Annotated in this window: 43 protein-coding genes and 2 pseudogenes (1 of these 45 running past the window's edge); 14 read left to right on the top strand and 31 right to left on the bottom strand. The window is 57.8% G+C overall.

Annotation, left to right across the window (positions count from 1 at the left end; genetic code table 11):
• Together EN851_RS22700 and EN851_RS22695 are read left to right on the top strand one after the other, a co-directional pair.
• Window positions 1–524, top strand: the 3' portion of a protein-coding gene (locus EN851_RS22700) for a TIGR02444 family protein (RefSeq protein WP_135906882.1). 49 nt of this gene lie to the left of the window's left edge; only the last 524 of its 573 coding nucleotides appear in the window; its start codon lies off the left edge, out of view; its stop codon occupies window positions 522–524.
• Between the two features lie 633 nt (window positions 525–1,157).
• Window positions 1,158–1,715 (top strand): TetR/AcrR family transcriptional regulator, encoded by a 558-nt coding sequence (locus tag EN851_RS22695; RefSeq protein ID WP_245511647.1) that lies wholly within the window; start codon window positions 1,158–1,160, stop codon window positions 1,713–1,715.
• Window positions 1,716–2,001: 286 nt separating this feature from the next.
• On the opposite strand, the gene EN851_RS22690 is transcribed toward EN851_RS22695, so the two are convergent.
• Entirely contained in the window at window positions 2,002–2,625 is a 624-nt protein-coding gene (locus tag EN851_RS22690) for a MarR family winged helix-turn-helix transcriptional regulator (RefSeq protein ID WP_135906880.1), read from the bottom strand.
• Window positions 2,626–2,864: 239 nt separating this feature from the next.
• On the opposite strand from EN851_RS22690, the gene EN851_RS22685 reads away from it, so the two are divergent.
• Window positions 2,865–4,325 carry an aldehyde dehydrogenase family protein gene (locus EN851_RS22685; RefSeq protein ID WP_135880833.1) on the top strand — a complete coding sequence of 487 codons (1,461 nt, stop codon included), beginning with the start codon at window positions 2,865–2,867 and terminating at the stop codon, window positions 4,323–4,325.
• A gap of 625 nt (window positions 4,326–4,950) precedes the next feature.
• Here EN851_RS22685 and EN851_RS22680 read toward each other — a convergent pair.
• The 12 genes from EN851_RS22680 to EN851_RS22625 form a co-directional block, all read right to left on the bottom strand.
• Window positions 4,951–6,375 (bottom strand): UbiD family decarboxylase, encoded by a 1,425-nt coding sequence (locus tag EN851_RS22680; protein ID WP_135906879.1) that lies wholly within the window; start codon window positions 6,373–6,375, stop codon window positions 4,951–4,953.
• 184 nt (window positions 6,376–6,559) lie between these two features.
• Window positions 6,560–7,159 carry a flavin reductase family protein gene (locus EN851_RS22675; RefSeq protein ID WP_272483028.1) on the bottom strand — a complete coding sequence of 200 codons (600 nt, stop codon included), beginning with the start codon at window positions 7,157–7,159 and terminating at the stop codon, window positions 6,560–6,562.
• Window positions 7,146–8,642, bottom strand: coding sequence for a 4-hydroxyphenylacetate 3-hydroxylase N-terminal domain-containing protein (locus tag EN851_RS22670; RefSeq protein ID WP_135906878.1), 1,497 nt, complete (start codon window positions 8,640–8,642; stop codon window positions 7,146–7,148). The genes EN851_RS22675 and EN851_RS22670 overlap by 14 nt, the downstream gene beginning before the upstream one ends.
• A 135-nt stretch (window positions 8,643–8,777) precedes the next feature.
• Complete coding sequence (locus tag EN851_RS22665; protein WP_135906877.1) at window positions 8,778–10,574, bottom strand: thiamine pyrophosphate-binding protein; 1,797 nt, start codon at window positions 10,572–10,574, stop codon at window positions 8,778–8,780.
• Window positions 10,575–10,623: 49 nt separating this feature from the next.
• Complete coding sequence (locus EN851_RS22660) at window positions 10,624–12,180, bottom strand: ABC transporter substrate-binding protein (protein WP_135906876.1); 1,557 nt, start codon at window positions 12,178–12,180, stop codon at window positions 10,624–10,626.
• A 141-nt stretch (window positions 12,181–12,321) separates the two neighbouring features.
• A complete protein-coding gene (locus EN851_RS22655) occupies window positions 12,322–14,022 on the bottom strand; it encodes a thiamine pyrophosphate-binding protein (RefSeq protein ID WP_135906875.1) in 1,701 nt (566 codons plus the stop codon).
• A complete protein-coding gene (locus tag EN851_RS22650) occupies window positions 14,019–15,857 on the bottom strand; it encodes an ABC transporter ATP-binding protein (RefSeq protein WP_167531266.1) in 1,839 nt (612 codons plus the stop codon). The genes EN851_RS22655 and EN851_RS22650 overlap by 4 nt, the downstream gene beginning before the upstream one ends.
• Window positions 15,854–16,756: an ABC transporter permease gene (locus tag EN851_RS22645; protein ID WP_135880840.1), complete on the bottom strand. Its 903-nt coding sequence runs from the start codon at window positions 16,754–16,756 to the stop codon at window positions 15,854–15,856. The genes EN851_RS22650 and EN851_RS22645 overlap by 4 nt, the downstream gene beginning before the upstream one ends.
• Complete coding sequence (locus EN851_RS22640; RefSeq protein WP_135880841.1) at window positions 16,753–17,724, bottom strand: ABC transporter permease; 972 nt, start codon at window positions 17,722–17,724, stop codon at window positions 16,753–16,755. The genes EN851_RS22645 and EN851_RS22640 overlap by 4 nt, the downstream gene beginning before the upstream one ends.
• 37 nt (window positions 17,725–17,761) lie before the next feature.
• Complete coding sequence (locus EN851_RS22635) at window positions 17,762–19,201, bottom strand: FAD-dependent oxidoreductase (RefSeq protein ID WP_135880842.1); 1,440 nt, start codon at window positions 19,199–19,201, stop codon at window positions 17,762–17,764.
• Window positions 19,202–19,512: 311 nt separating this feature from the next.
• Window positions 19,513–19,938, bottom strand: coding sequence for a RidA family protein (locus EN851_RS22630; protein WP_135880843.1), 426 nt, complete (start codon window positions 19,936–19,938; stop codon window positions 19,513–19,515).
• A gap of 3 nt (window positions 19,939–19,941) precedes the next feature.
• Window positions 19,942–21,453, bottom strand: a complete 1,512-nt coding sequence (locus tag EN851_RS22625) for an aldehyde dehydrogenase family protein (RefSeq protein WP_210234936.1) — start codon at window positions 21,451–21,453, stop codon at window positions 19,942–19,944.
• A gap of 793 nt (window positions 21,454–22,246) precedes the next feature.
• On the opposite strand from EN851_RS22625, the gene EN851_RS22620 reads away from it, so the two are divergent.
• Window positions 22,247–22,855: a MarR family transcriptional regulator gene (locus EN851_RS22620; protein ID WP_135906872.1), complete on the top strand. Its 609-nt coding sequence runs from the start codon at window positions 22,247–22,249 to the stop codon at window positions 22,853–22,855.
• An 18-nt stretch (window positions 22,856–22,873) separates the two neighbouring features.
• Here the strand turns inward: EN851_RS22620 and EN851_RS22615 are convergent, their stop codons facing one another.
• From EN851_RS22615 to EN851_RS22585, 7 genes and pseudogenes are all read right to left on the bottom strand, one after another.
• Window positions 22,874–23,854: an ABC transporter substrate-binding protein gene (locus tag EN851_RS22615; RefSeq protein WP_210234935.1), complete on the bottom strand. Its 981-nt coding sequence runs from the start codon at window positions 23,852–23,854 to the stop codon at window positions 22,874–22,876.
• On the bottom strand, window positions 23,814–24,185 hold the full coding sequence (locus EN851_RS22610) for a cupin (protein WP_135880847.1): 372 nt from the start codon (window positions 24,183–24,185) through the stop codon (window positions 23,814–23,816). The genes EN851_RS22615 and EN851_RS22610 overlap by 41 nt, the downstream gene beginning before the upstream one ends.
• A 1-nt stretch (window position 24,186) precedes the next feature.
• Window positions 24,187–24,846 carry a DUF2848 domain-containing protein gene (locus EN851_RS22605; protein ID WP_135906871.1) on the bottom strand — a complete coding sequence of 220 codons (660 nt, stop codon included), beginning with the start codon at window positions 24,844–24,846 and terminating at the stop codon, window positions 24,187–24,189.
• A 31-nt stretch (window positions 24,847–24,877) separates the two neighbouring features.
• Entirely contained in the window at window positions 24,878–26,170 is a 1,293-nt protein-coding gene (locus EN851_RS22600) for an amidase (protein WP_135906870.1), read from the bottom strand.
• Window positions 26,171–26,722: 552 nt separating this feature from the next.
• Window positions 26,723–27,592: an MBL fold metallo-hydrolase gene (locus tag EN851_RS22595; protein WP_135906869.1), complete on the bottom strand. Its 870-nt coding sequence runs from the start codon at window positions 27,590–27,592 to the stop codon at window positions 26,723–26,725.
• A gap of 25 nt (window positions 27,593–27,617) precedes the next feature.
• Window positions 27,618–27,764: pseudogene (locus tag EN851_RS37285) on the bottom strand (pseudoazurin); the annotation flags it as partial.
• 312 nt (window positions 27,765–28,076) lie between these two features.
• Window positions 28,077–29,264 carry an alpha-hydroxy acid oxidase gene (locus EN851_RS22585; protein WP_135906868.1) on the bottom strand — a complete coding sequence of 396 codons (1,188 nt, stop codon included), beginning with the start codon at window positions 29,262–29,264 and terminating at the stop codon, window positions 28,077–28,079.
• Window positions 29,265–29,739: 475 nt separating this feature from the next.
• Here EN851_RS22585 and EN851_RS22580 point away from each other — a divergent pair, with 475 nt between their 5' ends.
• The 3 genes from EN851_RS22580 (at window position 29,740) to EN851_RS22570 (ending at window position 34,530) form a co-directional block, all read left to right on the top strand.
• Entirely contained in the window at window positions 29,740–31,503 is a 1,764-nt protein-coding gene (locus tag EN851_RS22580; RefSeq protein WP_210234934.1) for a thiamine pyrophosphate-binding protein, read from the top strand.
• A 60-nt stretch (window positions 31,504–31,563) separates the two neighbouring features.
• On the top strand, window positions 31,564–32,598 hold the full coding sequence (locus EN851_RS22575) for a C-terminal binding protein (protein ID WP_135906867.1): 1,035 nt from the start codon (window positions 31,564–31,566) through the stop codon (window positions 32,596–32,598).
• A gap of 501 nt (window positions 32,599–33,099) precedes the next feature.
• On the top strand, window positions 33,100–34,530 hold the full coding sequence (locus EN851_RS22570) for an aldehyde dehydrogenase family protein (RefSeq protein ID WP_135906866.1): 1,431 nt from the start codon (window positions 33,100–33,102) through the stop codon (window positions 34,528–34,530).
• A 586-nt stretch (window positions 34,531–35,116) separates the two neighbouring features.
• Here the strand turns inward: EN851_RS22570 and EN851_RS22560 are convergent.
• Entirely contained in the window at window positions 35,117–36,664 is a 1,548-nt protein-coding gene (locus tag EN851_RS22560) for an ABC transporter substrate-binding protein (RefSeq protein ID WP_135906852.1), read from the bottom strand.
• Between the two features lie 140 nt (window positions 36,665–36,804).
• Between EN851_RS22560 and EN851_RS22555 the strand changes: the two genes are divergently transcribed.
• The 7 genes and pseudogenes from EN851_RS22555 to EN851_RS22515 all read left to right on the top strand — a co-directional run bounded on the left by EN851_RS22555 (window position 36,805) and on the right by EN851_RS22515 (window position 44,378).
• A complete protein-coding gene (locus tag EN851_RS22555) occupies window positions 36,805–38,319 on the top strand; it encodes a UbiD family decarboxylase (RefSeq protein WP_167531265.1) in 1,515 nt (504 codons plus the stop codon).
• Window positions 38,320–38,345: 26 nt separating this feature from the next.
• Complete coding sequence (locus EN851_RS22550) at window positions 38,346–39,821, top strand: amidohydrolase family protein (RefSeq protein WP_135906861.1); 1,476 nt, start codon at window positions 38,346–38,348, stop codon at window positions 39,819–39,821.
• Between the two features lie 83 nt (window positions 39,822–39,904).
• Complete coding sequence (locus EN851_RS22545) at window positions 39,905–41,332, top strand: aldehyde dehydrogenase family protein (protein WP_135907076.1); 1,428 nt, start codon at window positions 39,905–39,907, stop codon at window positions 41,330–41,332.
• 6 nt (window positions 41,333–41,338) lie between these two features.
• Window positions 41,339–42,160 (top strand): annotated as a pseudogene (locus EN851_RS37280) (IS66 family transposase); the annotation flags it as partial.
• A 495-nt stretch (window positions 42,161–42,655) separates the two neighbouring features.
• Window positions 42,656–43,054, top strand: coding sequence for a YciI family protein (locus EN851_RS22525; protein ID WP_135880859.1), 399 nt, complete (start codon window positions 42,656–42,658; stop codon window positions 43,052–43,054).
• Between the two features lie 17 nt (window positions 43,055–43,071).
• On the top strand, window positions 43,072–43,461 hold the full coding sequence (locus EN851_RS22520; protein ID WP_167531263.1) for a YciI family protein: 390 nt from the start codon (window positions 43,072–43,074) through the stop codon (window positions 43,459–43,461).
• Window positions 43,458–44,378, top strand: coding sequence for an NAD(P)-dependent oxidoreductase (locus EN851_RS22515; RefSeq protein WP_135880861.1), 921 nt, complete (start codon window positions 43,458–43,460; stop codon window positions 44,376–44,378). The genes EN851_RS22520 and EN851_RS22515 overlap by 4 nt, the downstream gene beginning before the upstream one ends.
• Window positions 44,379–45,100: 722 nt before the next feature.
• Here EN851_RS22515 and EN851_RS22510 read toward each other — a convergent pair.
• The 10 genes from EN851_RS22510 to EN851_RS22465 all read right to left on the bottom strand — a co-directional run bounded on the left by EN851_RS22510 (window position 45,101) and on the right by EN851_RS22465 (window position 57,490).
• Window positions 45,101–45,898, bottom strand: a complete 798-nt coding sequence (locus EN851_RS22510; RefSeq protein ID WP_135880862.1) for a citryl-CoA lyase — start codon at window positions 45,896–45,898, stop codon at window positions 45,101–45,103.
• Between the two features lie 8 nt (window positions 45,899–45,906).
• Window positions 45,907–47,169: a CoA transferase gene (locus EN851_RS22505; RefSeq protein ID WP_135906857.1), complete on the bottom strand. Its 1,263-nt coding sequence runs from the start codon at window positions 47,167–47,169 to the stop codon at window positions 45,907–45,909.
• Between the two features lie 62 nt (window positions 47,170–47,231).
• Window positions 47,232–48,986, bottom strand: coding sequence for a thiamine pyrophosphate-binding protein (locus EN851_RS22500; protein ID WP_135906856.1), 1,755 nt, complete (start codon window positions 48,984–48,986; stop codon window positions 47,232–47,234).
• Window positions 48,987–49,681: 695 nt separating this feature from the next.
• Window positions 49,682–50,296 (bottom strand): MarR family winged helix-turn-helix transcriptional regulator, encoded by a 615-nt coding sequence (locus tag EN851_RS22495; RefSeq protein WP_135906855.1) that lies wholly within the window; start codon window positions 50,294–50,296, stop codon window positions 49,682–49,684.
• A gap of 121 nt (window positions 50,297–50,417) precedes the next feature.
• Entirely contained in the window at window positions 50,418–50,843 is a 426-nt protein-coding gene (locus EN851_RS22490) for a Rid family hydrolase (RefSeq protein ID WP_135880866.1), read from the bottom strand.
• Window positions 50,840–52,213, bottom strand: coding sequence for an NAD(P)/FAD-dependent oxidoreductase (locus EN851_RS22485; RefSeq protein WP_135906854.1), 1,374 nt, complete (start codon window positions 52,211–52,213; stop codon window positions 50,840–50,842). The genes EN851_RS22490 and EN851_RS22485 overlap by 4 nt, the downstream gene beginning before the upstream one ends.
• Before the next feature lie 9 nt (window positions 52,214–52,222).
• Window positions 52,223–54,013, bottom strand: a complete 1,791-nt coding sequence (locus EN851_RS22480) for an ABC transporter ATP-binding protein (protein ID WP_135906853.1) — start codon at window positions 54,011–54,013, stop codon at window positions 52,223–52,225.
• 2 nt (window positions 54,014–54,015) lie between these two features.
• Window positions 54,016–54,876: an ABC transporter permease gene (locus EN851_RS22475; protein ID WP_210234933.1), complete on the bottom strand. Its 861-nt coding sequence runs from the start codon at window positions 54,874–54,876 to the stop codon at window positions 54,016–54,018.
• Entirely contained in the window at window positions 54,873–55,901 is a 1,029-nt protein-coding gene (locus tag EN851_RS22470; RefSeq protein WP_210234932.1) for an ABC transporter permease, read from the bottom strand. Before EN851_RS22470 ends, EN851_RS22475 begins: the two co-directional genes overlap by 4 nt.
• A gap of 41 nt (window positions 55,902–55,942) precedes the next feature.
• The gene (locus tag EN851_RS22465) at window positions 55,943–57,490 is read right to left on the bottom strand and encodes an ABC transporter substrate-binding protein (RefSeq protein WP_135906852.1); all 1,548 of its coding nucleotides are present in this window, start codon (window positions 57,488–57,490) and stop codon (window positions 55,943–55,945) included.
• Between the last annotated feature and the right edge of the window lie 181 nt (window positions 57,491–57,671).

Raw genomic sequence — 57,671 nt, 5'->3', positions numbered from 1 at the left:
ACGCCCGCCCAGGAGTGAAGGAGCGTTGTATCAATCTGCAGGATGCGCTTGGGCTTGATGTAAATATCGCATTTTTCTGCCTCTGGTGGTCCGATCCTTCAGCAACCTACCTCGACCAAAATGCGTTCGACGCAATAATTGCTCCGGCTGTGCGGTGGCACCGCACGGTGGTTCTCCCAACGCGCGCGGCCCGCAAGGCGTCAAAAGGCGGCATGGCAAACCTGCCGGCTGGACAAACAGGCGACCTCTACCGTGCACTTCTGAAGGTCGAGATTGACACCGAGCATGCCGAGCAAACGATTCTAGTTGGAGGTGCCGTCGAACATACTGGCACCCTACCGTCTGGGCTCCGGGTTTCCGCGTCAAGGGCTGCCTTGAACATCGCGCTCTACAGCTCGCATCTTGGGCGCAAGATGGATGTTCAGGACTTTGACGACATGGCCGCAATTATCGCCCTCTGTTGCGGCGTGCCGCCACAGACCGCTCTTTCACACTTGTCCGCTTCGGTATCCTCGATCGGATGATTTTATGCCTCATCGGCCCCTACAACGATGGCTTACCGATAGCACTGGCCGCTGTGAGGCTCCAATGGGCGACCCAAGCGCGTTAACGCCAAAGCTCTAGGTTCGGGCGGAATACCATCTAGAACGCCTCGATCGCGATGACATAGTGCGAACGAGCTGCTTCAACAAATTCGCGATTCCACGCACCGATCGGCACTGCAAATTCTTTGCCCAGCCCTGGTACTGTGCTGTGATGCCGAATCTCGCGATCGAAAAATTAATTGCACGTCGAGGCCGATCTGGAACTAGCGATTTATCGCTTTTACAGCTCCTGCCAAAATCTGGTTTTGACCGATGAGCAACAAAAGTTTGACCGTCGATGGCCAGGATGAAGTAGTCGCATCCCGTCGAGTCGTCGTGCACCTGGATGAGACCTTTGCCAAACATCTAATAGGCACCGCTAGTTATACAACCACAGACCTTTCGATAAATGTATATGATGTAGCTATCTAGCGCAAGATCGAAGTGCGGGAAGGGTGCCGTAGCCCGCTGTGCAAGGCACCTGTCATTTCGTTGAGCGGCTTCGGTTTCGACGGAAAGGTGTGGATGGCAATGAGCAGGCATTCAGTTGGACCGAGGAGAAGCGACGAGACAATGAACGCTATTTTAAAGGCGGCTGAAAGCCTGGTGTTGGAGGCTGGTCACGCAGGCTTTTCCTTTGAGGCGGTGGCACGACGAGCACATGCGGGCAAGCCAACGATCTATCGATGGTGGCCAAACAAGTTTGCTTTGCTAAAAGATATCTACGAGAGGAGAAATCATGGCGCCGCCCCAATTTTTAAAGATTCCTTTGAAGAGGACATAGCCGCCTGCCTGACGCAGGTATTTAACAGCTGGTCTCGTGGATCAGGCCAGATATTGCAGTGTATGTTCGCAGAGGCTGTGTCAGCCCCTTTAGTGAAATCGTCGCTTCGACAGGTGGTCTTTCAAACTTTTCGCCAAATGGAGACTGCCTTCACAGCAGCGATTTCCCGAGGTGAGGTGCACAGCGCTACCGATGTGCAGCATGCTATCGAAATAATAGCATCCTATTCAGTAGCGCATCTGCTCGTAGCCGATGCGGTCAGGCCAAATCTCAATCAGGTCGCATCATGGTTCGCCCACGGCATGACCGCTGGCGGCGTCGACTTGATTCAAAAACAGGTTCGCTAGCTCCTTCAGACATGTCGGGATATCGCGGGCGCGGGAAGCGGTTCTTACGCGCCAGGCCACGGCGTTCGGGTTGCCCTCATGGCTGGCATCGACAGGTGCCTTCAAGCGCATCGTTCGATCGCGGTAAATGGTGGTGCTGGACGTCAGCGTCACCAACAACAAGAGGTGAACGCAAATTCGGCTAGATGCGGCAATGTCGAATGCTGGAATTATCAGGTCGACTTGTTGGGAATTTTGAAACGCTTGCAGGCTCAAATGTGCTGGGCGCACGGGCGCTGTATCCCCCTTACCGGCCCATGCCCCACCTACTATCACTTTCAGCGCTCTCACGCTCGGCCACTCTAAGCTCGGCTATGGCGAACTCGCTGTTGCGCGACAGACGGTTGAAAACGCCCTCCGCGCGCTCCAGATCCTCTGCGGACACACCTTCAAACAAGACGTCGTTTACGCGGCGGACGAAGTGGTTGACAGTTGCGACCGTCTCCTCGCCAACCGCAGTCAAACTGACAAGCACACTTCTGCGGTCATCGTCAGCAGCGAATTTTTGCAGGAGGCCCATACGGATAAGCCGGCCGACCTCCGTCGTTACGTGCGTCGGCGCGAGATGAATGTATTGAGCTAAACGCTTTATCGTGACGCCCTGCTCACCTTGCCGGTATGCAACGCCGGCGAGGACGGCGAACTGCGAACCGGTCAGACCGATCGAGCGACCAAACGCATCTCGGCAGACCGAAAAGCGTCCCAGCACCTCAACGAAAAGGTAAATCACCTGTCGAAAGCGGTCGTCGCTACCTTTGTACAAGAGCTCGCGGTGTGAAACGGTTAACGGGGGAGAAAAGGGCGCTGGCTGCGACTTGCGTTTTCGTACTCCCCCTTGAGCGAGTTCCTTGGTCGTTGTCACTTTCGCCATCCATATACCTCTATCTGCGCAGCCGTAGGGGATAAGCCTACAATCCCAAGGAGCACTAGTTACATCACAAAGCTAACTCAATCAAAGAGGGGATTGGGGATTTCCGCAGGACACTCATATCCGCGACATTTGTGTTCCCCCTTGCGATCCTTCCGTTCTCGTTCCAAAAAAAGCTTGATAAGAAACGTACATTTTGTAGTTATAACTTCTAGATTGAACGCTCGTCACGAGGACCCTTCATGCAATCCAAGATCCAGGCTGCCCTCCCCTCGCACCGCAAGCTTTATTATGGTGGCGGATGGCACGAGTCTCTGACGGGTTTGAGCGAAGAGGTTTTCGATCCTGCTACCGGAGCAAGTCTCGGCATCACCGCGATTGCAGGTAAGGCGGATGTTGACGCCGCTGTAGACGCCGCACAGGCAGGCTTCCGAGAGTGGCGACAAACAAAGTTGCAAGATCGGGTCGCACTGTTGCGCAAGGCGGCAGCAATCATCAGAGCCAATGCCGAGCGGATAACTCTGACAGATTCTGTCGATTCTGGTGGCCCATACAAGCGGATGATTAAGGACGCCGAATCCGGAGCCGCCACCTTCGAGTTCTTCGCAGGACTTGCTACGGAAGCAAAGGGAACCACGATCCCCTTCACTGCAGATTCAATCAACTACACGGTGAGGGAGCCCCTCGGCGTGGTTGTGCGTATCAATGCGTATAACCATCCATTTCTGTTTGCCGCCCAACGTGCAGCCGCCCCGCTCGTTTCGGGTAACGTAATCGTTATGAAACCGCCCGCCCAGGCGCCGCTGTCTACGCTGCTGTTTGCAGAACTGGTCGGCGACCTGTTTCCACCCGGCGTATTCACTGTTTTGCCGGGAGGACTCGAATGCGGCCAAGCGCTTGTCGAGCACCCGAAAGTCGCCATGGTTGGCTTGATCGGGTCAGTCGCCACAGGAAAGGCCATCGCTCGCTCCGCGGCCGGGACGTTAAAGAAACTCAGTCTCGAACTAGGGGGCAAAAATGCTTTGATAGCCTTTCCCGATGCAGACCCCGCGAAGGTCGCAGCTGGCGCGGTCCAGGGCATGAATTTTACATGGTGTGGCCAGTCCTGCGGATCGACATCTCGTGTTTTCCTGCATGAGAGTATTTACGACGAGGTCATTGGGCACATCGTGGCATCCGTGTCGAAACTCACGGCCGGCATTCCATCCGACCCGGACACGGACATGGGATGCCTCGTCAGTGCAGAGCAATTGGCAAAGACAGAGCGTTACGTTGAGTACGGCAAGGAGGACGGAGCGACGCTGATCTTCGGTGGTAAGAGGCCAGAGGATCCCCGTCTTTCTGGAGGCTTCTTCTACCTTCCGACAATTTTCAAAGATGTCTCGCCGTCTATGCGAATTGCGCGCGAAGAGATTTTTGGTCCGGTAATGTCCATCATTCGCTGGTCTGACGAAGAGAGCCTGTTCCAGGCTGTAAACGAATCCGAGCTGGGGTTGACCGCCTCGATCTGGACCGAAAACCTGAGTACCGCCCACCGTGCGGCCGCAAGGGTCGAGGCTGGGTATATTTGGGTCAACGGCTCGAGCACGCATTTCCTTGGCGCGCCATTCGGTGGCTACAAGCAGTCGGGCCTCGGACGGGAGGAATCCATCGAGGAACTTCTTGCATGCACTCAGCTCAAGAATGTCAACATTGCTTTCTGATGGGTTCGGGGGCGGCCCGCAACGTAGATGCGGGTCTTCCTACGAACGCCGACAAATCAACGCACGTTCACTTCCACGGTGATTTGATGGTGCTCGACAATGGGTCCAAATCGCGACGACATGTCAGCGTCCTTGGTTGAATGTCCGTCGCCAATCGACCTGGATAAACTTCGGATACAAACTGACATTGTTGTCCGCAGCGCCTCGGCCCCATTTGCTCACTCGGTCTGGCAAGGGACGGCAGCACTGTTCAAGGCGACGCCGACCGGGATCCCGTGCCTCCGGTGAGAGCGAAGTCGCCAAGATGGATGCAGGCACCCTAACGGCAGTGCAAATCATCCGTGTTCAGAAGCTGGCGTACTGTGCAATTTGCCGATGCCACGGTCGACTGCTTTGCTGGTCAGCTGGAGCCGTGCAGGCGCGACCGAGGAAAATGACGAGGAATGTGAACAGTTCGCGAAGTTGGCAGTGAGCCTCCAACAGCGCCGATCACCAGCACGATGACTAATCGGCAACGACCGCTACGGAAAGGGCACGTCGGCTCAGGGTCTGTGCGAATAAATTATACCCAGACCTCACTCCGGTTATCGGCGCCGGCCTTCGCATGGGATTGGAGGCCGCCCTTCTACTTGAATACCTGCGGCCACTTCTGCCGGATTCCTTGGGCCTCTTGGATGCCAAGCGCTGTGGTGGGCGCGTAGGTGCCCAGCTGCTGAAACGGAATGCAGGCATCGATGATCATTTTCGAATGTGAGGTCAAACCAATATCCCGATGCGCTGGGGGGATGCGAGGATCGAGCGAAGAGCTCCAAGCGTTCCGGATAATGTCCACATCCTCAGACGGTTCGGCTCTCGTGGTTATGGCCCACATTACGTCATTGAGACTTGTGGGATCGATATCTTCATCGACCACGACCACTAGACGCCCCATATAGCTATGCGCGGCCGCAATGAGCGCTGCGCGCTTAGCATGACCGGCGTAGCGCTGCCGGATTGCGACGACTGTCATCAGTTGCGAAACGTGCTGCCAAGCTCCTACTACGTCGGTGACACCAGCTGCTTCCAGGTTGCTCCAGATGCTGGCAGCACGGAACGACAATCCGAAATGGAAGCGTGGTGGCTTCAAAGGCGGAGAGCCGAAAAGTATTGGATCGTTGCGAAAGTAAGTGGCGTCCACCTCCATCACCGGGCCTGGTCGAGAATCGGCCGCGTAGTAGCCGGTGAACTCCCCGAACGGCCCTTCTGGAAGGCTTTCAACAGCCATCGGCAGTAATCGCCCTTCAAGGACTATCTCCGCCCGCGCGGGGATCGGAAGGCCAGTAAGCGGCCCCTTGAACACCTCTACCGGCGCTCCGCGGATGGCGCCCGCAAAGTCAAGTTCTGATGCTCCCTCCGGGAGATACTCAAAGCCAGCGATAAACAGTGATGGGTCCTGGCCATTGACGACGGCCACGGGGCAGGCCTGGCCGCGATCCCAATATTTCTTCGAAATGATCGCACCATGACGTCCGTTGTGATCGAATTGAATAGTGACGCGATTTCGACTGTGGACTTGGACGCGGTAGATCGAGCAGTTGACCCAGCCAGTATCGGGGTCTTGCGTCAGGACGACGCTGCCAGACCCGATATAGGGGCCCCCGTCCAGCTTGTGCCAGACTGGGCTTGGGAAACGAGAGAGGTCAACATCCTGGCCACGCGCTTCGTTTTCCAGAACTGGGATGTCTTTAGTCTCTACAGGCGCGATCGGCTCCAAGCTCGTGCGTCGAGTTTTCCAAAGCTTCAGTGCTTCCAGTGCTGGCAGGTTGTAATCTATGCCAAGGGCCAGCGCTGCTCTCCGCGCACTGACCGTTGCGTTGGTGAAAACGCGGTTGCCAGTCGCCTGGCCGGGAATGTCGTTGAACAAAAGGGCTGGACAGCTTGCGTCGCCGGCAGCGACTTCGGTGATAGCGCCTATCTCATGCATAAGGGATGCGCCTGAAACGCGCCGGAGATCGCCTATGTCGTCCACCAACCCAATGAATTCGCGAAGATCTCGGTAGGCAACATTCATGGCGAGCCCCTATCAGACAAATGATGCATGTGCAGTGGTTCAGATGCCCTATTTGGCAGGGTCAACCTGCAACGGCGACGCGTCGACTCCCCAAGCCGCATTGAAAGACAATGATGTGGCAGTCCCGTTGGCGGGGCACAGCAGACACCGCGTTGGCGGCTATGGTGGGCAGCGTGTCGCGTACCTACCATCCGTGCGGCCACATCGCGTTGTCTGGAATTGTTTCCGAACCCACTGGGGGCGCGAGATGCCGATAAGTACCGCCGTGGAAAAGGAGGGGATCGGTCCCGGCTTCGGAGTTGCGAGTTGCGGCAAGAACACGCCCGAGAAGGATAATATGGTCCCCTCCATCGTAGCGCGCGTAGACTTCGCATTCAAACCACATCAGCGCTCCCCCGATCAGGGGAACGTTGATCACATTAGCCTCACGGATTTCGACTCCGCTCCATTTATCCGCCATGCTCCTGGCAAACCGGCTAGAAAGCTCGGACTGCGCCCGCGCCAAGATGCTTACGCCGAACCGGTCAGTCGCGTTCCAGGCTTCCAATGCCCGAGCCGTCCGCGCAATGCTGAACGACACAAGCGGAGGGACAAGCGAAACCGAGTTGAACGAACTAACAGTCGCACCGATCATCTCGTCGCCGACGCAGGTGGTAACGATCGCAACACCCGTCGCGAACGTCGCGAAAGCATTCCGAAGTTCCCGGCCGTCCTCTAACGTGACGGGCTGGCCGCTTCGTTTGTGCGAAGGCCCTGAGGCCTGGAGTGAACTAATCGAGGGCAAGGGCTTTGTCCACCAAGTTAGTTGCGCGGCGCATGTCGTAGCTTCGCAGCATATTCTGCTTAACAATGAACGACGCGCCGCCGTAGAACTTCTCGTACTGTTGATGCCGGTTACCAAACTCAGAGCCGACGAAGTCCCACGCCAGCCGCATTAGCCGAATGCGATCGCGAGCAGACGTTATTCCGGACGCCATGTAGCGCTCAATATCGGAGGCAGTCTCCGGGCTGTCGAGATCTTTCACCGAGGAAGGCATGGTGATCATCGCTGCACCGGTCAGCTCTTTCACCACCTCTATCATGCGGGGGTTGATCTCAGATTGAAGCGCCATCACTGAATAAAGCGCCGCTGGATCAGGCCACATGAAACCGCGCTCATCATAGGTCGCTGTGGTCTCCTGCGCTTCCAGCATCTTCTCCACGATCGACACCAGGGCTGTCAGTTCTCCCATCTGTACCATCACAGGCGGAAGCCCTGAGTTACCGGTAGTTTCGTTCATTCGCTGCAGCAAGCCGACCATAAAGCGGAGCTTGGTCGCGTAGCGAGCCTGCGCCTGAAGGTTGCCATAAAGATGCGAGGGTGTCTTCCACCACTGGTCGCGACACACCTCAATGTTGCGATAGATGAACACTTCTTCCCACGGCACGAACACGTTGTCCAACACCACAAAACAATCAGATTCATCGAACCGGCTCGTAAGCGGATAGTCGAAGGTATTGGTAGCTTGCAGAGCGAAGGGACGCCGAGGATAGAGCTTCAGACCTGGAGCGTTCATGGGTATGGCGACGCCAATGGCGTAGTTCTCGTCACCCGCCTGAAGTGGGTGAATGCAGCTTAGGTAAAGGTAGTCAGAATAAACCCCGGCAGTAGCCAATTGCTGGGCGCCGGAAATCACGATCCCGCCATCCTTCTCCTTCACGACACCTGCGTAGAGAGTGGGATCACTTTGTTTGTGCGCCGGCTTAGACCGGTCGATCTGCGGCGGCACAATGGCATAGGTCGCCCAAAGGTGATTTTCGCGCAGCTTTTCGTAGAAAGAAACCACGCGCTCGCCGTATTCCTTGCCGCCGGCTGCGAAAACTTCCGGAAGTGCCGCATAGCCGCAGAAGAAACCAGATACGTGGTCGGGTGACCTGCCGATCATCCCAAACGAGGCCTCAGACCACGTTTCAGACGCCAATCGCCGTGCCTTAAGATCCGCGTGGCTCTTAGGAATTTGATAAGCGCGCAACACGCGGTTGCCAGAGGTCGGCGACACGAAAGTCATCCGCTCCTCCATCGCAGGGTCAGAGGCGATGTCGAATAGCCGAGCAGCCGACCTTGCCCCTTCCGCGAAAGCAGGATGCGTCGTGACGTCACGAACACGTTCGCCATCAACGAAGACGGCGCGACCGTCCCGAAGCGAGTTTAGATACTCCTCACCCGTTCGCATGCTCCTTGAAGACTGAGCCTTTGCGGCGTCGATGGCATGGAGACCAGGATTCATCGAATGCACTCCTACTTGATTGATCTAATTAGATACATACATATTGTAGCTATTTTGGTCAAGCAGAATCTTTGGCGACCCGCTTTCCTATCTCTCGGTCTGCGGGGTGCCCTGATTGCAAATAGGACTCGCCTGTCAGGTTCGCCCGGAATCCCGCTCTTTGAAGACATTGAGCTTGCGATACTCAGTAAGGCACTCCACCACGACGCATTTACCATCGCGAACCATTGGGATCGCCTCACTCAGCGCTGCCAGATACTCGTCGTAGCTAGTAATGGGTCCAATACCTATTGCTCCGAAGCCTTTCGCAACAGAAACAATCTCGCACGACGGGTCCACCAGGCTCATTGCCACGCCGGCGTTCTCCGTGGGACGATTACGAAGTTCCGCCATTCGGACTTGATGATGCTCATCGCTGAGGAAACTTCTGTTGTTGTTGACCACAATCAGGCTTGGAATGCGGTATTTGGCGGCCGTCCAAATCGCCGAGGAGCCTGCAAGAAATTCTCCGTCACCTATGACTGCGACTGGGAGCTGGCCATTTTTGCTTACAACGATCGCACTACCGATCGCTACGGGAACCATCATGCCGACGGCGCCGCCAGCTTCTCCGGACAGGTCGAGGCTCAAACCCGTCCCGAGTTTCATCACACCAGGCGCTTGGCGACGCGAATTGCCGACAGTGATACAGTACGGTTCATTCGCCAGCTGTTCCGCCAAGCCCGTCCAAAGTGATGTCTCGGTCAGCCGTTGCCCTGCACGGTTCGAGGCTATTAGCGCCGCTTGTCGTGCAGATAGCTCGGCCTTGAACGCCCTTAGTTGAGTACGCCGGCCCTCTACCCGAGATCCCGACGACGTATCGGCTTCAATTTTGGCTTTACAGCATCGCAGGAGCTCTGGGAGGGCCGTTGCCGGAGAAGCGAGGATAGGTAGGTCTACAGCTGGCAGGGCTTGATATTCGGCGGTAAAGCCGCGATGTAGCAGCTCATCGCTCGAGATGTTGATGATCTTAACACCTGCGGGCAGGTCGGCCGTTTCGCCGGCCAAATCCGTACAATCGAGCGCAAGAACGACGTCCGCCTTCGACAAAATCGCCTTCTCGTCTCCGGTGAAATCAAGGTCGTGCGGACTAGGAAAGCTCCTCCATGCCCAGCCCTGGTCAAGGACAGGCATGGCGAGCATCTCCGCAAGATCCACCAACGCCTTGCTCGAAGTCTCGTCTCGTCCGGACCGGTCGGCAATAGCGACGGGAAATCGACTCTTGCAGAGCCAAGAGGCTGCTTGTTCAACCAGTTCAGGAGGTGGAAACGGCGATGCAGCGGGCGCGAAACGGGTCTGATCCGGCAGAACAAAATCACTTGGGACCGGTGCCTCCTGAATATCAGTGGAAACACAGACATAGACAGGGCCTGGCGGTTCCTGCCGCGCAATGCGATTTGCCCTGAGAAGAGCTTCTGTAAGAGCTGCGAACGAGGCGGGCTGATCATCCCATTTCGTGAAGTCGCGGACCAGATTGCCCTGAACGTTTGCCGTATGCATGCCGTCAATCAGCGGCCGTCGCTTCGCGGCGTCTACGGGTCCCGTGCTGCCGATGATGAGCATAGGGCTCCGGTCGATCCAACTGTCGAAAATTCCCATGGAGCCGGCCAAGAGACCGACGACATTATGCAAGATGACCCCCATGGGCTTGCCGGAGGCCCTGGCGTAACCGCGGGCGATGCCCACGGCGGAATTCTCATGAATGCACAGAAGAAGACCTGGATCCTTATTCCCTATGTGGTTGACGAACGAGTCTTGCATTCCCCGGAAGGATGCACCGGGCATTACAGCAACGTATTCGATGTCCATTCGGTGCAGCATTGCAGCGACGACATCCGACCCCCACTCCGGCCCGTCTTTCGACGGGCCGGACTTGATGACGGACTCAAGCATTATAGTTTTTTGCACGTTAAAACCTATCTACATACCTAAAAAGCAATGACTAACTAAAGCTCGAGTTTGCCAGATCAACCTGGGTTTCCAGCGACACACGAAGGTCGAATGCCGACTGAGCCACCCACAGCTTGTCGATAAAGAACGGCACGATCAGTCCGGATTCTTCGGCGACGAGGCGCAAAGCCTCCTGAAAAAGGCTTTTTTGCTTCGCTTCATCCAGCGTAGCCAGGGCCCCGGCAACCAGCTCATGCAACTTGGGGCTTTTGAACCGAGATTCGTTCACATGGGAGTCCTCGCCGTAGGTGATCGGAAGCCGGTCTGCTGCGTGGCGGGTTGTCCAGTAGGTCACATACATCGCCCCATGCAGCCAGACTTGATCCCAATAAGTCGAAGGCGGGTGCTGCTTGACGGTTACTCTAATTCCAGCCGGGGCAACGATGCCCGCAAAGGCAACGGCAAGATCAACCATTCCTCCGAACGATTCCGACGTTCCCAATTCGATATCGATACCGTTGGGATATCCGGCTTCCGCGAGCAGCTTTTTCGACAGTTCAATATCCTGCGAGTGATCTACGTCTGAAGGATATAAGGGATCCGTTGGAGGCACGGGAATGTCGTTGCTGACTTCGCCATAGCCTAGATAGGAAAGGTCTAGTAGCTTCTTGCGGTCTATAGCGCGCTTGATTGCCATTTGAACACGCGGATCATTGAACGGCTTCTGAGTCGAATCCATGGCAATGCACATCATTCGATCAGCGGTGAGCCGTGCCAGCTTTACCTTGCTGTTGCCCTCAATCGTCCGAGCGAGCGAAGGTTGTATCGCATCACACGCGTCGAAATCGCCGGCAACCACTGCCTGCAACTTAGTCGCCTGCTCCGGGATTACAGAAACGCGAATACGCTCAATCTTCGACGCTCCACCATAATACTCGTCATTCCTTACAGCTTCCCAGCCCTTGCCAGGCGAATAACTGACAAGCTTAAATGGACCGCATCCGATGGCTTTGCTCAGGTCCGTTGTCCGCGTTTCGAAGCCGGTCGGAACGATCGCTGACTGCCTCGTGCCGAAAGTAAGCGGAAGGAACGCGTCGGGTCGCAACAGGCCGATCGAGATCTCGTGATCGTTTTTCACCACGATACGCTTGGGATCAATCGAGGGCGCAAGCCGCGCAAAAAGATCTGAGCCGACATTTTTATCAATCAAGCGGCGGATCGTATACTCGACATCCGCAGCGGTGAACGGGCGGCCGTCATGCCACTTGACGTCCTTTCGAAGATAGAATGTCCATTCGGTCGCGTCGCTGTTGGGCTCCCAGCGCTCCGCAAGATGTGGCGTTAGCTTATATGTCGCATCATAACGAACCAGATGATCGTAAACCACGCCGACGACGACATGTGAATTGGTTATTTCAGACAGCGCTGGATCAAGCGTTTCTTTGACCTGGGCATCGCCAATGGCGAGTTTGATCTCTGTTTTGCCGGCAGCGTGCGCCTGAGAGATTAGTGAATCTACGATGCTCAAAGGCGCTAGAGCACCTAGCGCAAGCATCATAGCGTGGCGTCGACTGATGTTCCAGCCGACAGCTTCCTGCTGCTTCTTCATGACCAGTTCCCCTGTTTTAGGACGGCCGAAACGCCGCCAATATTAATCTACCAGATTAACATATCTCTGTCATCTAAAATAGCACCTAAAATCGTACATATTCTGTCGGGAAACGCGTTGGCCGCGCGGGGGCCACAAGCGTCAGATGACAAGCTCTGTCACAACATCGACAAGAGCGGGGCGTCCGCTACGAACGATATCCATTGCTTTTCTCAAAGTGCTCTCTAGATCCTCCAGCCGTTCTATCGGGCCGAACGCCTCCAACCCGTATGATCGCGCCATAGCAGCGAAATCGATTTTCGGATCGGTGAAAACATTGCCCAGCAACGCATTTGCTTCAGCGCGGCCTCGTCGGGTCGCAACGCGCTGTCCGTGGGCCAGCGTATTTTTGTAAGCTCGGTTGTTGTCCATGATAATCAGCATGGGAAGATTTTGATTTGCGATTGTCCATAAAGCCGACGGGCAGAAAAGAAGGTCACCGTCGGAGATAACTGCAACTGGGACACTGCCGTCGCTAAGTCCAATAGCGCCGCCTATCGCGGCTCCTGGCATATAGCCACAGCCCCCTCCGCCCTCGCCGCCCAGATGCGCGCGGTGCTTGGTCATGTCGATCAGCTTTTTGTCCCACCCGTACATTGACCCAGTAACCAGGGTCCAATCGAGTTCAGAGAGGACCGTTTTCATAGTTGCGGCCAGAGTCGCCAGTGAGATGCCCGTCTGTGTAGACACATCCTGGCGCCATTGCGCTCTCGCCTGATCGACTACGCCCTCGATCTGCGCGCGCCGGCGCCCGGATTGCTCGGCGACATCAGGAAAGTGAACGATCTCCTGGAGGATGGCCTTCAAGGCAGGCGCAGCCGCGGAGGTGATCTGCTCGCTGGCGCGCGGAAGCTTTAGGTAGTCCTGCGACCACGAACGGATGCGTAAGTGCGCCGGGCTTATCCAGATCACTTCCGTCTCGGGACGGATATGGGGTAGAACGCGGCCGTCGCGATCTTCGACGTCGATCGCCAAGATCAGATCAGCTTGCGGCACTACTTTTTCTTCCAGATAGCTGAAATTGAGCCGGTGATTGGTCGGGAAGTTGAACCTCGCTCCGCAATCGACTACCGGACACTCCAGTAACTCAGAAAGCTCACGAATCGAGTTGAAACCTTCAAGTGTCTCGCCAGCGAAATCGGTAACGATTACGGGTAGCGTAGCGCTTGCAAGACGGCTCGCAACAGATTGCGCATGCTCCCGACTGAGGGCCGGCGACGTCGGTGCGTTATTTAGCTTGCGCCAGTGGGTAGACGCCGAACTTCCGATTGGGGCGTCCTGCACGGAAGTGTCGAAGCACACGTAGACCGGACCTTGCGGGACGGCTACCGAGGTCTGCCACGCCCGCCAAAAGCTCTCCGGCACCGACTCAACGTCGAGCGGCTGATCATCCCATTTTGTGTATTCTCTGATTTGCGCACCCTGATCATGCGCTGAATGGATCCAGTCGATCCATGGTCTACGGTCCTCCTTCGAGAGCGGGCCGGTACCACCAAGCACGATCATCGGCACTCGGTCGCACCAGGCGTCGAAGATGGCCATGGTCCCGTTCTGTAGACCGACGATGTTATGCAGAATGACGGCCATCGGCTTGCCCGTCGCCTTCGCATAAGCGTGTGCGGCAGCAACCGCGACGCCCTCCTGGGGACACATGATTGCCCTGAATTCGGACCCGAAATGGGCGAGCGAGTCGGTGATCCCTTTTACACTGAACCCGGGATTGAAGGTAATTGTATCGATGCCCGCCTCAAGAAGAAGCGACATCACCAAATCCGACCCATATTCAACAGATGTTCCCGTCAATTTATTTCCCCTTTGACCGATACACGCATTGGCGAGAACGCATTCTCATTATCTCCACACTGCAGATCAGGAATAGCCCGCAATAGCTCTCGCGAGTATTCCTGCAATGGGGAATTGAACAGCTGTTCTGTCGGCTGCTGTTCAATATCTTTTCCCAAATGCATCACCATGCACTTGTCAGCGAGAGATCTGATAACAGCCAAGTTGTGACTGACAAAAACAATGGCGGTGCCGCTTTTGTCCGAGAGATCTCTCAGAAGCTGCAAGACGTGGGCCTGAACCGATACGTCCAGGGCAGACGTGATTTCATCGCACAAGACGACCTTGGGCTTCGGTGCGAAGGCTCTAGCAATTGCAACACGTTGCTTCTGCCCACCGGAAAGCTCCGAAGGGTATCGATCCAGGATGCTAGTTGGGAGGGAGACCGATCGCATTGTCTCCACCACGATGTCATGCTGGTCAGATCGGCTGATCTTGCCTTCTCGGGCGAGGACCAGCGGACGCCGGATCAAGTCAAAAATGGTGTGCCTTGGGTTCAACGAAGTATCAGGATTCTGAAAGATGACCTGAATGCCGAACTTGGCGATCTTCGAACGCTTGCGGGCGGAGGCCGCAAGGACCTCTCCATCAAACTCGATCGAGCCGGAAAAAGGTTGAAGACCTGCGATTGCCCGCAGCAGTGTGGATTTTCCGCTCCCGCTCTCTCCAACGATGCCAATGATTTCCTTTGGCCGTAGCGTAAGCGAGACGTTGTTTACTGCTGGTTCTTTTTTGAAGAGATAATGGCACGAAATGTTACTTACCTTCAGGACCGGTGCAGTTGAGCTCAGGCCTGTTGCGCGTCCAGTATCGATCCGCGCCCTAGCCTGCTGGCCTTTCAGCGGGAACAGGCATTTTACAACGCCGCCGTCATTGCGCAAAAGATCGGGAATGTCTGTCTGTTCGCAAGCCTCGCGTTTGTAGGCGCAGCGATCAGAGAATGAGCACCGACCCAGAACAACGCTGGGGGGTGTCTGACCTGAAATCCCTTCGATCTTTGCGGGTATGCGAACGCTTGGAACTGCTCGGATCAAAGCGCTGGTATACGGGTGTTGCGGACGGTCAACGATCGCTGCAGTCGGCCCGTATTCAACCACACGCCCGTTGTACATTACCGCCAACTCGTCAGAGCATTCGCGCAGCAAAGCTAAATCATGGCTGACGTAGAGAGTGGCGACGTTATTCTCCGAGACCAACTCTCGGATGAGCGCCGAAATCCGAGCCTGGGTCGTAACATCCAGACCCGACGTTGGCTCATCAAGGAGCAGCAGGCGGGGTTTGCAGGCCATGGCCATCGCAATGCAGATGCGCTGGAGTTGTCCGCCACTGAATTCATAAGAATAGCGACCAACAGCGCTCTCGGGATCTGGGATAGCAACAGATCTCAACAACTCAATGCATCGAGCGACAGCGTCGGCATGGGAGATCGCGAAGTGCCGCCGGATCGTTTGAATGAATTGGTGACCGATGGTTGTAGCCGGGCTGAGGGCGCCATATGAGTCTTGGGAGACGTAAGCGATCTCCTTGCCCCAGATAGCGCGCAGATCCTCTCGAGGCAGCACGAGAAGGTCGCGATCGCCCAGGAGTGCCTCTCCAGACGTGATTGCCACGTTGCTGCTTTTATAACCTATAGCAGCGAGTGCAGTGGTTGATTTGCCCGAACCTGATTCTCCAGCCAGACCAAGAACTTGACCCGCAAATAGCTTCAGGTCGACCTTCTCGACGACGTGGTTCAGTGTCCCCGATGATTGCCGGTAGGCAACAGACAAATTTCGGACGTCAAGGACCGCTGTCAAATCACTACTCTTCCGTTTTCGGAGGCTCCGACGACGCTCGCCAGTGCATCCGCGACAAGGTTGAACCCGACCGAGAGGATGGCGATAGCCAAACTGGGGGCCAGGGTTGCCCATGGATTGATGGAGATGAACCCTCTGGATTCGGCGACCATCAATCCCCAATCAGAGCTCGGCGGTTGAGCGCCGAGGCCCAGAAAACTCAGGGTAGCCACAAACAGAATTGAATAGGTAAGTCTGAGAGCATACTCTGCTGAGGCAAGACCCATAACATTTGGGAAGACCTCACGAAGTAGAATCGCGAGAGTAGATTCGCCGCGCGCCTCGGCCGCCGCAACGTAGTCGTTCGTAATGATGCCCTGTGTGGCTCCGCGTATCACTCGGCCAATGCGAGGGATATAAACAATCGTCACCACAGCCACGAGGACCATTGGCGAAGTTCCCAGGGCACTAATTATAACAAGTGCTAGCAGCAGGGGCGGAACAGCGAGAAACAGATCAAATGTGCGAGTTATGAGTAGATCTGTTTTGCCCCCTTTGTAGGCGCCGTAGGTGCCGACACCGCCTCCAATGCAAAACGCCAGGGTGACGGCAACCAAAGGCACGAGCACAACTGTCCCGCCGCCGAAGAGGAGCCGGCTCAGGATATCCCGACCTAACTGATCAGTCCCAAAGAGATGAGCCAACGACGCGCGCTCAAGCGGCGCACCGACGCCGAGTTCGCTGTACGAATAGGGAGCGAACAGCGGGCCAAGCAGAATAACCAGGAAGATCAATGTGAGCGATGCTATTCCAACACGCCCCTGCACCGTGTGGAGCAGCGCGTGTTTGAAAATGGAAGACGGCTTGGCTGGTGCGTCCAGGGAACCCGTGACAGCGCCGCCCACTATAATCGTGCTCATGCACTCCCTTTCCGCCTGCGCAGTTTCGGATTGAAATAGATCACCAGAAGATCGCAAACGAAGCTGATGGCGAGGAAAAGCGTGCCCATGACGACTGCTATCGCCTGCACCACGTTGGTGTCGCCGGAAGCCACAGCCTGGACGAGCAGCCGCCCAATGCCAGGAAATGCGAACACATTCTCGATGACGACTACCCCGCTAAGCAGATAGACGACATTGATGCCCACGGCGTTGACGAAGGGCACAGCCGCGCTGCGCATCGCATAGTCCCACAAGACAATGCTGCGACTCATGCCGCGCAGGATTGCGGCCTTGATAAAAGGCGCGCGTAGAGCTTCGGCAGCGGATGCGCGCGCGATACGACTCATATGCGGCACCATCACAACGACCAAGGTCAAAGTCGGCAAAACATAGGCTTGGATACGCTCCAGAACAGTCCCGTGGTCTGCGAGCGTGCTGTCGACCGGCACCAGGCCTAGGCACAGAGCAAATACGAACATCAATATAATGGCCACGACGAATTCTGGGATGCCGGCCAGGATCACTGTCAGGGAGAGAAGACCCACGTCCGTGGCAGTACCCCACTTCTTAGCCATCAAGAGCCCCAGCCAAACGGATATGGGCAGGGCGAGAGCGAGTGCGACAACTGAAAGCGCAAGGGTGTTGCTGATCCAAGGGATGACAACCTCGCTCACCGGCCGGTTGTTCACCGCGGACATTCCCCAGTCGAGGCGGACGAAGTGCCAGAGCCACGTCAGGAACCTGAATACCAATGGCTGGTCAAGCCCGTTCTGGATGATGAAATTGTTGATTGCGTCGGTGCTCGCTTCGCGGCCCAGCGCATTCATTGCCACTGCTTCAGGCGAACGAATACTGGTCGCGGCAAATGTCACGATACTGATTATAAGTAGCGCAAGCAAAGCCGAACCGACCTGCTTCAATGTTTCGCTTAATGCTCGCATCTGCATCCTCTGTCCGGTAGTCCCGATTGCCCAGAGCGGAACGTCAATGCTTTGGCGCAAGACGACTCAGAAGAGACACAAACTTAGTGGGCTTCTTCTGTGAATCGTCCGATTTCTCTTTAGCCGTCACCGCCGCCTGTACGAGCTTGCCGCCGAGATAGCGGAAAGGTTCGGGTGGAAATTTCTCGGCCGGGCGGTCTACAAGGCCGCATTCCGACCACTCGTTCTTTAGCTCCAAGGCCATCGAAGACAGGATGCGTCCGCCAATATGGGACAATGCGACTCCATAGCCGCTCCAGCCAACGCCATAGGATACATTCTTGTACTTCCCAAAGCGGCCGAAGAAGGGAAGCCCCGTCGGCGTCATGTCTATCGGCGCGGTCCAATTGTGAGAGATCTTTACGTCAGCCAACATCGGGAATATTTTTTGGAAGGCTTCCGCGGTTTCACGAGAATGTTTTGGGGACGAGTCGTAGCGGTCGCCGAACCAACCTCCGAATGCAAGTCCTCCCCCACCGCGACCGAAGTAAATTCTGCCGTCCGGGGTGGTGCGATAAACCTGGATGCGCTGGCGCGCGTTAATAACGCCGGTGCCGTTAGTCCATCCCAACTGCGCCAACCTTTGCGGAATCGGGCTGGTAGCAAGCAGGTCAGCCGCAATAACTACGATTCTTCCCTTGACTGCGGGGTGGTTTGCTGACCAGGCATTGTTGGCCAACACAACCTGGGGTGCCGAGATCGTGCCGTTTTTCGTGACGACCACAGCCGGGTTAGCGTCTCTGATCTCGAGCATGGGCGAATTTTCATATACCCTCACTCCCAATTCGATTGCCCGTCTACGGAGTCCGCGAACCAGATAACCGGGGTGAAGAGTAGCTGCGTTCGGATCATAGACGCCAGAAAGGTGGGTATTGGTCCCGATCCGCTCCTGAATCTCTTTCGCGCCTAAGAGTGTAAACCTCTGCTTGCCGAGCTCTTCAAGCTTGCGGACCGTTGCCTCCCAACGTCCTACATGTGCTGGCGTGGACGCAGCCCACATCCAGCCATCTTTCCGCGGTTGTGCCTCCGGGCAATGCGTTTCACAGAAACTTATGACCTGCGCCACCGCATCTTCGCTCGCTATGCAAAGCTTTAACGCCTCCTCCCGACCAAGGACCTCTTCCAGCGTTAAGATCTTGAGCCACCACGGCATGGCAAACCCGGCATTGCGCCCCGAGGCGCCGGAGCCGCACGTCTTGCGCTCCACAAGCGCTACGTCGAGCGACGGTTGAAGCCGCTTCAGCTCTAGAGCCGTCCACAAGCCGACATAACCGCCGCCTACGATTACAACGTCGGCTTTATGATTGCCGCTAAGAGGGGCATTGCCAGGAAAATCGTCGCCAAAAGCTTGGTCAAGCCAAAGCGGGCGGCGCTTTCCCAGATCGATAACACTAGGGGCGCGCAGCGTCAAAGGTGTTACAGCTTGACCGTTTGGACTTGCCATTTGTACTAACTTTCCAATCTTATCGAACAGACGATCACAGTAGTAGTAACTGTCGGGCGCTATCTAACTCAACTTCATCTCTTGCCTGCAGAGGCGACATCTGGGCTCGCTCGATCCAGCCGGGAGAGGACTCAAGCGCCTCTTCAAACATCAAGCGAAGAAGCCTTCATGGTCTCAACCTCTCCGCTCGTCGTATGCCAAGGTGCAATATCTACCTACCGTCTCGCCGCATGCTCATCCCTTCCGACGAGATAATTAACATACAATATTAATATGAATTTCGTAGCTGTCAAGCATTTGGTCGCGTCAATTCACTTTGCCCCGACTGCCGCAGTCGCTTCCAATTCCAACCGGATAGCGGGGTCTGCAAGGGTGGTGATAAGGAGAGTTGACGCAAAAGCCCGACGTTCCGGGTACTTGTCTACTTTACTCCTGAGAAAGGCCTCCCGGCGGCCCACGTAAGGTTCTCGCTCAGAGGCGTTGGTGATATATTGGTTCAGCCGAACCAGATTATCGAACGAGCTTCCAGCCCTTTCGAGTTCCGAGATTAGACGGGCGAAGGCGAGTTCCGTCTGCTCTTCGAGTCCGGGAACTGGATTGCCATCGTCGTCGACGTGCCCGACGATGCCTGAGAGAAAAACGAAGCCGCCAGATACGCACCCGCTGCTCCAAGGCATCGTGTCGCGGCCTATGCGGAACGGTCCAAGCCCTTTGGGCAAAATGCCAACTTCAGTCACGATCTATCCTCCGATGCGAACGTTGAGCGCCTTGAGCTGCGCATAGCTAAACAGCTCCTCCAATCCATCCTCGTGTCCGATGCCGGAGTTTTTGTAGCCGCCGAACGGAACGCCTTCGAATTGCGAGGAGGAATCGTTGATCCACACGTAACCGGCCTGTAATGCGTGCGCGAGCCGATGAGCGGTCCCGATATCGCGACTCCAGACGGACCCAGTGAGCCCGAAGGTCACGGAGTTAGCGATCTGGACTGCCTCATCGAGGGTGTCGTAACCTATTATCGATAGAACTGGTCCAAAGACCTCTTCGCGGGCCAGGCGACTTTCGGGACGAACGTTGGTGAAAACGGTTGGCTTGTGATAGAGGCCAGGCCCGCAGCCCGTGTGAGGCTCACCACCGGTCACGAGTTCGGCGCCCTCGCTTTTGGCGATGTCCACGTACATCCGTGTCTTTTCGAACTGCGCCTGAGAGGCGAGCGTTCCCATCCTAGTGGTGGGCTCAAATGGATCCCCGATCACAATAGATTCAACCTCCGCCTTAACCAGAGAGGCGAACCGCTCCTGCTCGGAACGGGGCACGATTGCACGGGTCGTCGACATGCAGGACTGGCTCTGCCAGCCCACGAAATTCATTCCTTTTACGACGCCGACTGCAGCGGCTTCGAAGTCGGCGTCTGGAGCAACGATCAGTGCATTCTTGCCGCCAAGTTCCAACGTGATATTCTTTACTGCAACAGCGGCGGCGTCGCGCTGAATGGCCATCCCGACTTGTGAGCTGCCGATGAAGCCAATTCTCTTGACTGCCGGATGTCGGACAATCGCTTGCGGACACTCCGCCCCCTTCCCGACGATCACATTGAGCAATCCCGGCGGAAGATGTTCTGCAAACAATTCGCCCATACGCAAAGCCGAAAGAGCCGCGTTCTCTGAAGGCTTCATGATAAGGGCGTTGCCCGCGACCAGAGGCGCGCCGATCTTTTGACCCGCGAACAACACTGGATGGTTGAACGCGTTGATGCGTGCGACCACACCGTAGGGCTCATACCGGGAATAGCAAAGGTGCGTATCCGCGACCGGGTAAGTCCGTCCAGTCAGGCTCAGGCCGAAATTCGCCATCATCTCTAGCGTGTCGGCTGCGGCATCCACGTCCGCAAGCATAAAGGAATACACGTTTCCGACATCAATGGCGTCGAGCGCAGCGAGCTCCTTGCGGTGCTCGCGGAGTACCGTCGCAAGCTTCCTTACAATGGAAGAGCGCTCCTTGACGGGCATGCGGCCCCAATCAACCTGAGCTTTGGCCGCGCTCGCAACCGCAGCTTCGACATCGCGCTCACGCGCATCGGGCAGTTGGCATATCATGGCGCCGGTGACGGGACTGAAGTTCTCAAACTCCTGCCCTTCCAACGCGCCAGTGATCTTACCGTCTATCACCAACCCCCACTTTCGTGCACCGACCATCGATGCGGTTGACGACAGCGTTGGTTCTGACGCTTCAAAAACTGCGGAATCGCGAACCATCTGAATGAAATCTCCTCCAAAACACCAACTGTTATATCCATAACTAACATATCATTTTGATGTTTTGTCAACTAGCAATTTCCCTGGCTGATGCCGCTCGTTGAAACAGGTGAAGCGCTTAACCTCTGCGCCACGTCTGGCACCGCGTCATGACATTGCGACCGGCTTGCACACCACGTGACATGAGATGGCATCGAGCTTTGGAAGCGCACAGTGTGATTATAATCGGACTGCGCTGGGACATTCACGAGCCCACAACGGGGCTTTGGCTCAACACTATGCCTGGGAGGCATCAGTTCATCAGATCAAGCCAATCGGGCAGATCCCCAGCGTGACAGATCGAAGAAACCAATGCCGATGCTAGCAATGCAGGAGATCTGACCGCATAAAGGGGGCGGAACCTCCCCCCTTCGACGCCAAGCTCGTTGCCACTAAATTCCACTGACGCAACTGCTTGCCGCAGCCCTCGCCGCCGCTGACGGTGCGCCTGCCCGATTCCCTCTTGACCAGGACTTCAATACCTTTCTAATTTGGAGAATGTTTAACATTAATTCAGAAGCTTTACGAAAGCTCTGGGAATGGGGAGTTGGATACAGGGCGCATTGTTGCGTTGTCCGTTGTTGCCACAGCAGAAAGCCACGCACCGGATACCGTTCAATAGCTGCCAGAAAAGTTTCCAGATTTGATATCAAGATACCTTTCAGGTACCAGTTCCTAGAACCTGACTCGCTCTGGTCTGCCGTCGTTGGCGCTTGGGCAAGAAGGTTCGGGGTGGTTTATCCGGAGGACATGAGTGCCAGAGATCAAGCAGAAGTTGGCTACAACCGGAGTTGCGGCAAAGACGAAGACCGTTGCCAGCATCAAGCAGACTGAGTTTTCTGCGCCGTTGACAGTCTCCAACCCCACTTTACTCGTTGACGGCAGCGATGACAGCTTCCGTCATGTCATATACCTGTTTGCCGAGGTTCTCGGAAAATTGACTGTTTGCCGAGAGGCGTTCGGTCGGCAGATCGGGCTGACCGGTTCCCAGTTTGCCGTCTTGTTCGGAGTGGCCTATCGACAAGGTGAGCAGGGCGTCACCATAAAGCGGCTGGCGCAGTATGTTCATCTGGCACCAACGCACGTGACGACCGAGGTGGGCCGCTTGATTCGCGGTGGCCTGCTCGTGAAGCGCTCGTCGGATGACGACAGGCGCAGCGTGCTTGTCAGTCTGACCGCGGAAGGCGAAAAGACGGTTAAATCTGTCGCACCTTTCGTCACCAAAGTTAACGACGTTCTGTTTGAAGGAATGACGGCGGCCGATCTTGCTTCGGCCGAATCGCTCTTCACTCGTCTTTCTCGCAACAGCGAGTTGGCGCTGGCGCAACTCAAGGTCGCGGAGCGGGAAAACCCGATCGACTGAGCAGCCATCCGCCAGCGGTCAGACGTCGCTGAAGGCGCTTGTCCGGCTCGCCACCACATCCTCGTAGGCGAGATCCTGCGAAGCCAGATTCATGTGCCGTGCGAACCTGCTCATTCCCGCGACGGTCTTGCGGGAGATGCGGTGATCGTAGAATGGCAGATCGCGCTTGATCAGCGTTGTAATGAGGCCGGCTTCGTTTGCCGGGAACAGCGCTGCGCCGACCTGGGCCGCCACATCCGGATTTTTATGCAGATGGGCGTGGGTATCGACGATCGCCTGCACGATCGCCTGTGCGCGTTTCGGGTCTTCCGCGACGAACTCGTCGCGAACGGCGATCGAGGCGAAAGTATAATCGAAGGCCTCGGAAGGACCGTCACCCCGCCTCACGTCAAGAATGACCTTGCCGATGCCCCTGGTTGTAGCGATCTCGGCTGCCATGCCATTAGCCCAGAATCCGTCGATCAGGCGAGCCTCGAGCGCCTTGGCGGCATTGAGACCGAAGTTGACGGTTTGGCCGGGCTGCGATGGAACCGGAGCGATCGTTACCCCGTCGCGTTCGATGTCGATACCCGCTTCAGCGAGCAACCCACGCAATCCGGTTTCCACCCACGGCGCCGCGCCGATCCTTTTGCCTTTCAATACCGAAAGGTCGCCGCGTTGCGCGGCATAGTCGGCGTGCATGACCAGGAACCAGTACATGCCCTGCGCTTGCGCGCAGAGGAGTTTCACGCCCTTGAAGTTCGGAAAGGCGGCCAGGGCCGAATGTGCGGATCCGGCGACTATGTCGATCTCGCCGTCCCGCAGCGCCTTGTAGGAACGGTCTACCGGGAACATCAGGTCCAGGGAAACGTCCAACCCGTTATCGCGGAAATGGCCAAGCTCTATCGCGGCTTCCGCCGGAAAGTAGGAGTTCGACACCATGTCGGGCACAGCAAGCTTAAGCATGGCAATAAACTCCTTATTGGAACCAGTGCGTTTCAAGCAGGAGACAGCCGCCATCCGACTTGAAGGGGCCGTGATAGACGCCCGGCGGCCGAACTGCGTAAGTATAGCCCTCGAATTTCTCCCCCCCCTTCCCGTCCGTGTCGTTACCGACAATGAGATCCCCTGAAACGAGGAAGACTTCCTCCCAGTAAATGTGGACGAATGGCGAGGTCGTATAGACGCCGGGGTCGAAACGCAGCAGCCGGGTCCGATTACCCTTTCGCGCCACCTCGTCAAGTCCGCCGGAGAGAATCTTCTGCTTGATGCCCGATGGGTAGCCATCCGGGGTGTGCCAACCCTCTTCAAGGTCGACGATGGCAAATTCCTCGTGAAGCTTTTCTGTCATCTCATCCTCGCACAGGCAGCGTGATTACGTCGTAGGCAGCGGTGATTGTCTCACCGGTTAATGGATCGCGCATCTCCATCTCGAACCGCTGGGACGGCTGCAAGCCGCCACGAACAGGGAGCGTGCCGCAGAACATGGCAGACCCTTCGCTCAGACCCTGACCGCCGAACCCAAGCACCACCAGTTCCCCAGGTGGGCGCATGGTGCTCAGCGTACCCTCCTGGTAGAGACGCCGTTCGCCGTCGACATTAATATGCGAGCGGATTTCGATGTCATCCCATCTGTCTTTGATGTCGGCGAAGCGCCAGAGTGTCGAACTTACTGGTTTCGCGCAAAGTTGCTTCGAGAGGGTCACGCCGATTGTTTCTGCCTTGCGGTCGGTATGATCGGAACCGACGCCGACCCAAAGCTGGCCACCGAGTGTGACCAGCACCGGCTCCACCTCCCCGCTCGAGGCATCACCCATCACTTCGATCGAGTGACTGACGGTCAAGAGCGAGGCAGAAACCCGGTAGAAAATCGGCGTGGAGGTGGGCCTGGCAACGCCGATCGCCTCTAGTTCGTGGATGTGTTTTTCGACGGCATCACGGTTTCTGCCAGTCCATCCGGCGATCGTCAGATCTTTGACATCCCTCGGATCGAGCGTTCTCGTTTGGATCAAGTGACCCCCTCCTTCTGTTTCAACGCGGTCATTATTCGCCTAGACATGCCTCGACCGATCGGGCCATGGCCAGCAGTCGCCTGTCCCGGCCAGATTGCCCGATCATCATGAGAGCAGCGCCAGGCAGGCCTTCGACAGGCAACGAAATGGCGGGCAGATCGAAGAAATTCGCGATCGCCGTGTTGCGCAACAGGAGTGCATTGCGCTCCGTGAAACCTGCCGCACTTGCTACTTGCTCCAGCGTCGGTGCCACGATCGGAACAGTTGGCATGACGAGCACATCACAGTCGGCCGCGCTCCGGCCGACTGAAGCGGCAAGCGCGCCACGTCCACGGATCATATCGATGTAATCGGCGGCGCCGATCGTCTTGCCGCGTTCGATCCGCACCAATATGTTCGGATCTATGCGGGAAGCCTGGCTCAGCCTGTGGCGGTGCAAGGCGAAGGCTTCGGCGGTTGCAATTCCGCCCTTGGCATTGACCTCGCGCATGCCGTCGAGTTCAGTCAGCATGACATCTGTCACGCGACAACCAGCGGCCGCCAACGCCTGCAAGGCGCGATCGAACGACTCGGCAATCGCCGCATCTATGCCCTCGAAGGGCAAACCTTGGACGACGCCGACGCGCAGCCCCGCCAGCGGCACCGCAGCCTGGTCGTCTTCGACGCCGGCCAGAACCGCGTCCGCCGAAGCGCATGCGTCGACCGTGCGGGCGATCGGACCCACACAGTCCAGACTTTCCGACAAAGGAAAAGCACCTCGGGTGGAAATCCGGTTGCTGGTCGGCTTGAAGCCGACCAGGCGACATAGGGCGGCCGGTATCCGTGTCGAGCCTCCGGTATCAGTGCCAATCCCGATCTCGCAGAAATCGCGGGCTACCGCCACGGCGGCGCCTGACGAGGACCCTCCCGGGACCCGGCTGGTGTCGAGTGGATTGCGTGGCGTTCCCAGATGCGGATTGGTGCCGACGCCCGAGAATGCGAACTCGCTCATGTTGGTCTTCGCGACGATGATCACGCCCGCTGCCCGCATTCGGTTCACAGCAACCGCATCACGGGTCGCAACCTTGCCCTCGCCGGCGAGAACCACAGAACCTGCGCGGGTCACCTCGCCGGCGACATCAAAAAGATCCTTGATTGTGACGATCGCCCCGTCGAGCGGCCCGAGACTGATACCAGCCTTGGCACGCGCATCCGCTGCCGTTGCCGCGGCGCGCGCACCGTCGGAGTACACGGTGGGGCAAGCCACCATGCCGTCTAGATTTGGGTCCCCGATGGCGGCAATCGCCCGGTCTAGCCGCTCGACCGCAGCGCACTTCCGATCCATTGGAGACCTCGATATCTCTAAATTTTACATAGGAACATACATACCTAATGAACATAATCCTGTTGCCGGCAGTCTGTCTAGCTTTTTCCGGCGCCGACCATCTAACCGTCGGTCGTAGGCTCAGATGAAGAAGGCAGGATGGCAGGATTTGGCCGACACGCATTCGGCAGATAAGCAAGGCTGCCGGCTCCAACCTCTGGTACCTGCTGCCCTTTTCCCCGTTGATGCACTGGAGATCCGACAATCTGACAGGGCTGAGACATTAACCGACCACACGTCACGGCGCTCGGACTGAAGCTCGAGGCCGTTCGAGTGGGAATACCACAGATTGACGATGGCAAAGTGCGCGCATACGTCGAGCTGCACATCGAGGAGGGACCAATCTTAATCAAAGGAAGGAACTCTCGAGTGCGCTCGTTACAGGCATTCGGGGAAGCGTCCGCTATCGGAACCCACACATCCTAGGCGAATATGCACATGGAGCCTTTCCTCCTGAAATGCCTCCGCCTGGTGTCGCTCGGAACAGAGTTCCGCTGGGTCGCGGTGTCACTTCTAACGCACGAAAGAATAGCGAAACCGGTCGCCGTCCGCCTCGATTCGTCCAACCGTCGGATTTGGGAAATGGATCGGCAGAACCAAGGTGCCGGTTCCGGCAACCGATGCCAGGAAGTTTCGGCGCGAGCGGATGCCAGCCTTTGGGTCCCAGTCGAAGTTTGTCGACCATTCCGGTTCGCGGCATTGCAGGGCGTGGTGGAACAGGTCGCCGGTGACTACGGCACTTTGGCCCCTCGAGCGGATATTGACGCAGCAATGGCAAGGAGAATGGCCGGGTGTCAGCGTCAGAGACACGGTATTGTCGAGCTCATAGTTTTCGTCCACCAGAAGTGCCTGCCCCGCCTCAACGATCGGCTCGCAGTTGAAACGCCAGACGTTGTCGAGCGTATTGTCGCCTTGCCGGGTCTCAGCTTCCCTGGCGGCGTACTCGCCCTTGTGGAAGACGTATTTGGCATTCGGAAATGTCGGTACCCAGCGCGCGTCCTTGAGGACGGTGTTCCAGCCGCAGTGATCGATGTCGAGATGAGTGCAAAAAACGTAGTCGACGTCCTCGAAGCGCAGGCCCGCGCCACGGAAACCGTCCAGCCAGGGCTGTTTCGGAAAGTCCATTGGAGCCGAGTAGCCCTTGTGGTCGCCGGTGCAGGTGTCCACCAAAATGGTGTGCTTCGGCGTGCGCACGACGAAGCTCTGATACGTGATAACCATTCGGCCAGATGCCTTGTCGAAAACGACCGGGTCTAGTTCGGCGATGTGACGCCGCCCGATCTCCGGATCATAAGCTGGGAACATGTCCTCGGGTCGGCGCCAAGGGCCGTCCCGTTCTATTATGCTGGTAATTGTTACGTCCCCAATTCGAAGCGTCTGCATGCTACCTTCCTCCGAGATATGGCCTTTTGTCGGTTGCCCCGAATGTCACCGTGTCGCCGGGTGCTACCCTCAGGAACTCCGGCTCGAAGTGCAGAGCCTGCCCGGTGGTTCCCTTGTTCAGCATCTGCACTTGATGCTTGCCCGACATGTCGCCACCGCATGCGGCTGCCACGGTGAGATCGAAAGTGCTCTGTTCATCGGATCTGTCCCTCAGTCTTTCTTGAGCCAGCCCTATCGGTTCCAGAGGACCGACAGCGTGCTTCGCGGGGCGCTCTCTGCGCTGGCACAACCTCGTTTCACATCGCTTGACGTTGCGTTGGCGCAAAGAACCAACGAGCTTCGATCCGCTACTCGGGATCTTCCAGGAAAGCAGCGCGCGTATGGCAGCTCCGCCACAGACAATAGGCCGGGTGATTGGCGCGGAGAGCGTTGTGCGACGCTGGCCGGCCCATATCCGGGTGTTCATTCACCACGAGATGCGACGCTACCGACGCTGGTCCTGGCCCGTAGAGAGGGCATTCCGCAATGCGTTATCTGCAAAAATGAATTTATCCACCTCAGCCGGCGTACGACATCCAAGATAGGCCAAAGTTTTTTCAAACTCGTCAGCCAAGAGCCTGAAGACTTTTGCGACGCCGGGCTGCCCAGCAACGGCAGCGCCGTAGAGCGGAGCGCGACCAATAAGAACCATAGCCGCGCCAAGGCCCAAAGCCTTTGCAATATCACTTCCACGCCGCACTCCGCCGTCAACAAGTATAGGTATACGCTTGCCCACTTCAGCAGCGATTTCCGGAAGCATCTCGACTGAGGAGACGGCTGAATCGAGAGCTCGCCCTCCATGATTGGAGACCACAATCGCGTCGGCGCCACAGGCAATCGCTTTTTGAGCGTCCTGGCGACTGAGAACGCTTTTAACAATTAGTCTTCCCGGCCATACATCTCTAATTTTAGCAATCTCATCCCAGGTCATCGCCTCATGTCGGTCTGGTATCGCTGCATTGCCTAAAATTGATTGATACCGTTGCGGATGATTGGCGTGATACCAAATTCCTTTCTTTGCTAATTGCTGTGCCGCAACGCCCAACAACCAGCGCGGCCGGCGAACAGCATCAATGCTGGTGCGGGTGCTAAATCGGAACGGTATTGAGAATTTGTTTCGTTCATTATGTTCTCTCGATCGCCCCAGCGCCTGATCGATAGTGACCACCAATGCCTCGAATCCGAGGTCACGCGCGCGCGCGATCATCTCGTAACAATAGTGTGTCTCCCTCCACATATATATTTGAAACCAAAGTCGGCCGCCGGCTTCTCTCGCGACGGTCTCCATACTGGCATCAGACGTCGACGCGAGCGTGAACGGAATCCCAGCCTCTGCCGCAGCTTTCGCAATAGCAACCTCGCCGCTGTACCAACAAAAACCTCCCATACCGGTTGGAGCAGTGGCGAGGGGTAGCGAAAGTGGCTTCCCAAACAACTGGGTGCTCATATCGCGCTTGGAGAGGTCGACCAGAAACCTAGTCTGCAGCTTGATCTTTCTGAAAGATTCGATGTTGTCGTTAAGCGCAACCCCGTCTTCAGACCCTAAGTCAATGAATTCAAACAGAAATCTTGGCAATCGGCGCTTCGCGGCTAGCCTGAAATCCGAAACGGAGAGGCATTCCGTCAAACGCATATCGGTTTCCTCTCACCCTTATGCACCCTTATGGCAACTTCGAGCATAAAAATAATGCCCCCCGCGAGGGCAGCCGACATTGGCTAATTACCTACTTAACTATGCTATTTCGCAACATGTCAACGGCAGATAAATACCAGCCAATAGGTGGAGCAGACCAGGCCACGTGTGACGCCAGCATGTGACCGGGGGAGTGCGGTGCTGAGGTCGTCGGCACCGGTGCTATGGACGGAGCCCCGCGACGATGAAGACAGCGCCGATGCCGAATATAGCGTCGGCGGATCGGAGTGTTCGACAGTTGGATCGACAGGTCTCCGATGCTGCTTATCCGTAGCACGAGTCCTGTCGATGCAACCAAACGGCGGCCGCTGATCGATGGAATGCACACCGCTATTGCACATTAGGACGATAGAAAGCTATCATAATGCATATGAAATTTAGCTTCATAAATAACCTTTTTTTGGGAGGGCACTAGGTGCGCCAGTCGGAGTTGCAAACGGGGATCGTTTCCGAGCCGAGCCCCGAGTGGGGAAGCGATGTCGCCGCTGCCATGCTGCGACATCTCGGGATTGAGTATGTGACCATGAACCCGGGGGCCAGCTATCGGGGGTTGCACGACAGCCTTGTCAATTTCCTTGGTGATGAGCGGCCGAAAATGTTGCTTTGCCTGCATGAGGATCATGTAATCTCAATCGCTCACGGCTACGCGAAAGTGCACGATAGGCCTATGGGGGCCATTCTCCATAGCAACGTCGGCCTGATGCACGGCCTCATGGGCATTTTCAACGCCTATTGCGACCGTATGCCCATGATCGTCGTGGGCGCTACCGGCCCCATTGAACCCGAGAAACGGCGACCCTGGATCGACTGGATCCATACGGCGAAGGATCAAGGAGCACTCCTACGGGATTATGTGAAATGGGACGACGAGCCGCGGTCTACGAACGGCACAATCGAGGCATTTCTCCGGGGCATGCAGTTAACGCAGACTGAACCAAAGGCGCCGGTCTACATCTGCCTCGATGCGGGTATGCAGGAAAGCCGTCTGACAAAGCAGGTGGAGCTTCCTCCGACGCGCTACGGCACGGCGCCAGCTGCCGTTGCGGATGCGGCCACGGTGAGCAGGGTCGCCAATCTCCTGAACGGCGCAACACACCCGCTCTTCCTCATCGGACGTGGATCGCGCTCTCAAGCGGACTGGGACCGCCGTGTCAAACTCGCCGAATTCTTTGGCGCAACGGTGGTGACGTCGGTTCTAGAGCGTGCTGTCTTCCCGACATCGCATCCGCTTCATGTCTTGCCGCCGATCTCGATTTTGGGCGGAAATTTCAAGGATGAGGTTGCGGCCGCGGATGTGATCTTGAGCTTGGACTGGCCGGACCTCAACGGCCTGTTGCGCGGCGTAAGTTCTGAAACCCACAAGATACAGGCGACGATCATTAACGTATCACTGGACAGCCATCTACATCGGGGCTGGAGCATGGATTATTTCGGGCTTCCCCCTGTCGATGCGCCGGTGCTGGCAAACTCTGACAGATTTGTCGAGCAACTGCTCGACGCCACGCGCTCCCTGACCCGAGGAAGCTCCGTCAGCTATCCCGCGTCCACGTCGCCATCAGGGGACTACTCCCCCGGCCCGGGAATACATCCCCACGATATCGAAGTTGCCCTGCAACGCGCTCGAGGTGATCGCGAATTGACGCTGGCCCACTCAAATCTGAGCTGGGTTGGAGACGTTTTCGATCTTCGTGGGCCGCTGGATTTTCTTGGTCACGACGGAGGCGGCGGCCTGGCTGCAGGCCCCGGCCTGACGGTTGGAGCCGCGCTCGCGTTGAAAGATACGAGCAGACTGGTTGTGGGCGTCCTGGGCGACGGCGATTTTCTCCAAGGTGTTACGGCTCTTTGGACCGCTGCACATTATCAGCTGCCGGCGCTCTTTATCGTCAGCAACAATCGATCGAACTTCAATGATGAGCTGCACCAGGAGGCGGTTGCGAAGGTCAGGTCACGTGAAACCGCAAACCGCTGGATTGGTCAGCGCATCGATGATCCTGCCGTTGACCTCAGTGCAATGGCGCGCAGCCAAGGTGTGCAGGCAGAAGGCCCAGTTGAATCCATCGAAGATCTCGAGAGTGCGATCGCGCGAGGGCTCGATGCAGTGAGAGAAGGACGGCCTTATCTCATCGATGTGCTCGTTGGCGCGACCTACGCCCCTCCCTCGATGATGTCGCGCGGCTGAACGTTCGACCAATCGTCATTCACATTATCTCCGATAAGTTTAACGGGTGAGTCTCCTAACATGTCGACTATCAAAGTTCTGGTGCCCGATATGGACGTCGAAGAGGTTGCCGCCGACGTGGCCGGCCCAAACTTGTCTTTCGACGTTCGTGGCGTGCAACATGTGAGCGCCATAAGTGCGGAAGATTGGGGCGACTGCGATGCCGTCCTGATGCGGAATCGCATCGTCCTTGATCGTTCTACAATCGGCAAGCTTTCGAGGTGTCGGATTATCGTCAGAGCAGGTGTTGGCTATGACAACATCGACATAGGTGCATGTGCCGAAGCCGGCATTCCGGTTTGCAACGTGCCGAACTACGGTACGACCGAAATTGCAGACCACGCGATTGGGCTGCTGCTCTACTTAGCGAGGGGCCTTGGCTCGTATGACGAACGCTTGAGGGCGGATCTAACTGGTAACTTCAACGGTGAAAATGTGCCAGTCGTGCGGCGTCTCCGCGGCGGCATCTTCGGTGCCGTTGGCTTGGGCCGGATAGGAACCGCAGTGGTCAGGAGAGCTTCCGCTCTAGACATGAGCGTCCTGTATTTTGATCCACTCTTGCCCGAAGGGCATGAGCTGGGCATGGGTTTTCGGCGTGCCAAGTCCCTTTCGGAAGTGCTTTCCGTATCAGATGTGGTCAGTCTCCACATGCCCCTCAATGATACCACGCTTCGACTACTGGACGCCAACCGGCTTGGTGAAATGAAGCCAGGCGCCATTCTCATAAACATTGCTCGTGGCAAGCTGGTCGATATCGACGCGGTTTACGACGCGCTGCTAAGCGGCCGTTTGGGAGCTGCGGGATTCGACGTCCTGCCATCGGAGCCTCCGGACCCTTCACAGCCTTTGTTCAAGGCATGGTTGGACCGTGAGCCCTGGATTGCCGGGCGCCTGGCGTTGACGCCCCATGCCGCGTCCTATTCTGACGCCTCGACGAGTGACCGTCGTAGGCTGTCAGCCGGCATGCTCAAAGATTTTTTTGAGCATGGGCTGGTGCGGAACAACGTAAATCCAGGTTGGGAAAAATTTTCTAAGGAAAACCTGCTAGCTTCTTGAACGAGGCGCAGCACTTTTCAAGCAAACTCGATCTTGGAGTCTGTCTTCCGCCACGTAGTGGAGCGACAAACGATCAGCTCGACGCACAATCGACAGGCTTCAGCGTACGCAAGGGCGCATCCGACAACCGCTTGGAGCGTTTCGCGATGAATTGGCCTCATTAGATGGCAGGGCAAACAGAAGGATGCCGGCCAGCAGGTTTAGCGAGCGTTTCCAACACGCCCTAACAAAAACGCGACGCTCGACAATTATTGCGAGCGCGTGTCTGGCGCCTGACGCGCCATAGATGAGCCTCCGTCGGAAGTGCGGCTGGAGCCATCGCGATCCGGCAATCCATAAGACAGGCACATTCATTGTTGTTGGATTAGACCGTAAGAATTCGGTGGCACCCGAGGAAATATATGTTGATAAGATAGGTTTAACATGTAGCAATATCGACCGAGGGAAACGTCGACCACCGCTGGATCTGCCCGCAGCGACGGCGGCGCAATGGAGGTCTTTATGGACAACAATCTTAGATTCTACATAGACGGGAAGTGGGTTGACCCGGTCGCCCGCAACGCAGTTGACGTGATCGACCCAGCGACAGAAGAGCCAGTTGCGCGCATCAATCTGGGCACGGCCGAAGACGTCGATCGAGCCGTCAAGGCGGCGCGAAAGGCATTTCCAGCGTTTTCGCGGCGGAGCAAGGCCGAGCGCATCGACCTCCTTAATGCGATAACCGATGAATATCGGCGCCGGTTCGAGGACGTCTCGCAGGCTATGATGCTGGAGATGGGCTCTCCGATCAATTTCTCACGCGAGCTCCAGGCAGCCTCTTCGCTCAGCCATCTAAAATCGGCAGTCAAAGTGCTGAAAACCTACGAGTTCGAGCAGATGCTGGACAAGGCGCTGATCGTGCGCGAGCCGATCGGTGTGTGCGGTTTCATCACCCCATGGAACTGGCCGCTCAACCAAATCATGGCGAAGCTCGCGAGCGCGCTTGCTGCAGGGTGCACCTCGGTGGTAAAGCCGAGCGAGTTTTCGCCTTTGAGCGCGATCATTCTCGCCGAAATCCTTCACGAAGCAGGCACTCCGGCCGGCGTCTTCAATCTCGTCAACGGTGACGGTCCTACCGTCGGGCATGCTATTTCCACACATCCAGACGTCGATATGGTGTCGTTCACGGGCTCGACGCGCGCGGGGATCCAAGTGGCCATCGACGCTGCTGCAACCGTCAAGAGGGTGCACCAGGAGTTGGGCGGCAAGTCTGCCAACATCCTGCTTCCCGGCAATCACCTCGGCAGGTCGGTGCCTGCTGGTGTCATACGTGCTTTCCGTAACAGCGGACAGTCGTGCCAGGCGCCGACCCGCATGCTGGTTCACGAGAACCAACTTGATGAGTGCCTTGACCTCGCCAAGTCCACGGTGGCTGCAATGGTCGTGGGCGACCCGCGCGCGGACAGGACCACGCATGGGCCGCTGGTCAACAAACAACAGTTCGATCGCGTGCAGTCGTTTATCGAGACCGGCATAAAAGAAGGCGCTCGCCTCGTCGTGGGTGGTCTTGGTCGGCCGGAAGGCCTCAACCGGGGCTATTTTGTGCGGCCGACCGTGTTCGCCGGCGTCACACGCGAAATGACCATCGCCCAGCAGGAGATCTTCGGACCGGTCCTTTCGGTGATGACCTATCGGGACGAAGACGAAGCGATCGACATCGCCAACGATTCGATCTTCGGCCTTGCGGGTCATGTCTTTGCCGATGACGTCGGTGAAGCCAGGAGAGTTGGCCGACGGATTCGTGCCGGCCGCATATATCTTAACAATGGACCGAGCGAAGACGACACAGAGTACGAAGCGCCTTTTGGCGGCTATAAGCAATCGGGCAACGGCCGAGAGGTTGGTGTTTTTGGTCTCGAGGAATTCCTGGAGACAAAGGCAATCATGGACTAAGGCTTGTTGAGATTCAGAACTCCACTTTTGGCTCGATTGTGATTCAAGCTTTGGATGGAACGGTTGTGCTAACGGACGCCCAATGGGCGAAGATGGAACCGCATTGTCTGGGTAAGCCAGCCGATCCGTGACGAAGTGGTGGCGACAATCGCCGCTTCATCGAAGCGTTGCTTTGGATCGTGCGGACAGGAAGCAGTGGTGCGACCCTCCAGCCTTTTTCGGGAGCTGGAACACGGTTTTCAAACGATACCGGGACTGGGTCAAAGCCGATATTTTCATTCGGCTTTCAAGGCCTGCTCCCAATGAGCCGGATCACGGTCGATGCCACCATCGTCAAGGTCAATTGATACGGCCAGGGCGCAAATAGGGGACTGGAAGCCGGGGCATAGGCCGCACCAAAGGCGGTATGACAACTAAAATCCTGGCGCCCGATCCGCCCAGCCTTCTGGGCGCTGGCAATCGCGTCCAGATGGGGCGGACAGCACCGGCAGGTCTGCCGGTGCAGCATCAGCGTCCTCTGTGCTCATCGCGGAACGATACAGCATCACGTCATTTCCTATTCTGAAGGTCGGCCTCGCCAGCGTCACTAGGCGACGAAGTATGCTTTCTTGAACTTGTAACGGTTCAGACCCCAACCCGTAAGGTCGGGCTCCAAGCCTCCAATCTGGGCCGAGTGAGCATCGATAGTGTCGGGGTAGCCCCAGATGATCAGCCCGCCCCGCTCAAAGGAAATCCGCTGCATCTGATGCACAAGCTCGCACCGGCGGTTCTGATCAAGTTCGGCGCGGGCAAGGTCGTTAAGACGCGTGAACTCTTCGTCGGAGAACCGGGTCGGGTTGAGGGGTGAAGTGGCGAGTTCCCCCAAGGCAACCTGGTTCAGGTAAGGATTGTGGGTCCAGTAATCTACCGCAAAGGGCCAGTTGGTATACTCCGCGAAGAAGCCGCCCTGGTCGAGCCGCTTGACGTTGATTGTCACATCCCCTTCCCGCGCCTGTTCGGCAAAGATCTGTGAAGCTTCGAGCAGACCCGGTGCGGCCGCGGTCGTGGCCAATTCCAACTGCAGATTGGAATGACCCGCGCGGGCAAGCAGCGACCGAGCCTCTTTGACGTCGCGCTCCCGAACCAGAGATGTGTCGAAACAGGGATCATTGGGCGAGTACGCGTCGTATGCGACACGCCCGTGGCCGGAGAAGGCCAGTTTTACGAGTTGCTCGCGATCGACCAGCAACCGCAGAGCCTGCCGCACCCTGACGTCGTCGAAAGGAGGCTTGTCGACCCGCATCGTGAATGGCCGAAACGACCCCGCTTTGCTCGTCAGGACCTTGAAGCTACTGTTGGCACTCACCACCGGTATCTGGGAGTAGGGAAGACCCTCGATCGCGTGAACCTGCCCTCCGAGAAGAGCATTCACCCGCGCAACATCGTCGGGGAGATCGATGAGGACCAGTTCGTCTACGTAAGGCGCTTGTCCATGATAGTTCTCGAAGCGCTTGAAAGTCGATTGCTCACCGGGAACAAATTGGTCGAGCTTGAAGGGGCCTGAACCAACAGGATTCTTGGGGTCGAAATCGACGGGCACAACACCGGTGTTCAGAATGCGGAAAGCATCCCGCAGCGCCGCATCGGGACGGCGAAGCTTAAGACGGATCGTACGGTCGTCCAGCTTGACGATCTGCGCTGGATCGATGGAGCGCATAACCGGAGCTGCATTGCGAGGGTTCTTCGGATCGATGATCCGTCGAATCGTATAGGCGACGTCATCCGCGCCGATCGTCTTGCCGTTGTGAAATTCAGCTCCCTGCTTGATCCGAATCGTCCACTCGGTTGCCGAGGGATTTACCTCGAACTCCTCAGCCAGAAGCGGTCGATACTCGGCCTGTTCGTTATCATCCCCCAAACCGTCGTAGAGATTGAGAACACGGGCGATGTCAGCCGGGGTAATCGGGGAATGCGGGTCAAGTGAGTCGATGGGGCCGCCGCCGGCGATGCCGACGCGCAGAGACCCACCCTTCTGGGGGTTTGGGCTGCTCTGCCCAAGTGCGGAGCCCGCATAACCAAGAGCCATCGCGGCAATCGCGCCACCCATCAGCTGACGGCGGTCCAGTGTGTTCCGAAGCATGCGTATTTTCGACATGAGCGTTCCTCCCTACACATAGAATATTGCTATAGACAATAGGTAGTCAAGTGTGTTTAATTCACTCAATGATTGCTCCCGGGCGAAGCGCATCGATGAGCGCGAGCCGCGGGGAACTGCGCACAGAGGAGACGTTTCTCGTGAGTTACGCAGACCTGAGAGGGTTCATCGAGGCGCTCGACAACCAGGGCATGCTCAGAAGAGTTCCCGGTGCTGATCCGCATCTAGAGGTTGGAGCTGTTACCGAGGTCGCGGCCAACCTACCCGAATGCCCTGCCCTTCTGTTTGACGAATTCGACGGCTATCCCGCGGGCTTTCGCGTCTTCACCAACGCGACAAACAGTTCCGTCAAAGCGGCCATTGCACTCGGCCTTGATCCATCGCTCGCCCCTCTGGAAGCTCTCAAGCGATGGAAAGAGAAACGGTCCGCCTTCCAGCGGAGTGGCCCCTTGCCGCAGCGCCTCACCGAACCTCTGTTTCTAGAGAACACGATGGCGGGCCACGAAGTCGACCTCGCATGCTTTCCTGTACCGCAGTGGCATGCGGACGACGGCGGCCGCTATATCGGATCGGGCAGCCTCGTCGTCATGGGCGATCCTGACAGCGACTGGGTGAACGCATCGATCTACCGAGTCCAGGTTCAAACAGCGAATACGGTCACGATTCAGTTCGATCACTTGGGACGGCACGGAGCCATCCTTGCAAAGAAGTTCTGGGACCAGGGTAAAAGCTGTCCGGTCGCCATCGTCAACGGCCAGGATCCGTCACTCTTCTTAGCAGGTTTCGAAGCTCTCCCAGCCGGTTATTCGGAGTATGATTTTGCCGGAGCCGTCAAGGGCGAAGCGATTCCGCTGGCAAGAGCGCCGCTGACACAACTGTTGGTTCCGGCACTGGCCGAAAGTATTCTCGAAGGCTACCTGCTTGATCCGAAGACGGTGATGGCGGAGGAAGGTCCATTCGGAGAGTTCACCGGATACTATGCGGCGGATCGCCGACCGCAACCGGTAATGCAGGTCGACGCGGTGCATTTCAGGCACAATCCGATCCTGTTTGCCTCGCCTCCGTTGAGGCCTCCGCTCCACCATTTTGGGCTGCCATTGAAGGCTGCAACCCTTTGGACACTGTTCGAAAACGCCGGTGTTACCGATGTCGCCGGTGTTTGGCAGCATGTCTCGTCACTCGTTACGGTTGTCGCTGTCAAGCAACGCTATGATGGGCATGCGAAGCGAGCTGGCCTGATAGCGGCCGCCAATAGCTACATGGGACGCCTGATCATTCTCGTCGATGACGATATCGATCCGTCCAACATGGACGATGTTCTGTGGGCGGTCGCTACGCGCTGCGAGCCCTCGGACTCGATCGATATCATCAGAAATGGCTGGAGTTCCGCCCTCGACCCGCGCATCCCGCCCGAGGCGAAGGAGCTTGGTGTGACAGCGCATTCCAAAGCCATCATCGATGCTTGTCGGCCTTATGCCTGGTCCTCGCGCTTTCCGCCCAGCACCGCGCTTCATCCAGCAGAGGCTAAGGCCGTCAGCGATAAGTGGGCCACGGTCTTGCGCGATCAGACCACGCGCACCGAGGAAGAAGGTCCAGCGATCAATCGGGCAGGAACCACCGGCACGACAGCGCGCGCACCGAAGAACGGGCTCTGAGAGAAATTTTCAACGGAGGAACACTCATGAACAATGATAGACACCTGTTTTCCTTGAATCGCAGACAGATCTTGCCAGCTCTTGCCGGAGTAGCGGTGCTGGCGGGCGTCCAGGGCGCGCGCAGCGCTGACCAGCCGACACAATCTCGGCCGGCACCAACTCGGGACGACATTCTGATCCGCGGCGCCTCGATCCTGACAATGGATCCGCAGAACCCGATTTTTGAGCGTGGTGACATCCTCATCCGGTCCGGTCGAATCGCAGCCGTCGATCACTCCATCGACGCGCCAGATGCCGAAGTCATAGATGCAAGCGACTTGATAGCTCTGCCAGGCTTCGTGAATGCTCATATCCATCTTTGGCAAAGCGCTATGGCTGGTATCGCAGGCGATTGGAGCCTGGACCAGTATGTTCAGCGTATTCTGGGTGGAATCGGACCCCACATCAGCGCCGAAGACTTGTACCTGGCGAACTTGGCTGGGTGCTTCGAGCAAGTGAGCGCCGGGACCACCACTGTGTTCGATTACTGTCATGCGATCAATACGCCGGCTCATGCGGACCGTGCCGTTGACGCTCTCCTTGAGTCGGGCGTCCGTAGCGTTTTCGGATACGGCCCGCCAGGCGATTGGGACTGGTATGCCGACCCTAACCGGGACCATCCCGAAGATGCGGCCCGGCTGCGGAAGGAGCGTCTATCGTCTGACAGCGGGCTTGTACGAATGGCTCTTGCTATCCGTGGGCCGGATGAATCAACCCTCCCGGCCACGACGCGCGATATCGCCATGGCGCGCCGCCTTGGCGTCATCGTTACGATGCACACAGGATGGGGCACGGTCGGACCGAAGAACAAGGCGGCTCGCCAGCTGGCGGACGCGGGACTGCTTGGCCCTGACATCAACCTCGTTCACGCAAACTCCTTCACCGCCAGCGAGTACAAGGCCGTCGTCGACTCGGGTGCGACGATCACGGTGACACCGGAAGTCGAAATGCAAATGGGAATGGGCTTCCCAGCCACCGGACATGTTCGGCTGGCCGGGGGACGACCTGCGGTTGGGACGGACATCCCCACCAACGTCGGTCCGGATATGACTACCCAGATCAGGATCGCGCTGCAGATGCAGCGCGCGCTCGACAACGATCGCCTTCTTCGAGAGGGTCAGGATCCAAAGGAGCTCACCATCACCGTACATGAGGCTCTGGAATGGGCGACCATGGCGGGTGCCAGAGCCCTTGGTCTTGATCGGGAGATCGGCTCGATCACAAAAGGAAAGGCTGCCGATATTCAGCTGATCAGGAAATCACCCCGCGATCTTGGGCAGGCACAGAACCCAGCTGAAAGCGTTGTGTTCTACTCGACGGCAGCGCAAGTCGAATCGGTGTTCGTGAACGGCAAAGCACAGAAATGGCAAGGGCGTCTCGTCAATTCTGCAGCCCACGGCCTGCGCGACCGTCTCTTGCAATCAGGCCAGAGACTCATCGAGCAAGGGCTGGAGAAAAAATGACAGGCGCCCTGAACCTACAAACCCAGATTTTACGTTCTAAGACATCCGGCGCCGCAAAACGGGCGCCATCTGCGAGGGAAGAGATGCATCATCACAAATTCTATATCTCGGGCGAATGGGTTGACCCCGTCGCCCCGCAAACGATGGACGTGATCAATCCGGCGACGGAGGAGCCTTTCGCGCAGATCAGTTTGGGGGGGGCGGCGGACGTTGATAAGGCCGTGCTCGCTGCTCGACGGGCTTTTCCAGCCTATAGTGCGACTTCGGTAGCTGAACGCGTAGAACTCCTCGACCAGATTGCAAACATCTACGAGCAGCGTCTTGATGAGTTTGCCAAGATCATCACCTTGGAAATGGGAGCGCCGGCTTGGTTCTCACGCCAAGTGCAGGTGACGATGGCGTTATCCCACTTCCGGGAAGCCCGACGTGTCTTGCAGGCCTACGATTTCGAGGCCCCGCTTGGGACGAGTCGGATTGTGAGGGAGTCGATCGGCGTCTGCGGGTTGATAACCGCCTGGAACTGGCCGCTTGGACTTGTTGCCTCGAAGCTTGCCTACGCATTGGCCGCAGGGTGCTGCGTCGTCCTCAAGCCGAGCGAGGTAGCGCCCTTGAGCTCGATACTGCTCGCCGAGGTGTTACATGACGCAGGCGTCCCGGCGGGCGTTTTCAACCTCGTGAACGGGACTGGGCCGGTGGTCGGTCACGCAATCTGCTCCCACCCGGATGTCGACATGGTGTCCTTCACGGGATCCACCGGTGCTGGCATTCAAATCGCCAAAACGGCGGCCGATACGGTGAAGCGCGTTCATCAGGAGCTTGGTGGCAAGTCGGCCAACATCATCCTGCCTGACGCGGATCTCGACGAGGCAATTCCAGCTGGGGTGTTGCGGGCCTTCACAAATTCCGGACAGGCCTGCGTTGCGCCGACCCGCATGCTGGTACAACGTGATCAGATGCCTCGCGTTGTCGAAATCGCACGTCGTGCCCTCGACAAGGTTGTGGTCGGCCACCCGGATGACGCAGGCACCCGACTCGGGCCGCTTATCAGCCAGGCACAGTTCGACCGTGTGCAAACCTATATTCAGCTTGGGATCGACGAAGGCGCTCAATTGGTAGGCGGCGGTCTTGGTCGCCCTAACGGTCTCAATCGCGGTTATTATGTTCGTCCCACGATCTTCGCTGATGTGGCGCCCGGAATGAGGATCGCACAGGAGGAGATCTTTGGGCCTGTTCTGTCCATCATCGGCTATGAGGACGAGGACGAAGCCGTGGAGATCGCGAATGGAACGGTTTTCGGTCTAGCCGCGTACGTCCATTCATCTAACCTCCTGCGCGCGCAGGCTGTTGCGCGAAAGCTCCGTGCCGGACGCGCTTACATCAACATGGCAACGTCAGATACCGTCGCGCCCTTTGGAGGGTACCGGCAGTCGGGCAACGGACGCGAGAACGGTGTGTTCGGACTGGAAGAGTATCTGGAAGTGAAGGCGATACTTGGTTGGGCGGCGGCATAGCTGCTTGAACGTCTGATCGAGCGCTTGAAGGCGTCGACCAAGCTCTTTGTCGACGAGACCACGGCGCCGGTGTTCGATCCCGGTCGCGGCCGAACCAAGACCGGCCAGCTCTTCGCCTACGTTCGTGACGAACGACCCTGGGGGCGTCGATCCGCCGTGCGTCGCTTATCTCTACGCGCCTGATCGCAAGTCCGAGCAGGCGGTCCAGCACCTTCAAGGCTTCGTCGGCACGCTGCAGGTCGATGGCTACGCAGGCTATAAGGTTCTGGCCGACCGCAATACCGTGGGCGTGGCCTTCTGCGGGAGCCACGTGCGGCACAAGTTACACGATCTCGCGCCGAGCGGTCCGGCGCGGATCGCCACGGAAGCGCTCGCGCGGATCGCCGAACTCTACCGGATCGACAGTGAGGTCCGCGGCGGTTCGGCCGAGGAACGCCGCGACATCCGCCTGGCGAGAAGCCGCATCATCGTCGACTCGCCCTCATCAGCCAGAAGAGCAAACTCGCCGAGGCCATCCGCCACGCACTCTCGCGATGGATAGGCCTCAGTCGCTTCATCGACGACGGCCGCGCCGAGATCGACTCCAACGTCGTCGAACGCGCTATCCGACCAATCGCGCTCAATCGCAAAATGCGCCCTCTACCCGCAGCGACGGCGGCGGCGAGCGCTGGACGGTCATCGCTAGGTCATCGAAACTACAAGCTCAGCGGCGTTGACCCACAATCTTACCTCGCCGACGTCATCGCCCGCATCGTCGCCTGCCACCCGCAGAGCCAGATCAACGACCTGCTGCCTATGCGCCTAGCCGCTCAAGGTCGTGGGCCTTAGAACACCGCATGCGCTTCAGCCTCCATCTCGACAGCTAGGGCCAGGAGACGGCAGACTCCTGTGCGGAGCACCTCAGTCAGGTGATCGTCGATCTTGTCGGGCCAACGCAGTCGGACGATGCTGGCAGGTGTGTGCATGGCGTGTCGCTCTCTTTGAGAGGTTGACAGGCTTGGACACCCGCCTCGATACGCCGCCTTCACGCCTCCGTCGTCACCCATTCTCCGCAATAGCTCGAGCGCATTCCGGTCGGGCACGAGGTGCGCTGTGTCGGGGCCGGGAGCCAGGGGGCTGCTGACACGTTTGGGCTATTTGGGCCCAATACGGCATCAATCTCCATCCGGCGGTTTAGCCGAAGCCAGATTCACAATGTCGATTGCAGGTCTTGCAAACGCCTGTTAAAAATAGCTATAGAAAATATGAATGTCTGCCAGCCTGCTTTTGTGGTGCTGTTATGCGGCAGTGCCCGAGGCCGACCACACTTAGGGAGAGCATGCGATGAGTACCTTCCGCGAGGCGGTACACGCCAGCGAGCAGGAGAGCACCCAAGGCATGCTTGGGCTTCTGGTCTATGCCCTCCTTCTAGAGAAGACGCCCCTATGGAACGAAGATGCTGGCGGGCGCATCGCACGTATTGGTGAGCATATTGGGTACTATGCCGAGTTGGAGCGCCAGAACAAAGTCTTCTTGGCTGGGCCTTTCGTTGATGATCCAGACCACCCCGATGGAATGATCCTGCTAAAGGTTGCCTCAGAAGCGGAGGCGCACGAAATTGCACAAGGGGACATCTTTCATGTCTTGAAGTACCGGACCTACCGAGTCCGTCCCTGGCTGATCAATAAAGGAGCGCTAGACCTCTCTGTGCATTTCTCCGACCGCTCGTTCAACCTGGCATGACAACGGGGGAGACGGAAATGCCGAACGAGGGTAACGACCTCAAACTCCTAACAGAGCGAATGATGGCAGCACCATTTGTCGTGATCCGCCATGTCAATGCCCGCGATCCCGACGCGATACGCCGGCTCCTGCCCGATCACTTCGCCTACCTCATTGAACTGGAGCGCCGCGGCGTGCTGTTTGGGTCTGGTCCTGTAGCGGGCCCGGAGGTGCCTCCCTATGAGGGTCTGACTATCCTTCAGGGTGTTGATCTCTCCGAAGCTCAAGCCCTCTGGTGCGATGAGCCCTTTTTTAAAGCTGGGCTTCGCGACGCGCACTTTGCCATCTGGACTCTCAACGAAGGCGCACTACGCATCCGATTGTCTCTGTCGACGGCGACAGCCTCCCTTCCGGGGGTCTCGTCGTGAGCGTTTCTGACAGACCTGCCCCAACCGAGCCGATCGCGCGATCCGTCCAGGTCGGCTTTGTCGGCCTTGGCAGTCTCGGTTTGGTACTGGCAGGCAACCTGATAGAACGTGGTCACCGCGTCGTCGGCTATCGGCGCGGGTCGCTTGAGCCGCTCTCAGGTATTGGTGGCACGCCTGCGGCTTCGCCGGCGGCGGCCGCCGCCGGATCGGACGTGCTCATGACCTGCCTGCCGACACCTGAAGCCCTGACCGAGGTCGTGGCCGGTCCGAATGGATTTCTGTCGCGCGGCGGCTTGCTCCCGGTGCTTGTCGAAATGAGCACACTTGACATCGACGTGAAAATGCATACGGCGCGCCAGTACGCCGCTCACGGCGGCGTCATGCTGGACTGCCCGATCTCAGGTATTCCGACTGCCGTCGCGGCTCGAAAGGGTTTGATGCTCGCGAGCGGGGAACTCGCTGTAGTCGAACGCTGGCGTTCCGTTCTCGAAGACATGCTCGACAGCGTTGTTTACTGTGGAGATTTTGGCAATGGATTGCGGGTGAAGTACGTCGCGAATTTCCTCGTCGGTGTCCATATTCAAGCCGCCGCGGAGGCTGTTGCTCTAGCGGAAATCCTTGGTCTCGACTCACTTTTCGTCGCAAAGACCTTACGTGGCAGCGCTGCTTCGTCCGCCCAGTTCGATGCACGCGGTCCGATCATGGCGGCGCGGGAGCCAACAAAGCCCTTGGGGACTCCGCGCATCCTGCTCAAAGATCTTGAGATCATTGACAGGGTTGCGCGGGCGGGTGGGCTCTCTCCCAATCTCCTGAGCGCAGCCATTCCTCGCTATCGGGAGGCGATGGAGCGTGGTTACGGAGACGAGGACGTCGCGCGAATGATCGATCTCGTCGCTCCTGAGAGACAAGGAGACTAGTCATGACGGTCGTAGCCAACGCGGCCAAGCCCGTAATGGCGCCACCAGGCGTGCAGTCCCCTTGGGGCCGCCGTCACATTGCCCTTAATCATGGCATCAGCGGGTGAATCTGCTACCTGCCGCAACTCCGTAATGGCCTCAATTGTTCAACGACCCCAGCAACACCTTGCGTGGCTGCCACGTGCGCCCGGCTGGTTTAATCTTTCGCCATGCGGAAATTGGCTTCAGCCTCCACCTCGCGCGTGACATCGATCACGAGCTCATCCCAAACAACATAGCCATCCGCTCTCCGGGAGGGTCGCGCAATGCCCCTGTCCCAATGGATCCGACCCTCCCGTACGACGACCCGCACACGGTGATCTAGGCCGCGTGGACGTTTCGCTTGCTTGTCCATGTTGGCACGATTTCAATCTCGACAGCTTCGACAATCTGCCTGCCCCCGCTGAGGTGGCCGTTTGATCCATGGTTATGTGCCATCAGGAGGACGAACGTATGAGCAGGAGGCGCTGTTGGCTGAAGAGATCGTCGAAGCTGCGGCAGGTATGCGGCCAACGTGCCTCTACTCAACGCTGGTGGCTCTCCACACGCGAGACGATATCGACGCCCGTTCATAGCCCGCTGCCGAACCGGCCAGCAAGATTTGCCGCACTCAGGCACCCCGGGGCTCTTCGATCAGTCGGTCTCGTTCATCGTCAGAGGCACGCCCGAACTCGACCGGCTGTCTAGCCGTTGATGCCGTTGCCGTCATCCTCGTGGTAGGGCACGGTTGCAGCAAACTTTATAAGGGCCGGGGAGATCGGATGCGTGGCCTCCTCGGCCACATGAGCTGCCAAACCTGCCGCCCGACTGACCACGGCGAGACCCCTCATCGCCCGCACGGGAAAGCCGATCTCACAGAGGACTGCGCCGAGTGCCCCCGTTACGTTCAGGAGAGCCGGCTGGCTGAGGCTTGAGCTAAGCTCCGTTTGAACGATCCTAAGAAGCTTGATGTACTTCCCTTGCACCCCAGCTTCCACAGCGATTTCCAAAAGCTTCTCTGCTCGTGGATCCGTTCCTCGGTAGAACGGGTGACCAAACCCCGGCAAACGTCGTCCAGTACTTCGATACTGGTTCACGAGATCCTGCGCCCAGGCAGTGTGATCGGCAACGTCGATGCCGGCCTTGAGAAAAGTGCCGACGCCTACCATCGTACCCGCGTACTTGTCCCCGACCATCATCAGGCCAGCCGCCACCGCGACCTGGGGTTGATCGGCAACAGAGTCGCCGACAAGGCGCGAAACGAGGGCCGTTGGCGTTAAACCATGATCCATCAGAATGACGAGGGCCGCGTCGAGAACGCGGCGCTGCACGCCGTCTGGTATTGTCCCGGTGACAGCGAGAAAGAACGCCTCTGAGAACGTGACATGGTCAAGAACCTCAGTCAGAACGTCCCGACCGCGCAAGCGCAGGCGGTCAACGTCGAAAGGCGATGTACCGATCCGCGTGACGGGTCCTTCGACCTGGTCTGTTCGAGTGCTCATATACCCCCCTACCCTGTCACTCGTTCTGGAGTTGAAGCCGGTTCCGGCGCGGTAGACCCCGCAGGTGCTCCAATTCCCTCACTAACTCCCTTAGCCGTAAGGTTCTCACGCCAGCTCAGAACGTCAGCCTCGCTAAGCTCCAGTTCCTGCACGATCTCCTCACCATGCGCATTCATCTCAGGCGCCACCACCAGCGGCTGATCCTCACGTGACCCGTTGAAGGTAACCGGCCGGCGCGGGGCAATGTGCGGTCCCAGAATCGGATGCTGCATCTGCGCGAAAACGCCGAGGTGCTTCACCTGTTCGTCGTCGATCACCTCTGCGAGCGAATTGACAGGCGCATGCGGCACGTCCAGCGCAGCCAGGCGATCAAGCCAGTACGCTCTATCCTGCGAACGCGCCGCCGCATTCAACTCACGGGCGAGTTCGAGATAATTATCGACGCGCGCTGCCCTTGTGCTGAATCGCTGATCATCGGCGAGTTCCGGGATCATCAATGCTTCCAGGCAGGCCCGCCAGAATTTCTCCTGCGATGACAGGTGGACCGACAGCATTGCTCCATCCCGGCAGCGAAGAGCATAGGACTGAGAAGCCTGCACCCGCATGAAAGGGCCCGGCTCGAGACCAAGGAGGGTGTGGGCCAGGAACGTGTCGGGCGTGAACGCGATCGCGGAGTCGAGCATGTTCACTTCAACACTGCTCACCCGACCGTGTGCCATCCGAGCATGGAGGGCGGCCAACAACCCGTAACAGGCGTAGATACCTGTTAAGTTGTCAGCGATGGTTGGCCCGGTGATCCGAGGCTCCTCGGGCGTGAAGAACAAGCTGGAAAGGCCGCTTACGGCTTGTGCGACAGCATCATAGGCAGGTCGATCGCGGTAAGGGCCGCTCGTGCCGAAGCCGCTGATCGAGCAGAGGATCAAATTGGGATTGATCTTCTGCAACCGATCTTTGCCGAACCCAAGACGGTCGAGGACACCAGGACGAAAGTTCTCGATCAGAACGTCGGCAGTCCCAAGAAGTTTTTCCAGAACGCGCCGACCGCTTTCGGATTTGAGATCCAACGCGATTGACCTCTTGTTACGATTGTAGGCCAAGAAATAAGGGCTGACGGATCCCCCACGGAAACTTCTAAACGGGTCACCACCTTCCGGATGTTCTACCTTGATTACATCGGCACCAAGGTCCGCCAGCATCATGCCTGCAAGTGGTCCGGTAATCATCGTTGTACATTCGACCACTCGCACTCCCTGTAAGGGCCGTTCCTGCATCGCCGCCTCCATTACTTCTGAGTCTGCCGCCTCCTTTGAACAGGAGGCGGCAACGCATTCCATCAGAACCTATGGAACTCCTTGAACTCAGGGGTTCGGTGAGCAAGCTCCCAAGGATCGATTCGCACGTCGACTACAGTCACGACATCGGCCGCCAGGGCCTGTTCAAGCGCTGCCTTCAGGTCCTTTGGATCTTCCACTCGAATTCCTCGCGCACCATACGCCTCGGCGAGCTTGACGAAATCGGTGTCCCCATAGGTCGACCCGAGTTGGCGGTCCCCGTATTGCCTCTGCTGGAAGATCCTGAGCGCGCCGAAGGAGACATCGTTATAGATGACCACGGTGATTGGAATGTTCTCGCGAACAGCCGTTTCAAGCTCTTGGGCATTCATGCTGAAATCGCCATCGCCGATCGGAACGATAACCTGTCGGTGCGGTTGAGCCAGCTTCATGCCCATGCCGGCAGCAACAGCCCAAGCCATAGAGCCTGAACCGATGCTGTAATGGTACTGTCCGGGATGCAGGATCTTGATGTAGTTTGAGAAGTGGGTGTTGTGACCAGAGCCGATGACAAAGATCGCGTCGTCGTCGGCGAGTTCCTCAAGAAGAGATGCTACAAGCTGTGGCTTGATGGGCTTCGAGTCGAGGTCGACCGAGTAGAACGTCTCTCTCTCCTGACGCTTCAACTCCGAGAGCCTTGCGATCGCCGCATCCTTGTACTCGGATGGCCGGGTTGTAGAACGATCGCGCATCCGATTCAGGACATCGCGGAGGAACGACCCAGTGTCAGCATGCACCCCAAGGGCCACGGCATACTGTCGACCGATTTCGAGCGGTTCGCTCTCAACCTGGATGATCTTGGCCTCGGGCTGGATAAGCTGCCAGTTAATCGTGTTCACGTTATGGAACTGGCATCCCAGCCCAAGGATCGCGTCCGCCTCCGCTACGATCGTGTTCGCTGCGGTGTGACCAAAGTGGCCGAGAAGTCCGCCCGCGAGGGCGTGGTCCTCAGGAAATGTTCCCCGGCCCATCTCAGTCGCCACCACGGGAATTCCGAGTGCTTCGGCCAGGGATCTCAGTTCCGAATCGGCTTTCGACCAAGCAACGCCCCGCCCCGCAATGATAACGGGACTTTTCGCTTCGGCCAGGATGTCCAAAGCACGCTCGACAGCCTCCTCTTCTGGCCGCGGCGCACGGGCAACAAAGCCCATGTGGGCGCCGCCACGAAGCGAAAGATCGAACGTTTCTGTGTCGGCAGGCTGGGCCAGCAGATCTTTGGGGAAGTCCAGATGGACGCAGCCCGGAAGCCCCGACTGGGCCACGTGCATCGCAGTGCGCATCAGGCGCCTCGCGTCCTTCGCTTCAATCATCTGATCGGAGAACTTCGTGAACTTGCTGAAAACCCCCACGACATCGAACTCGTGCCAGATGTCTCGCCCAAGTCGAAAACGGTCTAGGTTGGCTGAGAGAACCATGACGGGCACATTGTCTTTATGAGCCGTCCAGGTGCCAAGAACTGCATTCGCGACGGCTGGTCCAACGTGCATCGTCACGACGCCGAGCTTCCCTGTGACGCGGGAATAGCCGTCCGCCATAGCCACAGCGCTCATCTCAAGCCGCGTCGTGATATAGCGAATTTCGCTCGATCGAGCGTGGAGGCCGTCGATGATCGGCAGGATCGTGTCCCCCGTCATGCCGAAAACGAATGGAACCCCCTCCTTGACCAGAGCATCGACGATAGCCTCAGCAGCCGTCTCCTGTGCTCCTGCAGCGCCCTTGGCGGACGGCGCACTCGTGACCTGCGTCTCGATGTTCATAGCTTCCTCCTGAATCTAAATCGCTAGCGGTGTGTCTATCTTATTATACATATATTTAATAGCTTTCTTGGTCAAGGGAGCCATTCACCAGACAGCACACTTTTCCTCCGCGCGACTGGTGACGAGCGAGTGAGAGAGGGCCTGCAAGGAGTTAGCTCAAATCCGGAGACTTCGATGATCGAGATACGCGGTGGACACGTGTTACTTCGGTTCTTCCGGACAGTTGGCGTCCGCCCTTCCGGGCCGGGTCGAACACATCGTTTCAGGGCATTGCGACACGGTTGATGTCCGCGTTGCAAAGCCTCTCCTTCGAGCAGGTGTCGACCCTGCTCACCCGTTAACTCTAGGACAAAATGCTGACGACGGCTTCAGTTCTTCGCATAGAAGAATGCAGGAGCTGCTCTACCCGCTTGGACATCGCTAGCCCAGAGTCGGATCCGGCCGATCTATGCAAAGACCGGGTAGCGCATCCTGCACACATGCTACGCTTGGCGTGTCCAGGTTCTCATGGAGACAAGCGCACCGGATATCTTGCAGGCAGCAGAAATAGAGGAAATTGCATAAAACAAGCGCTGGACGCCAGCATGTGACAATTGCCATGCAAGGCTGGTCAAGGCCACTCGACGCGTATTCGTATGCCAAGCCGCAGCCCGGATCTTGCCCGGTGAACGACTTGCATCCCTACGGGGCAGAATCTAGTCGGTGGATTCCGTCAGTATCGAGAGGTTGTTTGCAACCGCAGCGGCAGCACCGTATTGCTCGATCAATCGTTCCAGGAACTGGGTCACAACCCGAACGTCATCCTTTCGGAGACCTTTGAACCAGACATCGTTGATCGCGGAAATCGAAGGCATCGATTTATCGAGTGTATTTCTCGACTTACGGGTGAGCTTCACCAGCATTGCGCGGCTGTCCTCGCTGTCCTCAACTTTGGTGACCCAACCCTCGGATTGCAGGCGACCGACTGTGGCTGTGACATTCGCACCGGCACTGTGGAGGTAGTCCGCTATCTGTTTTATGCGTACGCCGCTCTCACCCTCTATGTGGTACAGCGCCATTATGACGGCAAACTCGGTGGAACTTACTCCGAGTTCACCTGCCAAGGCCCGACGCATGGATTGCAACCGGCTGACGGAGGCGAACAGCAAAGCCATCATGTGCCTAAACTCTTGACTGTCGCCTCCTTCCAGCAGTTCCGGCAAAGTCAGGGTCGGCCGCGTACTTAGCTGATTTGAAGATTTTGGCTTCTTCACCCGGGACGACGGTCCTACCGTCGTCCTTTTGTCGGCAAAATCGAACGATCTAGCCACCGGAGCTCCCTTTTTTATTGCTATACTCAATATACGAAGGACTGCGGATCGCAAGCGATCACTACTCGGTTTCCCACAGATATCGACGCGGTTTTCACGGGGCCGGGAGCACGGCGGTTCATCAGCCGACCAGCGCCGTTACCTCTACCTCGATGAGCATTTCCTCGTCCGCTAGTTCCTGAATGACGAGCAGCGAAGCGAATGACGGCTCCCTCATGAGTGCCGGAACATTCGCCTCGAGCCAGGATTGGCGAGCAGCCACATAACGTGTCCTCAACGTGCGGTCGGACAGGTACTGGTTGATCCGAACGGCTCGTTCGAGTGTGCTTCCGGCTTCCAACAAAGCTTCTTGAGCCCTCGCGAAAGCCAAAGCGGTCTGCTCCTCGATCGATCTCACGGGTTGGCCCGCATCATCTGTCTCGCCAGCAGTACCCGCCAAGAACACGAAATCGCCAGCAACCACGCCCTTCAGCCATGGCATCGGCTGGCCCGCGACGTGAACCCGACCGAGGGCTCTCTTCTCTATCCGTTTTGTGTTTGTGCTCATGCGACCCTCTGCTGTTTGTCAACCTTGTTCAACGAACCCGAATGTTCGAGTCCTTTCTCCTGCAAGTATGCCGCGACCTGGCGGCTTGCCACGTGCGCCGATTGAATAGCGCCATCGATGAAACCGAACCAACCACTCGCGTAGTCCGCTCCGGCAAAGAAGACAGATCCTTCGGGCCGCTGAAGATCATCAAAGTAGCTTGAGAGCTGCCCAGGCTTCAGCATCGTCCACGTCTGCTTCGAGAATGGGTCGGTCGCCCAGTCATGGTAAACATGCTCGACAAGTTGCGCCTTCGGCACCCAGAGCCGCACCGCTTTCTCGATCGCGGAGCGGTCAGACGGATCAAGTGCCTTTCGGGATGGCGAAAAGCCATTTGCAATGACGGTGCCGTCCTTCTCCTCATCGTCGACACGCAAATAAGACAGCGGGTGCTCCGGCGGCGCCAGGGCGAGCAAGGCCTCCTGAGGCATGTTCCGCAACCGCAACCAGAACATGCTTCCCTGTGTCATCTGGCCCTCGCTCACGAAGGCAGATTTGCCTTTCGCGAGTGGTGGAGAGAACTCGATGTCCCCAAGCGTCGATAACGGAACGGTAACCACAGCCGCGCGTGAGGTGAAGGTACGACCATCGGCCAGAAGGATCTCGACGGCCTGGGGATTCTGGCGAATTTGCGAGACCACTGCATTAAGTTCAATGCTTCCCTTGCCTTCCGACAGGATCGCCGAGTGAAGCCGCCGCGTTCCGTCACGCAATCGGAACTGCTGGAGGGTCTGAGCGAGAAGATCAGGATCTCCGCCAACCATCGCAAGACGGCGCATCCCCTGGGACAGCGCTCCATCGTCGGGAGGCGCGTTGAAGGAGACCGACGCCAGCCCCCTGACCGCGTCGAGCACCTCACCTTCCACGCCGTCGGCGGTGAGCTTGTCCCGGATTGACAACTTATCGATCTCTGCGAGCTTCGCTTGAGCATAAAGTGGGTCATGCGGGCGGGGGAAAACATCGGTTGCGCCGGCATAAAGGGTCTGCCAAGCTCCCGAATAAAGATCGTGGAACTCACCCACCGAGCACTCGCGAATAGCGCCGCCGCTAGCGTAGCGAACTCGTTGAATTGGCTTTCGTTCGTAGAGCTCCAAACCATACCGCGTGACTTCGGACCAGACGTGCGGCTGGAGCCAGTGCAGCCATTGTCCTCCCACCTCCGTGACACGCCCGTGCCATTCGATCGTCCTTGTTCTACCGCCGAGGCAGTCGCGAGCCTCAAGCAGGATGCAGTTTACACCCCGTGAAGAAAGCTCTCGCAGTGCGACAGCACCGGCGAAACCGCCGCCGATGATAATGACATCCGCATCTACCTCAAACGATTGGTCCATCTGTGCCCCCTACATTCCGCTGCCGGCATGTGCCGGCACAGGTATTTCAATCGACGGCGTGGCATTGACGAGGAACTTGGTGTAGCCGTCACTCGGCCGGTCGATGACGTCTGCCGCGCGACCACTCTCGACGACCCGTCCCTGGTTGATCACCAGCACGGAGTCGGCGATGTTGCGCACGAGCGCAATATCGTGAGTGACGAACAAGAGCCCGAGTCGATCTTCTCGCTGCAATCGCCGTAGCAGATCGACAACGTTCGCTTGCACCGATACGTCCAAAGCTGACGTAATCTCATCACAAATGAGGAGCTTGGGTCGACACACGAGCGCACGGGCAATCGCGACGCGTTGGCGCTCTCCGCCCGAGAGTTCTCCCGGATACTGTCCGAGCACCGCGGGGGTCAAAGATACTCTCTCGAGCGCTGTCAGGACCTCTTGACGTGCCCGCGCTCCTCGAATGTTAAAGAGCGTTTCAAGGGGTGAAGCAACAATGTCGCCGATCGTACGGCGAGGGTTGAGCGACCGGAATGGGCTTTGAAAGATGTACTGAAGCTGCTGCCGAACGGAGGCGGGTCGACCTCGCGCATCACGGGCCTGAACCTGTCCTGCAAACCGGACCGTTCCGTCAGAGGCTGCGACCAAGCCCATGATGCACCGCGCCAGGGTGGTTTTGCCGGATCCTGAGCCGCCCAGGAGCGCAACACACTCGCCCTCGCGAACGGAAAGGCTCACGCCATCCAGGACGCGCATGTTGCCATAGCTTGCCGAGAGACCAGACACATTGAGGAGCTCGGTGCCGTTCACCTCGGGTCCAATCGTTGCAGTTACACGCGCCTGGTGCAGGTTTTCGGTTGGGAAGAAGCACCGGGTTTGATGAGCCTCGGCGACCAAGTCGAGCGATGGTTCCTCGACATGGCAGCGCTCTTGGGCCTGTGCACAGCGCGGAGCGAAGCGACAGCCGGGAACACGAGACCCCGGACGCGGGGCTCGCCCCGGCATGGTTTCAAGAGCATAACGCGCATGGCGATCGGGAGTCGCCCGAAGAAGCTTGCGTGTGTACGGATGACGCGGACGCGTGAAAACATCCTCGCATCGACCCGCCTCGACGATCCGCCCTCCGTACATGACCAAAATCCGATCAGCGAGAGATGAGACGACCGCCAAGTCATGCGTCACGTAGAGCGCAGCTGCATTGCTCTGCTGGCAGAGCCTCGCAACGGTGCGAAGGACGTAGGCCTGGGTACTCACGTCGAGCCCTGTGGTCGGCTCATCGAGAACGATCAACTTGGGTTGGCACATGAATGCCATCGCGATGGCGACCCGTTGGAGCTGTCCTCCCGATAGTTGATGCGGAAGGCGTGAAAGAAAGGCGGCATCGCCGGGCAGTTGAACGTCGCGCATCGCCGTACCGACCAGCTCATTACGTTCGGTCCCGGTCAGTTTGTCGCGGTGAGCCGCCAAAACCTCTCTGAGCTGGGTGCCAATGCTGAGGAAGGGGTTGATGGCTGCAGCGGGATCCTGAGGTATATAAGCGACGAGACGCCCCCTGATCCCCTGCAATGAGCTCCGATGCATCGACAGAATGTCTTTTCCGTCGATGATGACCCGACCGCTGGCAATGGTCGCTCCCCTTCGCGCGTATGCCAGAAGAGAGAGGGCAACCGTACTCTTGCCGGATCCTGACTCACCGACCAGGCCGACAATTTCACCAGGGCGGAGCGTGAAACTGATATCGTCCACGATTTCGTCGCGTCGACCAATCGTCTCAACCTTTAGCTTGACTACTTCTGCAGCTAACATCGTCAACGTCCTTGCTGGCCCGATCCGGATGCTCTTCGCGCCAGAGAATCGGCGATGAGCCCGGCGCCGATTGTCAGGACCGCGATCATGAACGCCGGGAGCACGACGGCCCAGGGCTGGATGAGTAGCCCATTGCGGTTTTCATTGAGCATCAGCCCCCAGTCGGCTTGCGGCGGTTGTAGTCCGAAGCCAATGAAACTAAGGCCGGAAATGAGGCCGACCGACCACGTCAGTCGGGTCGTAAACTCCACGGCCAGCGGCGTAAGCAGGCTCGGTAGAACTTCGCGGGTCAGGACAACCCGGCTCGGCGTTCCAATCACTTGAGCTGCTTGAATGAATTCATGCTGCATGAGCTCGGCAGTTAGGCCGCGGGTCACCCGTGCGATCCGCGGGGCGTGCGAAATCGCCGTAACGAGGGTGATCAGCCACAGTTGCGGACCGAGCATCGAAACGAAAAGGACGACAAGAACAATCTGCGGAAAGGCGAGGATCAGATCCATCGCTGCCATAATGACGTCGCTGACCCAGCTGTTCGACGCACCCGCCGCGAGGCCGACAGCTACCCCGGCGACGAGTGCCAGAACCGTCGCCGTCAAGCTCAGTCCAAGCACCGTTTGACCACCCCACAGAGTGCGGCTGAGAACGTCGCGCCCAAGAAAATCGGCGCCGAACCATAACTCACCGGACGGCTGCTCGAAGGGCGCAGCCAAGAGCGCCGTCGATGTATGGGGAGCGAGCCAGGGGCCAAGCAGAACGAGGGCGAGGACAAAACCGACGAGGACCACTCCAAAGCCCATTCCGGCGTCGGGTAAACGTCTGGGCCTTTTACGGCGCTGTGGTGCCGTTAGAACGTTGGATGTCATGATGCCCCCCTCATGTGCGGGTTCGCAAACGCGCTGAGTATATCTGCGATAAGGTTGAGGGCCACGTAGACGCTGGCCAGCAACAATGTGGCTGCCTGGAGTACGGGAAGGTCGCGAGATGCGACGGCTTCAACGAGGGTTTGACCCAACCCTGGATAGCTGAACAGGTATTCGATCACGACCACACCGCCCGCCAGATACGCCAGTGTTGCGGCAGCTACTTGGATCGTGGGAACAAGCACATTGGGGAACGCGTGCACGAAGATGACGCGCCACTCGGACAAGCCTTTCAGGCGCGCCATCTGAACGTAATCTGTTTCGAGCACAGCCAGCATCGTGGCACGTACGAAACGGCCCAGGTAAGGAACTGTCACCAGAACCAGAGTAGCAACAGGGAGGACCAGGACCTCGGGCACCTTGAGAGGGCTCATCCCAGGCGTCACAATCGAGATCGCAGGAAGCAGATGGAACACTGCGGTCGAGAAGACCAGGACGAGGCCGATACCGACAACGAACTCCGGCAACGCTGTCAGTACCATAGCAGTAACGTTGAACACTCCATCGAACACTCCCTTCTGCCTCGTTGCCGCGAGCAGCCCCAGGCCTACTGAAATCAGGAGACTTAGAATGGCGGCCGCACCGGCCAGGATCATCGTGTTCGCGGCTCGCCGGCTGATGAGATCGGCTACGGGCTGACGGGTGGCCAACGACTGCCCAAGGTCGAACGTGAGAACGCCCTTCATCCACTGTATATATTGGTCTAGCGGCGCGGCATTCAGGCCAAGTTCCTCCCTAAGGGCGGCCAGGCGCGCAGGTGTCGCATCCCGGCCCAGGATAATCTGGGCCGGATCACCTGGAAGCACCTGAGTAGCGGCAAATACCAAGACGGAGACAAGCCATAGAGCCAGAAGTCCGAAACCCAACCGCCGCAAGATCCAGGCCCAGCGCGATGGGGCGGACGGCACCGGCAGGTCTGCCGGTGCAACATCAGCGTCCTCTGTGCTCATCGCGGAACGATACAGCATCACGTCATTTCCTATTCTGAAGGTCGGCCTCGCCAGCGTCACTAGGCGACGAAGTATGCTTTCTTGAACTTGTAACGGTTCAGACCCCAACCCGTAAGGTCGGGCTCCAAGCCTCCAATCTGGGCCGAGTGAGCATCGATAGTGTCGGGGTAGCCCCAGATGATCAGCCCGCCCCGCTCAAAGGAAATCCGCTGCATCTGATGCACAAGCTCGCACCGGCGGTTCTGATCAAGTTCGGCGCGGGCAAGGTCGTTAAGACGCGTGAACTCTTCGTCGGAGAACCGGGTCGGGTTGAGGGGTGAAGTGGCGAGTTCCCCCAAGGCAACCTGGTTCAGGTAAGGATTGTGGGTCCAGTAATCTACCGCGAAGGGCCAGTTGGTATACTCCGCGAAGAAGCCGCCCTGGTCGAGCCGCTTGACGTTGATTGTCACATCCCCTTCCCGCGCCTGTTCGGCAAAGATCTGTGAAGCTTCGAGCAGACCCGGTGCGGCCGCGGTCGTGGCCAATTCCAACTGCAGATTGGAATGACCCGCGCGGGCAAGCAGCGACCGAGCCTCTTTGACGTCGCGCTCCCGAACCAGAGATGTGTCGAAACAGGGATCATTGGGCGAGTACGCGTCGTATGCGACACGCCCGTGGCCGGAGAAGGCCAGTTTTACGAGTTGCTCGCGATCGACCAGCAACCGCAGAGCCTGCCGCACCCTGACGTCGTCGAAAGGAGGCTTGTCGACCCGCATCGTGAATGGCCGAAACGACCCCGCTTTGCTCGTCAGGACCTTGAAGCTACTGTTGGCACTCACCACCGGTATCTGGGAGTAGGGAAGACCCTCGATCGCGTGAACCTGCCCTCCGAGAAGAGCATTCACCCGCGCAACATCGTCGGGGAGATCGATGAGGACCAGTTCGTCTACGTAAGGCGCTTGTCCATGATAGTTCTCGAAGCGCTTGAAAGTCGATTGCTCACCGGGAACAAATTGGTCGAGCTTGAAGGGGCCTGAACCAACAGGATTCTTGGGGTCGAAATCGACGGGCACAACACCGGTGTTCAGAATGCGGAAAGCATCCCGCAGCGCCGCATCGGGACGGCGAAGCTTAAGACGGATCGTACGGTCGTCCAGCTTGACGATCTGCGCTGGATCGATGGAGCGCATAACCGGAGCTGCATTGCGAGGGTTCTTCGGATCGATGATCCGTCGAATCGTATAGGCGACGTCATCCGCGCCGATCGTCTTGCCGTTGTGAAATTCAGCTCCCTGCTTGATCCGAATCGTCCACTCGGTTGCCGAGGGATTTACCTCGAACTCCTCAGCCAGAAGCGGTCGATACTCGGCCTGTTCGTTATCATCCCCCAAACCGTCGTAGAGATTGAGAACACGGGCGATGTCAGCCGGGGTAATCGGGGAATGCGGGTCAAGTGAGTCGATGGGGCCGCCGCCGGCGATGCCGACGCGCAGAGACCCACCCTTCTGGGGGTTTGGGCTGCTCTGCCCAAGTGCGGAGCCCGCATAACCAAGAGCCATCGCGGCAATCGCGCCACCCATCAGCTGACGGCGGTCCAGTGTGTTCCGAAGCATGCGTATTTTCGACATGAGCGTTCCTCCCTACACATAGAATATTGCTATAGACAATAGGTAGTCAAGTGTGTTTAATTCACTCAATGATTGCTCCCGGGCGAAGCGCATCGATGAGCGCGAGCCGCGGGGAACTGCGCACAGAGGAGACGTTTCTCGTGAGTTACGCAGACCTGAGAGGGTTCATCGAGGCGCTCGA

The sequence above is a fragment of the Mesorhizobium sp. M8A.F.Ca.ET.208.01.1.1 genome, from assembly GCF_004791315.1.
GTDB lineage: Bacteria > Pseudomonadota > Alphaproteobacteria > Rhizobiales > Rhizobiaceae > Mesorhizobium.
Note: the sequence above shows the minus strand (reverse complement) of the source record. Positions and strands in the feature narration are given on the sequence as shown.

What these genes read in the sequence shown, in the direction of transcription:
- EN851_RS22615 (WP_210234935.1), bottom strand. Translation starts at nt 23,854, where the DNA reads ATGGCGGCTGTCTCCTGCTTGAAACGCACTGGTTCCAATAAGGAGTTT.
- EN851_RS22600 (WP_135906870.1), bottom strand. Translation starts at nt 26,170, where the DNA reads ATGGATCGGAAGTGCGCTGCGGTCGAGCGGCTAGACCGGGCGATTGCC.
- EN851_RS22665 (WP_135906877.1), bottom strand. Translation starts at nt 10,574, where the DNA reads ATGCTTGAGTCCGTCATCAAGTCCGGCCCGTCGAAAGACGGGCCGGAG.
- EN851_RS22670 (WP_135906878.1), bottom strand. Translation starts at nt 8,642, where the DNA reads ATGAATCCTGGTCTCCATGCCATCGACGCCGCAAAGGCTCAGTCTTCA.
- EN851_RS22635 (WP_135880842.1), bottom strand. Translation starts at nt 19,201, where the DNA reads ATGGCAAGTCCAAACGGTCAAGCTGTAACACCTTTGACGCTGCGCGCC.
- EN851_RS22575 (WP_135906867.1), top strand. Translation starts at nt 31,564, where the DNA reads ATGTCGACTATCAAAGTTCTGGTGCCCGATATGGACGTCGAAGAGGTT.
- EN851_RS22490 (WP_135880866.1), bottom strand. Translation starts at nt 50,843, where the DNA reads ATGAGCACAAACACAAAACGGATAGAGAAGAGAGCCCTCGGTCGGGTT.
- EN851_RS22570 (WP_135906866.1), top strand. Translation starts at nt 33,100, where the DNA reads ATGGACAACAATCTTAGATTCTACATAGACGGGAAGTGGGTTGACCCG.
- EN851_RS22465 (WP_135906852.1), bottom strand. Translation starts at nt 57,490, where the DNA reads ATGTCGAAAATACGCATGCTTCGGAACACACTGGACCGCCGTCAGCTG.
- EN851_RS22475 (WP_210234933.1), bottom strand. Translation starts at nt 54,876, where the DNA reads ATGACATCCAACGTTCTAACGGCACCACAGCGCCGTAAAAGGCCCAGA.
- EN851_RS22595 (WP_135906869.1), bottom strand. Translation starts at nt 27,592, where the DNA reads ATGCAGACGCTTCGAATTGGGGACGTAACAATTACCAGCATAATAGAA.
- EN851_RS22695 (WP_245511647.1), top strand. Translation starts at nt 1,158, where the DNA reads ATGAACGCTATTTTAAAGGCGGCTGAAAGCCTGGTGTTGGAGGCTGGT.
- EN851_RS22480 (WP_135906853.1), bottom strand. Translation starts at nt 54,013, where the DNA reads ATGTTAGCTGCAGAAGTAGTCAAGCTAAAGGTTGAGACGATTGGTCGA.
- EN851_RS22470 (WP_210234932.1), bottom strand. Translation starts at nt 55,901, where the DNA reads ATGCTGTATCGTTCCGCGATGAGCACAGAGGACGCTGATGTTGCACCG.
- EN851_RS22690 (WP_135906880.1), bottom strand. Translation starts at nt 2,625, where the DNA reads ATGGCGAAAGTGACAACGACCAAGGAACTCGCTCAAGGGGGAGTACGA.
- EN851_RS22560 (WP_135906852.1), bottom strand. Translation starts at nt 36,664, where the DNA reads ATGTCGAAAATACGCATGCTTCGGAACACACTGGACCGCCGTCAGCTG.
- EN851_RS22680 (WP_135906879.1), bottom strand. Translation starts at nt 6,375, where the DNA reads ATGAATGTTGCCTACCGAGATCTTCGCGAATTCATTGGGTTGGTGGAC.
- EN851_RS22625 (WP_210234936.1), bottom strand. Translation starts at nt 21,453, where the DNA reads ATGGTTCGCGATTCCGCAGTTTTTGAAGCGTCAGAACCAACGCTGTCG.
- EN851_RS22525 (WP_135880859.1), top strand. Translation starts at nt 42,656, where the DNA reads ATGAGTACCTTCCGCGAGGCGGTACACGCCAGCGAGCAGGAGAGCACC.
- EN851_RS22640 (WP_135880841.1), bottom strand. Translation starts at nt 17,724, where the DNA reads ATGCAGATGCGAGCATTAAGCGAAACATTGAAGCAGGTCGGTTCGGCT.
- EN851_RS22585 (WP_135906868.1), bottom strand. Translation starts at nt 29,264, where the DNA reads ATGCGTTTGACGGAATGCCTCTCCGTTTCGGATTTCAGGCTAGCCGCG.
- EN851_RS22510 (WP_135880862.1), bottom strand. Translation starts at nt 45,898, where the DNA reads ATGAGCACTCGAACAGACCAGGTCGAAGGACCCGTCACGCGGATCGGT.
- EN851_RS22545 (WP_135907076.1), top strand. Translation starts at nt 39,905, where the DNA reads ATGCATCATCACAAATTCTATATCTCGGGCGAATGGGTTGACCCCGTC.
- EN851_RS22645 (WP_135880840.1), bottom strand. Translation starts at nt 16,756, where the DNA reads ATGAGCACGATTATAGTGGGCGGCGCTGTCACGGGTTCCCTGGACGCA.
- EN851_RS22550 (WP_135906861.1), top strand. Translation starts at nt 38,346, where the DNA reads ATGAACAATGATAGACACCTGTTTTCCTTGAATCGCAGACAGATCTTG.
- EN851_RS22485 (WP_135906854.1), bottom strand. Translation starts at nt 52,213, where the DNA reads ATGGACCAATCGTTTGAGGTAGATGCGGATGTCATTATCATCGGCGGC.
- EN851_RS22660 (WP_135906876.1), bottom strand. Translation starts at nt 12,180, where the DNA reads ATGAAGAAGCAGCAGGAAGCTGTCGGCTGGAACATCAGTCGACGCCAC.
- EN851_RS22500 (WP_135906856.1), bottom strand. Translation starts at nt 48,986, where the DNA reads ATGAACATCGAGACGCAGGTCACGAGTGCGCCGTCCGCCAAGGGCGCT.
- EN851_RS22520 (WP_167531263.1), top strand. Translation starts at nt 43,072, where the DNA reads ATGCCGAACGAGGGTAACGACCTCAAACTCCTAACAGAGCGAATGATG.
- EN851_RS22610 (WP_135880847.1), bottom strand. Translation starts at nt 24,185, where the DNA reads ATGACAGAAAAGCTTCACGAGGAATTTGCCATCGTCGACCTTGAAGAG.
- EN851_RS22685 (WP_135880833.1), top strand. Translation starts at nt 2,865, where the DNA reads ATGCAATCCAAGATCCAGGCTGCCCTCCCCTCGCACCGCAAGCTTTAT.
- EN851_RS22505 (WP_135906857.1), bottom strand. Translation starts at nt 47,169, where the DNA reads ATGCAGGAACGGCCCTTACAGGGAGTGCGAGTGGTCGAATGTACAACG.